Annotated in this window: 46 protein-coding genes and 1 tRNA gene (1 of these 47 only partly in view); 30 read left to right on the top strand and 17 right to left on the bottom strand. The window is 73.5% G+C overall.

Annotation, left to right across the window (positions count from 1 at the left end):
- Positions 1–2378 carry the 3' portion of an autotransporter serine protease gene (locus KB893_RS10260; protein WP_246505581.1) on the top strand. It extends 568 nt beyond the left edge of the window, so the window shows 2378 of its 2946 coding nt (coding positions 569–2946); its start codon lies beyond the left edge, outside the window; it ends in the stop codon at positions 2376–2378.
- Positions 2379–2466: 88 nt separating this feature from the next.
- Here the strand turns inward: KB893_RS10260 and KB893_RS10255 are convergent, their stop codons facing one another.
- Both KB893_RS10255 and KB893_RS10250 read right to left on the bottom strand, forming a co-directional pair.
- Positions 2467–3624, bottom strand: coding sequence for an isovaleryl-CoA dehydrogenase (locus KB893_RS10255; RefSeq protein WP_213173662.1), 1158 nt, complete (start codon positions 3622–3624; stop codon positions 2467–2469).
- Between the two features lie 123 nt (positions 3625–3747).
- On the bottom strand, positions 3748–4851 hold the full coding sequence (locus tag KB893_RS10250; RefSeq protein WP_213173661.1) for a Glu/Leu/Phe/Val dehydrogenase dimerization domain-containing protein: 1104 nt from the start codon (positions 4849–4851) through the stop codon (positions 3748–3750).
- A gap of 368 nt (positions 4852–5219) precedes the next feature.
- On the opposite strand from KB893_RS10250, the gene KB893_RS10245 reads away from it, so the two are divergent.
- Both KB893_RS10245 and KB893_RS10240 read left to right on the top strand, forming a co-directional pair.
- A complete protein-coding gene (locus KB893_RS10245; protein WP_211927714.1) occupies positions 5220–5933 on the top strand; it encodes an SIMPL domain-containing protein in 714 nt (237 codons plus the stop codon).
- A 113-nt stretch (positions 5934–6046) separates the two neighbouring features.
- Entirely contained in the window at positions 6047–7114 is a 1068-nt protein-coding gene (locus tag KB893_RS10240) for an alkene reductase (protein WP_211927715.1), read from the top strand.
- A 62-nt stretch (positions 7115–7176) separates the two neighbouring features.
- Here KB893_RS10240 and KB893_RS10235 read toward each other — a convergent pair whose 3' ends face one another.
- Positions 7177–7599, bottom strand: coding sequence for an FKBP-type peptidyl-prolyl cis-trans isomerase (locus tag KB893_RS10235; protein WP_211927716.1), 423 nt, complete (start codon positions 7597–7599; stop codon positions 7177–7179).
- Positions 7600–7772: 173 nt separating this feature from the next.
- On the bottom strand, positions 7773–8138 hold the full coding sequence (locus KB893_RS10230) for a DUF1304 domain-containing protein (RefSeq protein ID WP_211927717.1): 366 nt from the start codon (positions 8136–8138) through the stop codon (positions 7773–7775).
- A gap of 177 nt (positions 8139–8315) precedes the next feature.
- Here KB893_RS10230 and KB893_RS10225 point away from each other — a divergent pair, with 177 nt between their 5' ends.
- Positions 8316–8567: a hypothetical protein gene (locus KB893_RS10225; protein ID WP_213173660.1), complete on the top strand. Its 252-nt coding sequence runs from the start codon at positions 8316–8318 to the stop codon at positions 8565–8567.
- Positions 8568–8717: 150 nt separating this feature from the next.
- Here the strand turns inward: KB893_RS10225 and KB893_RS10220 are convergent, their stop codons facing one another.
- Positions 8718–11987, bottom strand: a complete 3270-nt coding sequence (locus KB893_RS10220; protein ID WP_213173659.1) for a S41 family peptidase — start codon at positions 11985–11987, stop codon at positions 8718–8720.
- 364 nt (positions 11988–12351) lie between these two features.
- Between KB893_RS10220 and KB893_RS10215 the strand changes: the two genes are divergently transcribed.
- Both KB893_RS10215 and KB893_RS10210 read left to right on the top strand, forming a co-directional pair.
- Positions 12352–13635 carry a carbohydrate porin gene (locus KB893_RS10215; protein WP_213173658.1) on the top strand — a complete coding sequence of 428 codons (1284 nt, stop codon included), beginning with the start codon at positions 12352–12354 and terminating at the stop codon, positions 13633–13635.
- 43 nt (positions 13636–13678) lie between these two features.
- Entirely contained in the window at positions 13679–14377 is a 699-nt protein-coding gene (locus tag KB893_RS10210) for an HAD-IA family hydrolase (protein ID WP_211928275.1), read from the top strand.
- A gap of 31 nt (positions 14378–14408) precedes the next feature.
- On the opposite strand, the gene KB893_RS10205 is transcribed toward KB893_RS10210, so the two are convergent.
- Positions 14409–14618, bottom strand: a complete 210-nt coding sequence (locus KB893_RS10205; RefSeq protein ID WP_213173657.1) for a hypothetical protein — start codon at positions 14616–14618, stop codon at positions 14409–14411.
- A 366-nt stretch (positions 14619–14984) separates the two neighbouring features.
- On the opposite strand from KB893_RS10205, the gene KB893_RS10200 reads away from it, so the two are divergent.
- Both KB893_RS10200 and KB893_RS10195 read left to right on the top strand, forming a co-directional pair.
- Positions 14985–16733 carry a phosphoenolpyruvate carboxykinase (GTP) gene (locus KB893_RS10200; RefSeq protein WP_211927287.1) on the top strand — a complete coding sequence of 583 codons (1749 nt, stop codon included), beginning with the start codon at positions 14985–14987 and terminating at the stop codon, positions 16731–16733.
- Positions 16734–16815: 82 nt separating this feature from the next.
- Positions 16816–17742: a CHAD domain-containing protein gene (locus tag KB893_RS10195; protein ID WP_213173656.1), complete on the top strand. Its 927-nt coding sequence runs from the start codon at positions 16816–16818 to the stop codon at positions 17740–17742.
- An 82-nt stretch (positions 17743–17824) separates the two neighbouring features.
- On the opposite strand, the gene KB893_RS10190 is transcribed toward KB893_RS10195, so the two are convergent.
- The 5 genes from KB893_RS10190 to KB893_RS10170 all read right to left on the bottom strand — a co-directional run bounded on the left by KB893_RS10190 (position 17825) and on the right by KB893_RS10170 (position 22712).
- Positions 17825–18214 (bottom strand): HPF/RaiA family ribosome-associated protein, encoded by a 390-nt coding sequence (locus tag KB893_RS10190; protein WP_211927285.1) that lies wholly within the window; start codon positions 18212–18214, stop codon positions 17825–17827.
- A gap of 88 nt (positions 18215–18302) precedes the next feature.
- Positions 18303–19055 (bottom strand): restriction endonuclease, encoded by a 753-nt coding sequence (locus tag KB893_RS10185; RefSeq protein WP_211927284.1) that lies wholly within the window; start codon positions 19053–19055, stop codon positions 18303–18305.
- A gap of 68 nt (positions 19056–19123) precedes the next feature.
- A complete protein-coding gene (locus KB893_RS18550) occupies positions 19124–20743 on the bottom strand; it encodes a sensor domain-containing diguanylate cyclase (RefSeq protein WP_213173655.1) in 1620 nt (539 codons plus the stop codon).
- Between the two features lie 281 nt (positions 20744–21024).
- Entirely contained in the window at positions 21025–22275 is a 1251-nt protein-coding gene (locus tag KB893_RS10175) for a TIGR03862 family flavoprotein (protein ID WP_338026926.1), read from the bottom strand.
- Entirely contained in the window at positions 22272–22712 is a 441-nt protein-coding gene (locus KB893_RS10170) for an FKBP-type peptidyl-prolyl cis-trans isomerase (protein ID WP_211927282.1), read from the bottom strand. Before KB893_RS10170 ends, KB893_RS10175 begins: the two co-directional genes overlap by 4 nt.
- Before the next feature lie 172 nt (positions 22713–22884).
- Here KB893_RS10170 and KB893_RS10165 point away from each other — a divergent pair, with 172 nt between their 5' ends.
- The 13 genes from KB893_RS10165 (at position 22885) to KB893_RS10105 (ending at position 40043) form a co-directional block, all read left to right on the top strand.
- On the top strand, positions 22885–23610 hold the full coding sequence (locus KB893_RS10165) for an alpha/beta fold hydrolase (protein ID WP_211927281.1): 726 nt from the start codon (positions 22885–22887) through the stop codon (positions 23608–23610).
- Positions 23611–23694: 84 nt separating this feature from the next.
- A complete protein-coding gene (locus KB893_RS10160; RefSeq protein ID WP_211927280.1) occupies positions 23695–23850 on the top strand; it encodes a hypothetical protein in 156 nt (51 codons plus the stop codon).
- A gap of 45 nt (positions 23851–23895) precedes the next feature.
- The gene (locus KB893_RS10155) at positions 23896–24633 is read left to right on the top strand and encodes a sulfurtransferase (protein ID WP_211927279.1); all 738 of its coding nucleotides are present in this window, start codon (positions 23896–23898) and stop codon (positions 24631–24633) included.
- Between the two features lie 128 nt (positions 24634–24761).
- The gene (locus tag KB893_RS10150) at positions 24762–26837 is read left to right on the top strand and encodes a putative bifunctional diguanylate cyclase/phosphodiesterase (protein WP_213173714.1); all 2076 of its coding nucleotides are present in this window, start codon (positions 24762–24764) and stop codon (positions 26835–26837) included.
- Between the two features lie 77 nt (positions 26838–26914).
- Positions 26915–28549: a TldD/PmbA family protein gene (locus tag KB893_RS10145; protein WP_213173654.1), complete on the top strand. Its 1635-nt coding sequence runs from the start codon at positions 26915–26917 to the stop codon at positions 28547–28549.
- Between the two features lie 396 nt (positions 28550–28945).
- Positions 28946–30580 carry a TldD/PmbA family protein gene (locus KB893_RS10140; protein ID WP_213173653.1) on the top strand — a complete coding sequence of 545 codons (1635 nt, stop codon included), beginning with the start codon at positions 28946–28948 and terminating at the stop codon, positions 30578–30580.
- 17 nt (positions 30581–30597) lie between these two features.
- Positions 30598–31932 carry a TldD/PmbA family protein gene (locus KB893_RS10135; RefSeq protein ID WP_211927461.1) on the top strand — a complete coding sequence of 445 codons (1335 nt, stop codon included), beginning with the start codon at positions 30598–30600 and terminating at the stop codon, positions 31930–31932.
- A gap of 58 nt (positions 31933–31990) precedes the next feature.
- A complete protein-coding gene (locus KB893_RS10130; RefSeq protein ID WP_211927462.1) occupies positions 31991–32713 on the top strand; it encodes a DUF4159 domain-containing protein in 723 nt (240 codons plus the stop codon).
- Between the two features lie 64 nt (positions 32714–32777).
- A complete protein-coding gene (locus KB893_RS10125) occupies positions 32778–33776 on the top strand; it encodes an AAA family ATPase (protein ID WP_211927463.1) in 999 nt (332 codons plus the stop codon).
- Between the two features lie 75 nt (positions 33777–33851).
- The gene (locus tag KB893_RS10120) at positions 33852–34739 is read left to right on the top strand and encodes a DUF58 domain-containing protein (RefSeq protein WP_213173652.1); all 888 of its coding nucleotides are present in this window, start codon (positions 33852–33854) and stop codon (positions 34737–34739) included.
- Positions 34736–35902 (top strand): BatA domain-containing protein, encoded by a 1167-nt coding sequence (locus tag KB893_RS10115; RefSeq protein WP_213173651.1) that lies wholly within the window; start codon positions 34736–34738, stop codon positions 35900–35902. The genes KB893_RS10120 and KB893_RS10115 overlap by 4 nt, the downstream gene beginning before the upstream one ends.
- Positions 35899–38274, top strand: coding sequence for a DUF4175 family protein (locus tag KB893_RS10110; RefSeq protein WP_213173650.1), 2376 nt, complete (start codon positions 35899–35901; stop codon positions 38272–38274). The genes KB893_RS10115 and KB893_RS10110 overlap by 4 nt, the downstream gene beginning before the upstream one ends.
- Positions 38271–40043, top strand: coding sequence for a carboxypeptidase regulatory-like domain-containing protein (locus KB893_RS10105; RefSeq protein WP_213173649.1), 1773 nt, complete (start codon positions 38271–38273; stop codon positions 40041–40043). The genes KB893_RS10110 and KB893_RS10105 overlap by 4 nt, the downstream gene beginning before the upstream one ends.
- An 18-nt stretch (positions 40044–40061) precedes the next feature.
- On the opposite strand, the gene KB893_RS10100 is transcribed toward KB893_RS10105, so the two are convergent.
- The 4 genes from KB893_RS10100 to KB893_RS10085 are packed head-to-tail and all read right to left on the bottom strand — an operon-like array spanning position 40062 to position 45950.
- Complete coding sequence (locus tag KB893_RS10100; protein WP_211926989.1) at positions 40062–40955, bottom strand: PhzF family phenazine biosynthesis protein; 894 nt, start codon at positions 40953–40955, stop codon at positions 40062–40064.
- Positions 40952–43636 (bottom strand): response regulator, encoded by a 2685-nt coding sequence (locus KB893_RS10095; RefSeq protein WP_211926988.1) that lies wholly within the window; start codon positions 43634–43636, stop codon positions 40952–40954. The genes KB893_RS10100 and KB893_RS10095 overlap by 4 nt, the downstream gene beginning before the upstream one ends.
- Positions 43629–44420 carry a methyltransferase domain-containing protein gene (locus tag KB893_RS10090; protein WP_213173648.1) on the bottom strand — a complete coding sequence of 264 codons (792 nt, stop codon included), beginning with the start codon at positions 44418–44420 and terminating at the stop codon, positions 43629–43631. The genes KB893_RS10095 and KB893_RS10090 overlap by 8 nt, the downstream gene beginning before the upstream one ends.
- A gap of 30 nt (positions 44421–44450) precedes the next feature.
- On the bottom strand, positions 44451–45950 hold the full coding sequence (locus KB893_RS10085; protein WP_211926986.1) for an esterase/lipase family protein: 1500 nt from the start codon (positions 45948–45950) through the stop codon (positions 44451–44453).
- A 279-nt stretch (positions 45951–46229) separates the two neighbouring features.
- On the opposite strand from KB893_RS10085, the gene KB893_RS10080 reads away from it, so the two are divergent.
- The 6 genes from KB893_RS10080 (at position 46230) to aroA (ending at position 52812) form a co-directional block, all read left to right on the top strand.
- Positions 46230–46439 carry a cold-shock protein gene (locus KB893_RS10080; RefSeq protein ID WP_211926985.1) on the top strand — a complete coding sequence of 70 codons (210 nt, stop codon included), beginning with the start codon at positions 46230–46232 and terminating at the stop codon, positions 46437–46439.
- Between the two features lie 130 nt (positions 46440–46569).
- Positions 46570–48054, top strand: coding sequence for an SEL1-like repeat protein (locus KB893_RS10075; RefSeq protein WP_211926984.1), 1485 nt, complete (start codon positions 46570–46572; stop codon positions 48052–48054).
- Between the two features lie 114 nt (positions 48055–48168).
- Positions 48169–49248, top strand: a complete 1080-nt coding sequence (gene serC, locus KB893_RS10070) for a 3-phosphoserine/phosphohydroxythreonine transaminase (protein ID WP_211926983.1) — start codon at positions 48169–48171, stop codon at positions 49246–49248.
- Positions 49248–50375, top strand: a complete 1128-nt coding sequence (gene pheA / locus KB893_RS10065; RefSeq protein ID WP_213173647.1) for a prephenate dehydratase — start codon at positions 49248–49250, stop codon at positions 50373–50375. The genes serC and pheA overlap by 1 nt, the downstream gene beginning before the upstream one ends.
- Positions 50372–51499 carry a histidinol-phosphate transaminase gene (gene hisC, locus KB893_RS10060; protein WP_211926981.1) on the top strand — a complete coding sequence of 376 codons (1128 nt, stop codon included), beginning with the start codon at positions 50372–50374 and terminating at the stop codon, positions 51497–51499. Before pheA ends, hisC begins: the two co-directional genes overlap by 4 nt.
- Positions 51496–52812: a 3-phosphoshikimate 1-carboxyvinyltransferase gene (gene aroA / locus KB893_RS10055; RefSeq protein ID WP_211926980.1), complete on the top strand. Its 1317-nt coding sequence runs from the start codon at positions 51496–51498 to the stop codon at positions 52810–52812. The genes hisC and aroA overlap by 4 nt, the downstream gene beginning before the upstream one ends.
- Positions 52813–52821: 9 nt before the next feature.
- Here the strand turns inward: aroA and KB893_RS10050 are convergent, their stop codons facing one another.
- Positions 52822–53580 carry an energy transducer TonB gene (locus KB893_RS10050; protein WP_213173646.1) on the bottom strand — a complete coding sequence of 253 codons (759 nt, stop codon included), beginning with the start codon at positions 53578–53580 and terminating at the stop codon, positions 52822–52824.
- A 130-nt stretch (positions 53581–53710) separates the two neighbouring features.
- Here KB893_RS10050 and serS point away from each other — a divergent pair, with 130 nt between their 5' ends.
- From serS to KB893_RS10035, 3 genes are all read left to right on the top strand, one after another.
- Positions 53711–54991, top strand: a complete 1281-nt coding sequence (gene serS, locus KB893_RS10045) for a serine--tRNA ligase (protein WP_213173645.1) — start codon at positions 53711–53713, stop codon at positions 54989–54991.
- A gap of 122 nt (positions 54992–55113) precedes the next feature.
- Positions 55114–56097, top strand: coding sequence for a LysR substrate-binding domain-containing protein (locus tag KB893_RS10040; RefSeq protein ID WP_211928120.1), 984 nt, complete (start codon positions 55114–55116; stop codon positions 56095–56097).
- A gap of 53 nt (positions 56098–56150) precedes the next feature.
- Positions 56151–56240: transfer RNA gene (locus KB893_RS10035), tRNA-Ser, on the top strand.
- A 208-nt stretch (positions 56241–56448) separates the two neighbouring features.
- Here KB893_RS10035 and KB893_RS10030 read toward each other — a convergent pair.
- Positions 56449–56850 (bottom strand): DoxX family protein, encoded by a 402-nt coding sequence (locus KB893_RS10030; protein ID WP_211928121.1) that lies wholly within the window; start codon positions 56848–56850, stop codon positions 56449–56451.
- Between the last annotated feature and the right edge of the window lie 321 nt (positions 56851–57171).

Below are 57171 nucleotides of genomic sequence, written 5' to 3'. Positions count from 1 at the left end.
CCGAGTTCCTGGCCCAGGTGCACGCCGACCTGATCGCCGCGGACGTGCGGGTGATGAACAATTCCTGGGGCGGCCTGTACTGGGACTCGCAGGCCACCACCGACCGCTTCGCCGCGGCCTACGAGGACTTCATCTTCGCCAACGACGGCCTGGTGGTCTTCGCGACCGGCAACTCCGGCATGGCTGACCCCAGCGATTCGGCGGCGCTGCCGAGCAAGGGCGGTGCCGCTGCGGCGGCATTGGAGCGCGGCTGGCTCACGGTCGCGGCGCTCGACAGCGTGGCCTGGGCCGCCGACGAGACCTACCAGCTCTCCGACTACTCCAATGCCTGCGGCATCGCGATGGACTACTGCCTGGTCGCGCCGGGCGAGGTGATCGTGATCGACGAGGACGAAACCGCCATCGACGGGGACACCACCTACTGGATCGTCGGCGGCACCTCGTTCGCGGCGCCGCAGGTCTCGGGTGCCGCGGCGATGGTGTGGGAGGCCTTCCCCTGGTTCGACAACGACCTGGTCCGTCAGACCCTGCTCGGCACCGCGCAGGACATCGGCGACCCGGGCGTGGACGCGACGTTCGGCCACGGCCTGCTCGACGTCGGTGCCGCGGTACTGGGACCCGCGCGCTTCGACTGGGGCGACGTGGTCGCCGACTTCGACGGCGCCGAGACGTTCGAGCCCGGCGGCATCGCCTACTGGGACAACGACATCAGCGGCGAGGGCGGCCTGGTCAAGCGCGGCGACGGCGTGCTGGTGCTGACCGGCGACAACACCTACACCGGCGCGACCACGATCGAGGAAGGCCTGCTCGCCATCGACGGCACGCTTGCCGCATCGGACGTGAGCGTCGGCGAATTCGGGGGCCTGACCGGCTTCGGCACCGTCGCCGGCGACGTGGTCAACGCCGGCGTGCTCGGCATCGGTGGCGCGGACGAGGACGCCTCCGCGGAGTCGGAGGTGTTGTTCACGATCGAGGGCGATTACCTCCACGGCGCCGACGCGCGGCTCGCGGTCGAGCTGGGCTATGTGCTCGAGGTCGGCGGCACCGCCACGATCGAGGGCGGCGAGCTTCATGTTCTCGGCGCCAAGGAGGGCTACACCCCGGCGGGGCTGGTGCCGGTGCTGACCGCGGACGGTGGCGTCGACGGGATCTTCAGCGAGCTGACCCGCGCCGACGGCATCTTCCTCAATGCCAGCATCGTCTACGACACCAATGCGGTCGGCCTGCTGGTCACCACCTTCAGCGCCACGGGGCTCGCCGCGAGCGGCCGGATCCAGCAGGCCTCGCTGCCGACCGCGCAGCGCGTCGAGAACGCCTTCCGCAGCATCGACACGATGCTCGCCGCGGAAGGGGGGCGCTCGCTGCCGGAGGGCTTCCTGGGCGCGGCGGGGGCGATCCAGGGCGCCAGCTCGGCCGCCATGGCCGAGGCCACGCTGCAGAGCCTCTCCGGACAGGTGCACGCGGCCAGTGCCGCCCTGGCGTTCGAGGGCATCGACGCCAACCAGCGTGCGCTCTCGTCGCGCTTCGACGCCCTGCTCGACGATGCGCGCCTCGCCGGCGCCTGGAGCGACCGCCTCGGGATGCACGGCGGCTGGAGCCAGGCCGGACTCGCCGGCCTGGATTTCGACCTCGACGGCTGGCTGGTCGGCAACGACGTGCGCTTCGGCCGCAACGGCGTCGCCGGGTTCAGCTTCGGACGCAGCGACGGCGATGCACGCATCGACGGCGGCTTCGACCGCAACCGCAACCGCAGCAGCACGGCGATGGCCTACCTCGGCGCGGTCGGCGATGCCTGGTACGCGCAGGGCAGCATCGGCGCGGGCCGCTTCGACCAGGACGTGCGCCGCATGCTGCAGCTGGGCGCGGACGTCGACAGCGTCTGGACCGAGTACGGCGGGCACTTCTCCAGCCTGTACGCCGAGACCGGCATGCGCACCCATCTGGGCGGCATGGCGCTGACGCCGTTCGTGGGCGCGCAGTACGCGCGGGTGGAGCGCGACGGCTTCAGCGAGGCCGACGGCAGCGGCTTCGGGCTGCGCAGCGACGCCGGCTTCGCCGATCGCTGGCAGGCCATCGCCGGCGTCCGCGGCGACCGCACCCTGCGCCTGGCCAGCGGGCGGCCGCTCACGCTCGACGTGCGTGCGCAGTGGCAGGAGACGCTGGACGCGCGCGGCGAGGTCTTCGATGCCAGCTTCACCGGCGTCGACGACTGGCAGCCGCTGACCGGCGTCGGTCTCGCCGAGTACGGCGGGCTCGTCGGCTTCGGCCTGTCGATGCCGCTGGCACGCAGCGCCTGGCTGCAGATGGACTACGACCATCGCTTCGGCCAGCGCGGCGACGCGCGCATGCTCTCGGCCTCGTTCCGCTACGGCTTCTGACGGAAGCTCGCACTGGTCTGCACCACACGACGGCGCCCGCGGGCGCCGTCGTCGTTTCCAGGGTGGCGGCGCGGGTCGGCCGGGACCCTCAGCTCTTGCCGTGGAACAGCTCGCGGCCGATCAGCATGCGCCGGATCTCGTTGGTGCCGGCGCCGATCTCGTAGAGCTTGGCGTCGCGCAGCAGGCGCCCGGTGGCGTATTCGTTGATGTAGCCGTTGCCGCCGAGCGCCTGGATCGCCTCCAGCGCCACCTGCACCGCGTTGCGCGAGGCGTTGAGCAGGCAGGCGGCCGGATCGATCCGCGACTTGATCCCGCGGTCGAACTCCTGCGCGACCATGTAGGAATAGGCGCGCGAGGACTGCAGCAGGGTGTACATGTCGGCGATCTTGGCCTGCATCATGCCGAAGGTGCCGATCGGCGCATTGAACTGCTTGCGCTCGCGCACGTAGGGCAGGGCGATGTCGATCGCGGCCTGCATCAGCCCGATCGGCCCGCCGGAGAGCACCAGGCGCTCGGTATCGAGGCCGCCCATCAGCACGCGCACGCCCTCGTTGACCTCGCCGACGCGGTTGGCGTCCGGGATCTCGCAGTCCTCGAACACCAGCTCGCAGGTGTTGGAGCCGCGCATGCCGAGCTTGTCCAGCTTCTGCGCGGTGCTGAAGCCCTTCATCCCCTTCTCGACGATGAAGGCGGTCATGCAGCGGCTGCCGGCGGGGCGGTGCGCGGTGCGCATGTAGACCAGCAGCACGTCGGCGTCGGGACCATTGGTGATCCACATCTTGCTGCCGTTGGCGACCCACACGTCGCCCTTCTGCTCGGCGCGGCAGGTCATCGAGCCGACCACGTCCGAGCCGGCGCCGGGCTCGCTCATCGCCAGCGCACCGACCCACTCGCCGCTGGCGAGCCTGGGCAGGTACTTCTCGCGCTGCGCGGGACTGCCGTTGGCATAGAGGTTCTGCACGCACAGGTTGGAGTGCGCGCCGTAGGACAGGCCGATCGAGCCGGAGGCGCGCGAGATCTCCTCCATCGCCACCAGGTGCGCGAGGAAGCCCATCTCCGAGCCGCCGTACTCGCCCGGGATGGTGATGCCGAGCAGGCCCATCTCGCCGAGCTTGCGCCAGAGGTCGTCGGGAAAGGCGTTCTCGCGGTCTATGCGGTCGGCGCGCGGCGCGATCTCGGATTCGGCGAATCGGCGCACCGCCTCGCGCAGGCTGTCGATGTCCTCGCCCAGGTGCATCGGTCGCATGTGTGCTCCTCCCATCGTCGGCGGCCGCCCTCTGCGGGGCGTGCCGCAAGTGTCGTCGGCGCCGGCGTCCGGCGCCGTGAAACGACGAACGCGGCCCTGAGAGCCGCGTTCGCAGGCCGCGCCTTACTGGCCGCGCATGCGCCCCTGGAAGCGGGGCGCGCCGTTGCCCATGTGCGGCAGGCGGATCCTGCCGATGGTCGCGATGCGCTCCTCGGCCATGCGGTCGGCGGCGCGGTAGGTCGGGATGTCGTCGCGCTGCGCGATCTCGTAGATGCGGCCGAGGTTGTAGTAGATCGTCCGCATCATGCGCATGGCGCGCTCGCGGTTGTAGCCGTCGATCTCCAGCGAGACGTTCATCAGGCCGCCGGCGTTGACCGCGTAGTCCGGCGCGTACAGCACGCCGCGGCGCTTGAGCTCGTCGCCGATCTCGTTGCTGGCGAGCTGGTTGTTGGCCGCGCCGCAGATGACCCTGGCCGAGATGCGGTCGATGGTCGCCTCGTTGAGCGTGCCGCCCAGGGCGCAGGGGGAGAACACGTCCGCGCCGGTGTCGTAGATCTCGTCCAGGCCCACGGCTTCGGCGCCGAACTCGTCGACCGCGCGCTGCACGCCGTCCTTGTTGATGTCGGTGACGAACACCTTGGCGCCGCGCTCGCGCAGCAGCTTGACGTACTCCATGCCGACGTGACCCACGCCCTGCACCGCGTAGCTGTACCTGCCGACGTCCTCGTTGCCGTGGGCGACGGCGAGGCTGGCCATCAGGCCCTGCAGCGTGCCGAACGCGGTGAACGGCGAGGGATCGCCGGAGCCGCCGTGGACCTGGTGCACCCCGGTGACGTACTCGGTCTCGCGGAACACGTATTCCATGTCGTTGACGTCGATGCCGACGTCCTCGGCGGTGATGTAGCGGCCGCCGAGCGAATCGACGAAACGGCCGAAGGCGCGGAACAGCGCCTCGGACTTGTCGGTGTTCGGGTCGCCGATGATCACCGCCTTGCCGCCGCCGAGGTTGAGGCCGGAGACCGCGGCCTTGTAGGTCATGCCGCGCGACAGGCGCAGCACGTCGTTGAGGGCTTCCTGCTCGTTGGCGTAGGACCACATGCGGGTGCCGCCGAGCGCCGGGCCCAGGTGCGTGTTGTGGATCGCGATGATGGCCTTCAGGCCGGCGTCCTTGTTGTGGCAGAACACGACCTGCTCGTGGCCGGTGGTGGCAAGCGTCTCGAAGATCATGAAGGGCTCCGTTGCGGCGGACGCTACGCGCATCTGCGCGGCGGTCCTGTGGGGATGCGTCGGCCGCAAACTGTTGAGAGAACTGGGATTCGAAGCGGTTCGGGTGGATCGGCGCCGATTTGGCGCGGCGTAGTGTACGGCAAGGAAGCGGCACCGGCAGCGCCCGGAAAGCCTTGTGCGGCGCGGGATTGCGCCCTTGCTGCGGTGCTCCGGGCGGCGACCGCCAGAGGCCGTGCGTACCGCAGCGGAAGGCAAGCTGCGCCGCATCATGCGTGGCGCCGTGCACGGGCGGCGACGTGCAGCGGCGCAATGCCGCGCCGCGCCGGCATGCGGCATGCTCGACGCATCTTCGGACCGGACGCATGGACATGACGATGGGAACGCGCATCGCGATGGTGCTCGCCGCGCTGCTGCTGGCGGTCGGACTGGCCTGGGGCGGCAGCTACGTCGGGCGCGCGGCCGAGATCTGGCGCGACGCCGGGCGCAGCGTGGCGGTGAAGGGGCTGGCCGAACGCGAGGTCGCCGCCGACCGCTCGCTGTGGCCGCTGCACTACACGGTCACCGCCGACGACCTGGTCGCGCTGCAGGCGGCGCTCGCCCGCGACGAGGCCGCGATCCGCGCGTTCCTCGAGGGCCGCGGCTTCGCCGCCGGCGACATCGCCGCCACCTCGCCGCAGGTCACCGACCGCTTCGCCAACCTCTACGGCGAGCAGCGGCCGGACGAGCGCTACGCGGCCGAGGCCACGGTGCTGGTGCGCACCGCGCGCGTCGACGCGGTGAAGCAGGCGATGCCGCACACCGGCGAGCTGGTGCGCGCCGGCGTGGTGCTGTCGACCAACTACGAGTACCGCACCGAGTTCCTGTTCACCGCGCTGGAGGCGATCAAGCCGGAGATGATCGCGGAGGCGACCGCGGACGCCCGCCGCGCGGCCGAGCAGTTCGCCGAGGATTCCGGCAGCCGCCTGGGCACGATCCGCAACGCCAGCCAGGGCTACTTCTCGATCGAGGACCTCGACAGCTACACGCCGGACCGCAAGCGCGTGCGCGTGGTGACGACCATCGACTACGCGCTCGAGGACTGAACGCCTGCGCAGCACAGCGTTCCAGCGGAGCGGGTTCCGACTCGCCGCGGCGGCCCCCACGTGTCGTGGTCTCCCGGGCGCTCCCGCCCGTCGATCGCAAGGAACCGCCACCGATGTCCGACCTGTTCGAGCCGCTGACCGTGGGCGCATGGCGCCTGCCCAACCGCGTCGTCATGGCGCCGCTGACCCGCTGCCGTGCGGTGGGCGACGGCCGGGTGCCGAACGCGCTGATGGTCGAGTACTACCGCCAGCGCGCCTCGGCCGGCCTGATCATCTCGGAGGCGACCTCGATCGTGCCGCTGGGCGTGGGCTATCCCGATACGCCCGGCATCTGGTCCGAGGAGCAGGTGGAAGGCTGGAAGGCCATCACCGACGCCGTGCACGCCGAGGGCGGGCGGATCGTGCTGCAGCTCTGGCACGTCGGCCGCATCTCCGATCCGTCCTTCCACGACGGCGAGGCGCCGGTGGCGCCGAGCGCGATCGCCGCCGAGGGCCATGTCAGCCTGCTGCGCCCGAAGCGCCCCTATCCGGTGCCGCGCGCGCTGGCGATCGAGGAGATCCCCGCGATCGTCGACGCCTACCGGCAGGCGGCTGCGAACGCGAACGAGGCCGGCTTCGACGGCGTCGAGCTGCACGCCGCCAACGGCTACCTGCTCGACCAGTTCCTGCAGACCACGAGCAACCATCGCACCGACGCCTACGGCGGCAGCATCGAGAACCGCGCGCGCCTGCTGCTGGAGGCCACCGACGCCGTCATCGGCGTATGGGGCGCCGACCGTGTCGGCGTGCACCTGGCGCCGCGCGGCGATTCGCACAGCATGGGCGACGCCGACCCGGCGGCGCTGTTCGGTCACGTCGCGCGCGAGCTGGGCCGGCGCGGCATCGCCTTCATCTGCACCCGCGAGCATCCCGGGGCGGACAGCCTGGGCCCGACCCTGAAGCAGCAGTTCGGCGGGGTGTACATCGCCAACGAAGCCTTCGACGGCCCCACCGCGCAGGCCTGGGTGGGCGAGGGCAAGGCGGACGCGGTCGCCTTCGGCGTGCCCTTCATCGCCAACCCGGACCTGCCGGCGCGCCTGCGCAAGGGCGCGGGGCTCAACCCGCCGCGCAAGGAGCTGTTCTACGCCAGCGGCGCCGAGGGCTACACCGACTACCCGACGCTCGACGAGGTGACGGCCTGAGCGTCCGGCGCGTCCTCTCCCGCGACGAGGGGACGCGCGCGGCGGCCGTGGCCGGGCCGGCCTCAGCGCTGCTCGAGGCCGTGCAGCTCGATCTCGAAGATCAGCGAAGCGTAGGGCGGGATCATCGGCGGCGCGCCCTCGGCGCCGTACGCGTCCTCCGGCGGCAGCAGCAGGGTGCGCTTGCCGCCGATGCGCATGCCCGGCAGGCCCATGTTCCAGCCGCGGATCACGCGCCGCGTGCCGATGCGGAACACGAACGGGTTGTCCGGATCCATGGACGCATCGAACTGCCGGCCCTTGTGGTCGGGCGCGTCGGCGTCGTAGACCCAGCCGGTGTAGGTCACCGCCGCATGCATGCCTTCCAGCGCGACGAAGCCGTCGCCGACGCGGTCGTCGATGATCGTGAACTGCTGCACGCGGTCCTGGGCGGACGCGGCCAGCGGGGCGAGCAGGGCGAGAAGGAGCAGCAACGAACGACGGCGCATGGGACGTGGGGCGGTGGACCTGGGGCGCGCAGGGTAGCCGATCGCCGCCGCCGCGGGTTCCCCGAGAGGACGCGGCGGGCGATCAGGTCCGGCCGGCGAAGCGCATCGGCAGCATCCGCGCGACCTCGAGGTCCCCGTTCCCCGTTCCCCGTTCCCGCTTCATCCATCCCGGTTCACAAGCGATGGGCCGCAAGCACCAGCCCCAGTGCGACCGCCCCCGGAACCGCCTGCACCCAGAGGATCCCGCGGCTGGCGGTGAACCCGCCGAAGAGGCCGGCCGCGACCACGCAGCCGAGGAAGAACACCTGCAGCTCGAAGCCCGCCGCGCCGCGCAGCAGGCCCCACAGCAGCCCGGCGGCGAGGAAACCGTTGTAGAGCCCCTGGTTCGCCGCCAGCACCCGCGTCGCCGCCGCCCGCTCCGGGCTCAGGCCGAACACGCGGCGTCCGAGCGGCCTGTCCCACAGGACCATCTCCAGCACGAGGAAGGCGGCGTGGAGCGCGGCGACGATGGCCACCGACAGGTTCGCGAGGAGGGTCATGGCGGCGGATCCTGATGGCCTGGGCCGGGAGCTTGGCACGGGTCGTGGCAACCGGCGCGTCGCGCGTGCGACACGCCCGCGTCATGTCCGTGCTTCAGCCTGAATCGCACTCACGGACGTTCACGCCGCGACCGACATCCCGCTCGTCAGTCTGCGCGCCCCCGGATGGAGTCACCCATGCAACCGCACCAGATCGACGCCGAAATCGCCCGCATCGAGTCGACGGCGCCCGCGCTGCGCCGCGAGGCCGTGGACGAGGAAGCGTTCGAGGCCGCCCTGATCGTCGCCTGCGATCCGATCTTCGCCCGTTGCGGCCGTCGCGGCCGCGCCTACGCCGCCGAGGCCATGCACGCCATGCTCGAGCGCCAGGGCCTGCGCCTGCTGCGGCGCACGCCCGTGCTGCCGCTGGCCGGCGCACTGGCGGCCTGAGGTCCGGCGGCGCTGCCGGGCGGGAGCGGAACGGGGAACAGGGAACAGGGAACAGGGAACAGGAAACGGGAAGCCGGGCGTAGGGCACGGAGCCCGGTTCCTGAGCCCGACTTCGCCCTGCGCCCCTGCCCCCAGCCCGACTCCGGCACCTCAGTCCGCGGCCGGTGGGAACACCGTCGGTGCCGGCGGCGCCACGAACGGCCGCACCGGGTTCGCCTCGAGTTCCTGCAGCAGCATCTCGACCGCCTTCTCCACGCTCGGGTCGCGTCCGGCGGCCACCAGCTCGGGCCGGTCGATCACCTCCACGTCCGGCGCCACGCCCCTGTTCTCCACGTCCCAGCGGCCTTCGGTGTTGATGAAGCTGAAGGTCGGCACCGACATCGAGCCGTTGTCGGCCAGCGAGGGATTGCCCGACAGCCCGATCAGGCCGCCCCAGGTGCGGGTGCCGATGATCGGGCCGAGGCCGAGCTTGCGGAAGTAGAAGGGCAGGGCGTCGCCGCCGGAGCTGGACAGGCCGTTGATCAGCATGGCCTTGGGCCCGCGGTGCGAGAGCAGCGGCGTGGCGTTCGGGGCGAGGCCGCGCTGCTTCCAGTAGTTGAGCGGCTCGCGCGCGAGCAGCTCGACCAGGCGGTCGGGGATGAAGCCGCCACCGTTGTAGCGGTCGTCGATGATCAGCGCGTCCTTGTCGGCGTAGGCCACCAGGCCGCGGAACAGCTCGCGGCTGCCTTCGACGGCGGTGTTGGGCACGTGGATGTAGCCGATGCGGCCGCCGGACAGGCGGTCGACCAGGGCGCGGCGGGTCTGCACCCAGTCGGTGTAGCGCAGGTCCTGCTCGGACTCGACCGTGGTCACGCGTTCGTCGTGCGCGCCCGCCTCGCCCGGGCGGTCGTTGACGCGCAGGGTGACGACGTCGCCGCCGGTGTTCTCCAGCAGCGCGTAGACGTTCTCCACGCTGCGCGCGTCGACGCCGTTCACCGCGAGGATGTAGTCGCCGTCGTCGACGTCCACGCCCGGCGCCGACAGCGGCGAGCGCGCCGAGACCTGGCCGGCATCGGCGGGGAAGATGCGCTTCACCCGGAAGTAGCCCGATGCGTCGGCGACGATCTCGGCGCCGAGCAGGCCGCCCGGCCGGCGCTCCACCTCGGGCTCGTCGCCGGACTGCACGTAGACGTGGCCGGCGTTGGTCTCGCCGGCGATCTCGCCGAGCACATAGTCGAGGTCGGCGCGGGTGTGCACGTGCGCCACCAGCGGCTCGTACCTGGCGCGCACCGCATTCCAGTCGTTGCCGTGCATGCCGGGGTCGTAGAACCAGTCGCGCAGCATGCGCCAGGCGTCGACGTACATCTGCCGCCACTCGCGCGGCGGCTCGATGCGCAGCGTCCAGCCGTCGACGGCGAGCTTGCCGTCCTCGACCCGCTTCGACAGCGCATCGGCGCCGCCGGCGGCGCTGGCGTCGAGGATGGAGAAGGCCTCGCCCTGCTGGACCAGGACCTTCTTGCCGTCGCCCGACAGCGCGTAGTCGCCGATCGCCACGGCGACGTTGCCGGCGGTCTCGCCCTCGGTGGCCAGGAACTTCAGCGTGCCCGGCCCGTCGCCGCGGCCCTCGCTCTCGATGAAGAACACGCCGTCGGCGTTGGCGTCGAGGTCGGCGTAGTTGCCGGCTTGGGCCTTGAGCGGCTGCACCCGGCCGGCGAAGCCGTCGATGTCGATGCGCACCCGCGGCGTGGCGTCCTCCTTCTTCTCCGCGTCGTCCGCCGCATCGCCGACCGCGGTCTCGTCGCTCCTGGGCACGAACAGCGCCGGCCCGTCGGCGGACAGCGCCGCGGCGTAGATGCGGGTGGCGTCGTTGTAGAGCCAGTTGAACTCGTAGCTGCTGAAGGCGAGGTTGTAGTCGCGGTCGGAGAGGAAGTAGAGCCAGCGGCCCTCCGGGTCGAACACCGGCTCGCGGTCGGCGCTGGTGCCGTCGGTCAGCGCGCTGCTGCGGCCGCTGGCGAGTTCGTGCACCCAGATCGAGGTGTTCCGGCCCGGCCCGGTCCTGGTGTAGGCCAGCCAGCGCGAGTCCGGCGACCAGGCGTACTCGGTGATGTCCTCGCGGTCGCTGCGGTCGATCTCGTCGATGCGGCCGCTGGCGATGTCGACCACGCGCAGGCGCTGCTTCTTGTCGGCGAAGGCGAGCTTCTTCGAGTCCGGCGACCACACCGGCGCGAAGCGCCAGATGTCGCCGTCGGTGGTGATCCGCCGCGGCTCGCCGCTGCCGTCCTGGGCGCGCACGTAGAGCTCGTATTCGCCACTGGCGTCGGAGAGGTAGGCGATCTGGCGCCCGTCGGGCGACCACGCCACGCTGTGCTCGCGCGCGTCGGGCGTGTGGCTGAGGTTGCGCGGGGTGCCGTGCTCGGCGGGCAGGGTGAAGACCTCGCCGCGCGCGCCGAACACCGCGCGCCTGCCGTCGGGCGCGAGGTCGAAGCTCTCCACGAACTTTCCGGCCTCGACGAAGCGGGGGAGGGTCTGCGGAAAGTCGCCGGCGACGCGGATCGGCACTTCCACCGGCTGCCCGGCGCGCGGGTCGAAGCGCCAGATCGAGCCGCCGTGCTCGAACACGATGGCGTCCGCCCCGGCGCTCGGCCACAGCACGTCGAAATCGGTGAAGGCGGTGAGCTTGCGCGCCTCGCCGCCGGTGGGCGCCACCGCGTAGAGGTTGAGCCGCGTGTCGTTGCGGTCGGAGACGAAGTACACGGTGTCGCCGACCCACATCGGCTGCTGGTCGGTGGCGCGGTCGGCGGTGAGCTGCAGCGAGGTGTCGGCGGCGAGGTCGTAGACCCATACGTCCTGGGCGCGGCCGCCCCGATACCGCTTCCAGGTGCGGAACTCGCGGTCGATCGGGGTGTAGACGAACTTCGTGCCGTCGGGCGAGAGCATGCCGCCGCCGGACTCGGGGATCGGCATCGGCGTCTCCATGCCGCCGTCGGCGGGCACCAGGTAGGGACGGCCGTCGCGGTTGCCGCTGGGGTTGCGGTTGGCGCGCACCACGACGTTGCGGCCGTCCGGGGTCCAGTCCAGCACGCGGTAGTCGGTGCCGCCGCGCGGCGGCTGCGCGCCGATGTCGTTGTACCAGGTGAGCTGGGTCGGCGCGCCGCCCGCGGCCGGCATGACGTAGACCTGGCGGGTGCCGTTGTATTCGGCGGAGAAGGCGATGCGGCTGCCGTCCGGCGAGAACTTGGGATACAGCTCGGCGCCCTCGCCCGAGGTCAGCCGCTGCGCGGTGCCGCCGGCCGCGTTCACCACGTAGATGTCGCCGGCATGCACGAAGGCGATGCGGTCGCCGTGGATGTCGGGGAAGCGCAGCAGCTTGGTCGGCGAATCGGCGAAGGCCGGCGCGGCGGCCAGCGCGAGGGCGAGGGACAGGACGGTACGACGGATCATGCGGCGGCTCGGTGGCGGGCAAGCCCGCGAGCATGGCCGCTGGGGGCAACCGCCGGGAGTGTCGTCAGTTGGGGCGGCGGTACGGGTCGTGGTGAAGCGGGAACCGGGCTCCGACCGTCATGCAGCGCCGATGGCGTGCTGTAGCAGCGGCTCCAGCCGTGACGAGGCCCATGTGGGAGGGGCTTCAGCCCCGGCATGCCTGCATGCCCCGACGAGAACGTCACGGTTCGCGCCGCCCCTACAGGAGCCGCGCGCGGCCTCGACCTGGGATTGATCGCTCGTGCGCGATGCTGCGGCGGTCCTCGCGCGGCGGGGACGGCGGGCGGGCGATCCGGCGCGTCCGGCACGGGAGCCGACGATGCGCATGTACCGATCCATCCCGCCCCGCGGCGTCCTCGCGGTGGGGCTCCTCGTCGCCTGCGCCTCGGCGCAGGCGCAGGACGAGCCGGGCCTCGCCGGCGACTGGGGCGGCCTCAAGCCGCGCCTGGCGCGGCTGGGCATCACGCCCGAGCTCGGCTACGTCGGCGAGTTCGCGCAGAACACCGCGGGCGGCGAGCGTGAGACCTCGCGCTATGCCGACCAGACCGCGCTCGGCGCGCACGTCGACCTGGAGACGCTGTTCGGCCTGCCGACCGCCGAGCTCCAGGTCACGCTGAGCTACCGCGACGGCGAAAACCTCAGCGACGAGGCGGGCCTGGGCACCCTCCAGCAGGTGCAGGAGATCCATGGCCGCGGCCAGGACTGGCGGCTGTCCGAGTTCTGGTTCCAGCAGGCCTACATGGACGGCCGCCTGAAGTGGAAGATCGGGCGGCTTGCGATCGGCGAGGACTTCGCCGCCTACGACTGCGATTTCCAGAACCTGACCTTCTGCACCGCCCAGCCCGGCAACATCGTCGGCGACTACTGGTTCAACTTCCCGGTGAGCGTGTGGGCCACGCGCGTGGAGGTCGCGCTGCGCGAGGCGTGGACGCTGGCGCTGGGTCTGTACGACTCCAATCCCGGCTATCTCGAGGCGGAGAACCGGGTGGCGCTGGGAAGCCCCGAGGGACCTGCCGGTTGGCTGATCCCGCTGGAGCTGCGCTTCAGCCCGAGCTTCGGGACGCAGGCGCTGGAAGGCACCTGGCGGATCGGCGGCTGGTACGACACCTCGCACGACGAGGACGTACTGCTCGGGCCGGATGGCGCGCCGCGGCTGGACGCGGACGGGCCCGCGCTGGAGCGCGAGGGCCGCTACGGCGTCTGGATCGGCATCGAGCAGCGCCTGCTCGCGTTCGGCGACGGGCGCGGCCTGCGCGCCTTCGTCCGCGGCGCGCGCGCGGACGACCGCACCGCGACCACCGACCGGCAGCTGTACGCCGGCGTCGTCGTCGCCGGCCCGCTCGCCTTCCGGCCGGACGACGAGATCGCGCTCGCGGTCGGGCGCACCTGGGTCAACGGGCGGGTCGCCCGGCGGCAGCGCCTGGCGCGCGCGGCGGGACGCGACGTCGAGGTCCAGGACGCGGAGACGGTCGTCGAGCTGCAGTACGGCCTGCACGTGACCGACGGCCTGACCCTGCGGCCCAATCTGCAGTGGGTGCGCGAGCCGGGCGGCGTCGAGGACGCGGCGACCGTTCGCGTGATCGGCCTCAAGACCCAGCTCGCGTTCTGAGCCTTCGCGCTGCATTGCAGCAGCGGGCGCTAGGCTGGTGCGCATGGCCGACCGTCCCGAGTTCCCCGCCCGCGCACCGCGGGCCGACGCGCCGCTGCCCGGCGGCATCCGCGCGCTGGTCTTCGACTCGGACGGCACCCTGGTCGACAGCGAGGGCCTGTCGGCAGAGATCCTGGCCGAGGTCGCGGCCGAACATGGCGTGGCGGTCGGCGCCGACGAGATGCTCGAGCGTTCGCGCGGGCTCAAGTTCGCCGAGTTCCAGGCCCGGCTGCGTGCCGACCATCCGGCGCTGGAGGGGGTCGACATCGAGGACCCGTTCCGCAAGCGCAGCCTCGACGCCTTCCGCCAGCGCCTGCGCCCGATCGCCGGCGCGGTCGAGCTGGTGCGCGCGCTGCCGGTGGACTTCTGCGTGGCCTCCAACGGCATGCGCCTGAAGATCGAGACCTGCCTGCGCGCGGTCGGCCTGCTGGAGGCCTTCGAGCGCCGCATCGTCAGCGCCTACGAGGTCGGCGCCTGGAAGCCCGACCCGCGCCTGATCGAGCACGCCGCGCACCTGATGCAGGTGCCCGTCGCGGACTGCCTGCTGGTCGAGGACAGCGTGCCCGGCGCCACCGCGGGGCTGGAGGCCGGGACCCGCGTGTTCGGGCTGGCGGGCGTCGACTACGGCGCCCTGGCGCGGCACCCGCGCTTCACCCTTGTCGCGTCGATGCGCGAGGTCGCGGAGCGGCTCGGCCTCGCCTGACGACGAAGCGGCGCCACGGCGCCGCGCGCTGTCACGCGCGCCCGGACGGCGGCGCTTCCGGCCGTGGCTCGAGATGCCCGCGTTCGAGGCTTTCGATGCCCGCCGCGCTCAGCACCAGGGTGCCGGCGTGACGCGAGACCAGCCCCAGCGCCTCGAGGCGCTCGACGCGCGTGGCCGCGGGCCACCGGCCCTGCGCCGCGGCGCGCAGGTCGTCGAGGATGGCATCGGAATCGCTGGTCATGTCGGGCTCCATCGGCGGGATGCGGGATGGTCGGGGTGGGGGTGTGAGGTCGTTGTGGGGCTGGGGGAACAGGGCGCAGGGGACGGGAATGGGGAATGGGGAGTCGGGAGTCGGGAGTCGGGAATCGGGAATCGGGAATCGGGAATCGGGAATCGGGAATGGGGAATCGGGAACGGGGAACGGGGAACGGGGAACGGGGAACGGGGAACGGGGAACGGGGAACGGGAACGGGCAGAGGGGAAAGGGCATTTAGGCCAGTCACGGAGCCCCGAAGCCGGCCCCCGCCACGACAGCCTCGCTGCTGTGCACGATGCGTCGGCGTATGCGCTTCTGCACACTCGATCCTCCCCAGTGGAGTCCGAGCCGATGCCGAGCGCACTTGCCGAGCTGAACCAGTGGGTGGACGACGTCGCCCGCCACGTGCGCTGCGACCGCGTGCACTGGTGCGACGGCAGCGAGGACGAGGCGCGCCTGCTCGAGGCGCGGATGCTGGAGAGCGGCGAGCTGCTGCGCCTCAATCCGGAATCGCACCCGGGCTGCGTGCTGCACCGCTCGGATCCGGACGACGTGGCGCGGGTCGAACACCTGACCTTCGTGTGCACGCGCGAGGAGGCCGACGCCGGCCCCAACAACCACTGGATGGATCCGGTCGCGGCGCACGCGAAGATGGACGCGCTGTTCGCCGGCGCGATGCAGGGCCGCACCCTCTACGTGGTGCCCTACTGCATGGGCCCGATCGATTCGCCGCTGGCGCGCTGCGGCGTGGAGCTCACCGACAGTCCCTACGTCGTGGCGAACATGCGGCTGATGACGCGGATGGGCAGCGCGGCGCTGGCGCGGATCGAGCGCGAGGGCCGCTTCGTGCGCGGCCTGCATTCCACCGGCGAGCTCGACCCCGAGCGCCGCTTCATCATGCATTTCCCGGAGGAGCTCACGATCAAGAGCTATGGCTCCGGCTACGGCGGCAACGCGCTGCTCGGCAAGAAGTGCCACGCGCTGCGCATCGCCAGCCATCAGGCGCGGCAGGAGGGCTGGCTGGCCGAGCACATGCTCATCGTCGGCGTCGAGAACCCGCGCGGGCAGACGCACTACATCGCCGCCGCGTTCCCCAGCGCCTGCGGCAAGACCAACCTGGCGATGCTGATCCCGCCCGACGGCTACGCGCGCGACGGCTGGAAGGTGTGGACGGTCGGCGACGACATCTGCTGGATGTCGCCGGGCGAGGACGGCCGCCTGTGGGCGATCAACCCCGAGGCCGGCTATTTCGGCGTCGCGCCCGGCACCTCCGGGCGCACCAACCCGAACGCGATGGCCATGCTCCAGCGCGATGCCATCTTCACCAACGTCGCGGTCGATGCCGACGGACGTCCGTGGTGGGAGGGCCTGGACGGCGAGCCGGCGCTTGACTGGCAGGGGCGGCCGATCGCGGAGGGGCGGCCGGCGGCGCATCCCAATGCGCGCTTCACCGTCTCCGCGCGGCAGTGCCCGACGCTGTCGCCGCAGGTCGAGGAGCCGCGCGGCGTGCCGATCTCGGCGATCGTGTTCGGCGGGCGCAGGCCGTCGCTGATGCCGCTGGTGTTCGAAGCCCGCGACTGGGCGCACGGCGTGCTGGTGGGCGCCTCGATGGGTTCGGAGACCACCGCCGCCGCCGCCGGCGACGTCGGCGTCATGCGCCGCGACCCGATGGCGATGAAGCCGTTCTGCGGCTACCACTTCGGCGACTACTGGGCGCACTGGCTGAGCTTCGACCGGCCGGGCGCGAAGCTGCCGCGGATCTTCCACGTCAACTGGTTCCGGCGCGACGCCGACGGTGATTTCCTGTGGCCCGGCTTCGGCGACAACATGCGCGTGCTGGAGTGGATCCTGCGCCGCGTGGACGGCGAGGTCGGCGTGGTCGAGACGCCGATCGGCGGGCTGCCGCGGGTCGACGACCTGGACATGCACGGCCTGGCGATGGACGCCTCGACGCTGGAGACCCTGCTCGCGGTCGACCTCGACGGCTGGCGTCGCGAGATCGACGACATCGGCGAGTACCTTGACGGCTTCGCGCCGCGCGTGCCGCCGCGGCTGGAGGCGGAACGCCGCCGCATCCGCGAGGCGCTCGACGCCGCCTGAGCGGCGCTGTCATCGCCCCGTCACCCGGCGTGACGGCGGTGCCGTCGAGACTCCGCCGGGTCTTCCCGCCACGAAAGCCCCGATGCCCTATCGCCTGCGTCTGGACGAAGCCGCCGGCCCCGGCCTGCGCCGGCTGATCCTCGAACAGCTCGACGCCGCGCTCGCCTGCTGCCGCGATCCGTCCGATCCGGACACCGCCGTGCACGAGGTGCGCAAGATCTGCAAGAAGGTGCGCGCCGCGCTGCGGCTGGCGGCGCCGGGGCTGGACAAGGCCACGCGCGCCGAGGGACGCGCGCTTCGCGACATCGGCCGGCGCATCTCGGTGTTCCGCGATGCGCAGGTGATGGCGGCGACGCTCGACGCCCTGGTCGAGCTCGATCCCGAGGCGCTGGACCGGCGCATGCTCGCGCCGGTGCGCCGGCGCCTGCTCGGCGACCGGCGTGCGGCGCAGGCCGCGTGCGGCAGCATCGAGGAGGCGCTCGCCGCCTGCGCCGCCGATCTGGTCGCGCTGCGCGCCCGCGCCGCGGCCTGGACTCTCGACGCGCTCGGCATGGACGCGCTGTTCGCCGGCATGGCCGCTTCGCACGAGGCCGGCCGTCGCGCCATGAAGCGCGCGCGCCGGCACGCCGACGGCGAACACCTGCACGCCTGGCGCAAGCGGGTGAAGGACCACGTCTACCACCTGCGCCTGCTGCGCTGCGTGTGGCCGCAGGCGATCGCGCCGCTGCGCGACGCGGCTTCCGCGCTGGCCGAACGGCTCGGCGAGGACCACGATCTGGTCGTGCTGCGCGCGTGGCTGCTGGCGAACCCCGGCCGCCTCGCCACCGCGGCCGCGCAGGCCCGGCACGGGCGTCTGCTCGAGACCATCGACCTGCGCCGGGCCTCGCTGCAGATGCAGGCCTGGCCGCTCGGCGCCCGCGTCCACGCCGACCGACCCGGGGCGCTGCGCCGCCGCATGGAGAGCTGGTGGGCGGCCGCCGAGGCCCTGCACGCCGACACCGGGGACTGAATGCCCGCGGACGGTCCGGCCCGGATGCGGCGACGCCCGGCATGCGGGCCGGGCGTCGAAGGTGCTGCAGGCGAAACGCGGGTCAGCGGGGAGCGTCGATCCCCACGTCCTCGTCGCCGACGTCGGCGACCGGGTCCGAGGGGGCGGGTGGCCCGCGGTGGTGGTTGCTCTGCTTGCCGAGGCTGTGCTCGAGGGCGCTGACGAGCTTGGCCGCGGCGCCCTTGATCGCATCGCGCAGGTTGCCGGCGGTGGCGCTGACCACGGTCGGCGCGGCGCCGGCGGGACGCACTTCCATGACCGCCTTCTTGTCGTCGTCGCCACCCTTGCCGGCGTTGACGTCGCTCAGGTGCACCTCGACCCGGGTGATGCGGTCGCGGAATCGCGCCAGCGTGCTTTCGAGCACCTGCTCGACGTGCTCCGCGATGCTCTCGCGGCCCTGGATGTTGCTGTCGGTATTGGTCTGGACTTGCATGCCGGCTCCTCTGGTTCGGGCACGTCCACGACGCTAGCCCGTCCGGGATCTCGTCCGCGTGGAGGCCGCGGACCGCGGAGGCGGGCGTTCAGGCGGGACGGGCGCCGAGGCAGGCCGGGTGGTCGAGGCAGCCGAGCTGCGGGGTGCCGTCGGCGCCGGAACGCGGCACCATCGGCCCGTTGCAGCGTGGGCAGGCCGGCGCGCCGGCGTGTGCGGCCTCCGTGGGCCCGGTCGCCGCGGCGTCGGCGGCCTGTGCGTCATCGAGCAGTTCGGCCAGCTCGCTGCCGGCGACGAGCTCGAGCGGCTTGCCCGCAGCGAAGGCGACCGCCTCCGCGCTGAAGCCCTGCACACACAGCACCCGCGCCGCATGCGCACGGTGCTCCTGCACGCGTGCCCACAGCGCCCGCAGCGTGCGCAGTTCGGTGCGGCCGCTGCCGCCGTGGCGGCAGGCCACCAGTTCGACCCGGCGGTCGTGGCGCAGCACCAGGTCGAAGCCGATCCCGGCCAGGCCGCGCCCCCCGTGCTGCACGTAGTGGCCCCGCTGCCGGTAGGCCGCGGCGATCCGTCGTGCGAACGCCGCGCGGTCGAGGCCGGCGATCGCGTCGAGCCCCGCGGCGCGCAGTGCCGCGCGGGCACGCCGCCGGTGCAGGAGGACGACGGCGAGGGTCGCCACCCACACCGCGACGCACGCCGCGGCGGCGAGCGCGATGCGCGCCGGCGTGGCCATCGAAGCCGGAACAAGGAGATGGCCCGCCGCGCCCGCCGACAGGCCGAGCAGCAGGCCGAGCGGCCAGAGGAAGGCGGCGGGGGCGGTGGGAGCGCCCTGCCCGAGACGTGCCATGGAACGGTGGTCCTGCGGACTGCGAGGAGAGGCGCGCGGCGCCGGTCGGGCCGCGCGGGGCGCGCATGTTAGCCGCTCGCCGCGCGCCCGGTGTCGAGGCCGGGGCCGGACACGCCGGCGGTGCGCATCGGCTGCACCCGGTTGCGGCCGCCGGCCTTGGCCGCGTACATCGCGCTGTCGGCACGGGCCAGCAGCGCCTCGGCGCCTTCGCCGGGCGCCGCGAGCCCCACGCCGATGCTCACGGTGAGGTGCATCGCCGCGTTCGGCGCCGGCAGCACCAGGGCCTCGACCCGCGCCCGGATGCGCTCGGCCACGGCCTCGGCGCCCGGGGCGTCGGTCGCGGCGATGCAGGCGACCAGCTCCTCGCCGCCGTAGCGCCCGGCCAGGTCGGCGGCACGCAGCGAGGCGCGGAGGACGTCCGCGACCCGGCGCAGCGCAAGGTCGCCGGCGGCGTGGCCGAAGCGGTCGTTGATCCGCTTGAAGTCGTCGAGGTCCACGAACAGCACGGCGACTCCGGGCGCCGGCGCGGCCGCGAGCAGCGCCTCCAGGCGTTCCAGCAGCGCACGCCGCGACAGCAGCCCGGTGAGGCCGTCGGTATCGGCCAGGCGCCGCGCCAGGTCGCGCTGCCGGCGCATGGCGCCGGCATGCACCGCGAGGCCGGCGGAGAACACCAGCGCCTCGAAGGCGGCCAGGCCCAGCACCGCGTCGCCGAGGCGCGCCTGGGCCGCGCCGCCGGCGAACGCCTGCGCGCTGTCGAGCGCGGTGGCCACCAGCAGCGGCGTCCAGCCGAGCGCGAAGATCGCGCCGGTGGCCGCGCCGCGGCGCCAGGCGCGGACGGCGGCGGCGAGCAGCAACGGGCCACCGGCCACCAGCAGCAGGTTGACGACCAGGCCGAGCTGGCGCACGACCGTCTCGAACGGCAGCAGCGCCGCCGCACCGAACGCGGCCACGGCCAGCATGTAGGCCTGCAGGGCGCGGCGCATGCCCGGGGCGCGCTCGCGCAGGTCGGCGAAGCGGATCAGGAAGGCGGTCGCGGCGACCAGCGACAGCAGCGTCGCCGGCCGCCCCCAGGCGAACGGCGCCTCGGCCAGCAGCCGCCAGTGCAGCGGATGCGCGGCATAGCCGGTCTCCAGCAGCTGGATCACCAGGTAGCCGCCGAGGTAGAGCGCGTACCAGAGGAAGGTGGCGTCGCGCAGCAGCACGGCGAACACCAGCGCCATCACCAGCATCGCCAGCATCACCCCGAAGCAGGCGCTGGCCCAGGCGAGCCAGGCTGCATCGCGCGCGGCGAAGGCGTCGGCGGCGACGAGGGCAAAGGCGGGCGCAGGCGGCAGCGAGCGCAGCGGTGCCAGGGTCAGTTCGAGCGGCGCATGCGCATCGACGCGCTCCAGCGGCAGGCCGAGCCGGCCGTGACCGCGCCAGGCCCGCGCGTCCACGTCCAGCGGGTGCAGGCGGAGGTCGCTGCCGTCGGGGCGGTGCAGGGCCAGCGTGCCGAAGCCGAGCCCGCGCACTTCCAGCACGTGGCCCGGCGGCCAGCCCGTGCGCGGCGGCTCCAGCACGATGGCGATCCCGGTCGCGCTGCGCGGCAGCCGCGCGCCGGACTCCGGATCGAAGCGCGTCCACGCCCCGTCGCCACCGACCGGGCGCCAACGCCCGCCGAACTCCGCGGCGCAGGCGGTGGAGGCCACGAATGCGAGCACCGCCAGCAACAGCGCCGCAGCGCGGCGGATGAACCCGTGGCGGCGAAGCGGGAAAGCCCGCGGCAAAGCGGCGGCGGCGACGCGACACCGCCGCCCTCCCACCGCAGGAGCGGCTTCAGCCGCGCCCGGACGGGGCGCAGGCCCGCCGTGGGGCCGCGGCTCGTCCGGCAGGATTCCACCGCGGCCGAGACCGCTCCCGCGCGGGCGCGCCCACGCACCGCACCGCGAACAGGTCCCGATTCGCGATTCCCGCTGCATCCCGCCCGCCTCTAGGCGGCCGCCCCGGCCCGCAGCCACTCCACCGCGGCCAGGCCGGCCCGGCGTCCGCTGGCGAAGCAGGCGGTGAGCAGGTAGCCGCCGGTCGGCGCCTCCCAGTCCAGCATTTCGCCGGCGCAGAACAGGCCGGGTGCGGTTTGCGCCATCAGGCCGGCGTCGAACGCTTCCAGGCGCACGCCGCCGGCGCTGCTGATGGTCTCGGCGAGGGGGCGCGGCCGCAGCAGGCGCAGCGGCAGGCGCTTGAGCGTGCGCGCAAGCAGCGCCGCATCGCCGCGCACCGCGGCCGGCAGCACCTCGTGCAGCAGGGCCGCCTTGGCGCCCCCGATGCCGGCCTGGCGGCGCAGGTGTTCGCTCAGCGAGCGGCCGCTGCGGGGCCGGTCGAGGTCACGCTGCAGGCGCGCGAGGTCGCGGCCCGGCACCAGGTCCAGGTCCAGTCGCGCCGCGCCCTCGCGGGCGATCGCCTCGCGCAGGTCGGCGGCGATGGCGTAGATCAGGCTGCCCTCGATGCCGGTCGCGGTCAGCACGCATTCGCCCTGCAGGGCGTGCGCGACGCCGGCGCCGTCGCGCCAGTGCGCGACCACCGGCTTGAGCGGTGCGCCGGCGTGGCGGCCGGCGAGGTGTTCGCTCCAGCCGATGTCGAAGCCGCAGTTGGCCGGCGCCAGCGGGCGCACGTCGACGCCGCGCGCGGCGAGCCACGGCTGCCACGCGCCGTCGGAGCCGAGCTGCGGCCAGCTCCCGCCGCCGAGCGCGAGCACCGTCGCCGGTGCCTGCACCCGCAGCGCGCCGGCGGGCGTGTCGAAGCGCAGTGCGCCGGCGTCGTCCCAGCCGGTCCAGCGGTGGTGCACGTGCATGCGCACGCCGGCGTCCTTGAGCCGGCGCACCCAGCCGCGCAGCAGCGGCGCGGCCTTGCGGTCGAGCGGGAACACGCGGCCGGAGCTGCCGACGTAGGTGTCGATGCCGAGCCCGCGCGCCCAGGCGCGCAGCGCGTCGGCGTCGAAGTCCCGCAGCCAGGCGCCGACCGCGTCGGCGCGCTCGCGGTAGCGCGCGACGAAGGCGTCGAACGGGTCCGAATGGGTGAGGTTGAGCCCGCCCTTGCCGGCGATCAGGAACTTGCGGCCCACCGAGCCCTTGGCCTCGTACAGGTCGACCGGCAGGCCGGCCGCGCGGGCGACCTCGGCCGCCATCAGCCCGGCGGGCCCGCCGCCGACGACGACCACGCCCGCGGCGCGCTCGGCCGCGCTCACGGTGCCGCGGGCGCGGCGACGTCGAGCAGTTCGACGTCGAACACCAGCGACGCGTTCGGCGGGATGACGCCGCCCGCGCCGGCGCGCCCGTAGGCGTCGACCGCGGGCACCAGCAGGGTGCGCCTGCCGCCGACGCGCATGCCGGCCACGCCCTCGTCCCAGCCGCGGATCACGCGCCCGGCGCCGAGCAGGAAGGTGAGGGGCTCGCCGCGCTCGCGCGAGCTGTCGAAGCGGGCGCCGTGACGGTCGGGCGCGGCCTCGTCGTAGAGCCAGCCGGTGTAGTGCACGGTGACCTCGTCGCCGGCGCGGGCGGGCGCGCCGGCGCCCACGACCGCGTCGATCCGGGCGAGCTCGGCGACGCTGCCGCCCGGCGGCGGACCCGGATCGGTGCAGGCGGCGAGGGCGAGGCACAGCAACAGCGGGAACGGACGGCGCATCGGGCGGGCCTTCGACGAAGGGCGGGGAGGGTAGCGCAGGGCACGGTGCGGTGCAGGCGGCGCCTGCGACCTTCGTACAGGAGCCGGCACGACCCGGACGCGCTAGGTTCGGGCCGCCGTCGCCACTCCACGACGGGCCATCCAGGCCCGCACGACGGCGGGAGGAGGAGACATGACAGGTACGACCAAGAGGAGCCGCGGCCACGTCCTGCGCATCTGCGTGCTGCTGCTGTCGACGCTCGGCTTCGCCGCGGGCGCGCACGCGGCCTGCCGCGACGCGGTGGTGCTGGTCCACGGCAACGCCGGCTCGCCGTCCGACTACGCCAATACCTGGTCGGAGCTGCGCGCGCGCGGCTACGCGGCGGACGAGATCTTCCGGCCGAGCTGGGGCAGCAAGACCTGCGCGGCCTGCAACGACCACAGCGGCAGCGAGACCGGGCCGGTCGACGCGGCGCTTATCGATGCCGCCGCACGCTCGTGCACCGGCCGGATCGACGTGATCGGCCACTCCATGGGCGCCACGCTCGCGGCGAAGCGGATCCAGGTCCTGGGCATGCGCAGCTACGTCGACGCCTTCGTCGGCATCGCCGGCGCCTTCCGCGGGCTGTGGTCCTGCGGCACCTATCCCTTCAACGTCACGACCACCACCTGCGGTGCGCAGGGCCTGTCGGTGTCCAGCCCGCTGGTGGAGTCGCTGGCGGGCCGCCGCTTCGGCGACTACATGGTCTCGATCAAGTCCTACAACGATCAGATCGTCTGCTTCGGCGGCGTGTGCACCGTCGGCGGCCGGCATTCGTCGAGCATGGATGCCGAGGACCGCACGGTCACGCTCGCCGGCTACGGCCACTTCGGCCTGCTGACGCTGACCGCCGGGCTGCAGGCCGACCTGATCGAGTGACTCCGCGAGCCGGGCGCGACGGAGGATGGCGGGGGCAGCGGCGCCGGAGTAGGGTGCGCCGCTGTCCCTCGTCATGTGGCGGCCATGGATTTCCTCGTCCTCATCGTGCTCATCGTCTGCGCGATCCTCGCGTTCAAGGTCGCCGGCGTGCTGCTGAAGATCGCGCTGTGGGTGGTGATCGCGCTCGCGCTGTACTGGCTGGTGGCGCCCTTCCTCGGGCTGCCGTGGCCGCCGTTCTGAAGGCGCAGCGACGGTGATCGCGCCGCGCGCCGCTAGACTGGCGCGATGGTCCTCAACATCGCCGCCTATCTCTTCGTCGCCATCGACGATCCCGACGCCGTCGCCGCACGGTTGCAGGCCGCCGCCGCGGACGCGGGCCTGCTCGGCTCCGTCCTGGTCGCGCCCGAGGGGCTGAACCTGTTCCTGGCGGGGCCGGCGCATGCGGTCGACCGGGTGCTCGACGGCCTGCGCGCCGATCCACGCTTCGCCGCGCTGCGCGAGAAGCGCAGCAGCAGCGCCACGCAGCCGTTCGCGCGGCTGAAGGTCAAGGTCAAGCCGGAGATCATCGCCTTCCGCCGCGACCAGGCCGCGCCGCTGGCCGGACGCGCGCCGGCGGTCGCGCCGGAGGCGCTGGCGCGCTGGATCGGGCAGGGCCACGACGATGCGGGGCGGCGCCTGGTGCTGCTCGACACCCGCAACCGCGAGGAGGTCGCGCACGGCACCTTCGCCGGCGCGCTGACCCTGCCGATCGACAACTTCACCGACCTGCCGGAGGCGGTGGCCGCGCGCCGCGAGGCGCTGGCCGACGCCACCGTGGTCAGCTTCTGCACCGGCGGCATCCGCTGCGAGAAGGCCGCGCTGTGGATGCGCGCGCAGGGCATGGACAACGTGCTGCAGCTCGACGGCGGGATCCTCGGCTACTTCGAGCGCGTCGGCGGGCTCGGCTACGAGGGCGCCTGCTTCGTGTTCGACGAACGCGTGGCGCTGACGTCGGCGCTGGCGCCGACCGCCGAGGGCGCCTGAACCGCCGCGGCCGCGCACGAAGCTGCTTCAGATCCGCGCGGGGCGGCCGATAACGGTCGGATGACCCCGTGCGCCGGGCGCGCGGGGAGCGTCCCCGCGACGCCCTCCGCACCCGCCCCCGACCGATGCTGACGTCCACCTACCAGACCCCGCTCGTGCTCGTGTCCATCGCGATCGCGGTGCTGGCCTCCTACACCGCGCTGGACATGGCCTCCCGCGTCGCCGCCTCGCGCGGGCGCGTGCGGCTGGCGTGGCTGGCCGGCGGCGGCTTCGCGATGGGCGTGGGCGTGTGGTCGATGCACTTCGTCGGCATGCTCGCGTTCCGCCTGCCGATCGAGGTCGGCTACGACCCGGCGATCACGGCGCTGTCGTTCCTGCTCGCCGTCGCCGCCTCCACCTACGCGCTGCACCTGGTCTCGGCCGAACGGCTGGCGCGCCGGCGCCTGGCCGTCGGCATGCTGGTGATGGGCGCGGGCATCGCCGGGATGCACTACGGCGGCATGGCGGCGATGCGCATGCTGCCGGGCATCGTCTACGACCCGCTGCTGTTCGTCCTCTCGGTCGCGATCGCGGTCGGTGCCTCGGGCGCGGCGCTGTGGATCGCCTTCCGGCTGCGCACCGCGGTGCACCGCGCGCGCCTGCTGCGCGGCGGCGCCGCCGTCCTGATGGGCGCGGCGATCGCCGGCATGCACTACACCGGCATGGCCGCGGCCGGCTTTCCCGCCGGCAGCGTCTGCGGCGCCGCCACGGTCGGGATCGACGCCGGCTGGCTGGCGGCGGTCGTGGTGGCGATGACGCTGGCGGTGATCGCGGTCGCGCTGTCGAGTTCGAGCATCGACGCGCGCATCGCACGCCGCACCGACCAGCTCTCGCGCTCGCTGGCCGAGGTCAACGCCGAACTCGTGCATCGGGCCCTGCACGACCCGCTGACCCGGCTGCCGAACCGGGTGCTGCTGGAGGACCGGATCGGGCAGGCGGTCTGCAAGGCAGCGCGGGGGAACGGCCGCTTCGCGGTGCTGTTCGTGGATCTCGACGGGTTCAAGGCGGTCAACGACGCCTGGGGCCACCAGTTCGGCGACGGCCTGCTGGTCGAGGTCGCCGCGCGGCTGCGCGCCGCGCGCCGCTCCACCGATACGCTGGCGCGCCTGGGCGGCGACGAGTTCGTGCTGCTCATCGACATCGCGGAGCCGGCGGATGCGGCCACCGTCGCCGAGGACGTGCTGCGCGCGCTGGCGGCGCAGTTCGAGGTCGCGGGCCACCCGCTGCGCATCGGCGCGAGCATCGGCATCGCGATCTATCCGGAGGACGGCGCCGGGGCGCAGGCGCTGATGGCCAATGCCGACGCGGCGATGTACCACGCCAAGGACGCCGGCCGCGGCGCCTTCCGCTTCTTCGAGCCGCGCATGAACGCCAATGCGCGGCGCCAGCTGCAACTGGTGCAGGACCTGCGCGCGGCGCTGGAGAAGGGGCAGTTCGTGCTGCACTACCAGCCCAGGTTCGCCAGCGTCGGCGGCGCGCTGCTGGGCGCGGAGGCGCTGATCCGCTGGCGGCATCCCGAGCGCGGACTGCTCGCGCCGGCCGAGTTCATCCCCGCGGCCGAGCGCACCGGCCTGATCGTGCCGATCGGCGAATGGGTGCTGGAGGAGGCCTGCCGGCAGATCACCGCCTGGAGCGGCGCCGGCCAGGAGGCATGGGTGGTGTCGGTGAACCTGTCGGCCCTGCAGTTCGCGCACGCCCGCCTGGTGGAGACGGTGCGCGGCGCGCTCGCGCGCCACGAGGTGCCCGCGCACCGGCTGATGCTGGAGATCACCGAGACCACCGCGATGCACGACATCGAGGCCAGCTGCGAGGTTCTCGCCGCGCTGACCGGGCTGGGCGTCGGCATCTCGATCGACGACTTCGGCACCGGCTATTCCAGCCTCCTGCACCTCAAGCGCCTGCCGGCCAACGAGCTCAAGATCGATCGCGGCTTCGTCGGCGACCTCGCCCGCGACTCCGACGATGCCGCCATCGTCTCCGCCATCGTCGCGCTCGGTCGCACGCTGGGCCTGCGCATCGTCGCCGAGGGCGTGGAGACGGACGCGCAGCGCAGCTTCCTCACCGAGGTGGGCTGCGATTCGCTGCAGGGCTTCTTCCTCGGCCGCCCGGTGCCGGCGGAGCGGTTCGCGGAGACGGTCGCGACGCAAGTGCCGATCGACGGTTGACGCTGGTTGCGGGCTGCGGACAGCATCGGACGGGATCGACGCCCGCACCCGCCGGGCCCGCCGCTGGAGAATCCCGAGTGCACAGACGCGACTTCCTCACCCTGGCCGGCCTCGGCGCGGGGAGCCTGGTCCTGCCTTCCCTGTTCGGTCGCGCCATCGCCGCCGAGGCGCTGCAGTCGACGCTGGACGTCGCGTTCAAGAAGCGCCTGGCGGATGCCGCGCTCGGCGCGGCGCGCGCCGCCGGCGCCGGCTACTGCGACGTGCGCATCGGCCGCTACCTGCGCCAGTTCGTGATCACCCGCGAGGCCAACGTCGAGAACGTGGTGAACCTGGAGTCCACCGGCACCGGCGTGCGCGTGCTGGTCGATGGCACCTGGGGCTTCGCCGCGACCAGCGAACTCGGCGAGGACGCGGTCGCCGCGGCGGCGCGGCAGGCGGTCGCGATCGCCCGCGCCAACGCGAAGGCGCAGGCCGCGCGCGTCGAGCTCGCGCCGGCGCCGGCGCTGGGCGAGGTCGCCTGGACGACGCCGATCCGCACCAACGCGATGGCGGTGCCGCTGAAGGAGAAGGTCGACCTGCTGCTCGGCGTCAACGCCGACGCGATGGCCGCGGGCGCGGACTTCTTCGCCTCGCGCCTGTTCCTGGTCAACGAGCAGAAGTACTTCGCCTCGAGCGAGGGGTCCTACATCGACCAGGACGTGCACCGGATCTGGGCGCCGTTCACCGCCACCGCCATCGACAAGGCCAGCGGCAGGTTCCGCACCCGCGACGGGCTCGGCGCGCCGGTGGGCATGGGCTACGAATACCTGGACGGCGCCGAGAGCGGCAGGTTCCGCCTGCCCGGCGACGTGGTGCAGTACTTCGGCTCCTACGACCTGCGCGCCGACGCGGTCGCCGCCGCCAGGCAGGCGCGCGAGAAGCTCACCGCGCCCTCGGTCAAGCCGGGCAAGTACGACCTCGTGCTCGACCCCTCGCACCTGTTCCTGACCATCCACGAATCGGTCGGCCACGCGCTGGAGCTCGACCGCGTGCTCGGCTACGAGGCCAACTACGCCGGCACCAGCTTCGCCACGCTCGACAAGCGCGAGGAGGGCTTCCGCTACGGCAGCGACATCGTCACCTTCTTCGCCGACAAGACCCAGCCGGGCAGTCTCGGCGCGGTCGGCTACGACGACGAGGGCATCCCGACCAAGCGCTGGGACGTGATCCGCGACGGCGTGCTGGTCGACTACCAGGCCACGCGCGACCAGGCGCATATCCTCGGCAAGGACGCCTCCGACGGCTGCAGCTATGCCGATTCGTGGTCGAGCGTGCAGTTCCAGCGCATGGCCAACGTCTCGCTGGCGCCGGGCAAGGCCCCGCTGTCGGTGGCCGACATGATCAAGGACGTCGAGAAGGGCATCTACATCCACGGCCGCGGCTCCTACTCGATCGACCAGCAGCGCTACAACGCGCAGTTCGGCGGGCAGCTGTTCTACGCGATCGAGGACGGCGAGATCACCGGCATGGTCGAGGACGTGGCCTACCAGATGCGCACGCCGGAATTCTGGAACGCCTGCTCGGCGATCTGCGACGAGCGCGACTTCCGCCTCGGCGGCTCGTTCTTCGACGGCAAGGGCCAGCCGAGCCAGGTCTCCGCGGTGTCGCACGGCTCGGCGACGACGCGCTTCGACGGCATCAACGTGATCAACACCGCGCGCAGCCTGGGGTGAGGCGTGGTGGAGCAGGGACTGGGGAATCGGGAAGCGGGACCTGGGGCCCGTCCCCGTCCCCGTAGGAGCGGCTTCGGCCGCGACCGCGTTGCCGCCATGTCGAACTGCCGTCGGGGCTGAAGCCCCTCCCACAGGTCGCGGCTGAAGCCGCTCCTACAGGCTCCGGATTCGGGGCCGCGTCGCGCTCCAGGTCCCGATTCCCCATTCCCGCTCCACCACCGCCGCTTCATCCCCCATGACCAAAGTCATTTGACGCTGCGGTGACACGCCCAGCACGATCGGGTGTCGCAGCCGCATCGCATCGCGATGCCGCTCACGCGTTCCGGCGCCGGAGGGAGACGCCGCCGGATCCGACCCTGTCCACCCACAGCGAGTTCGCGCTCGCGGAGATCCGACGTGCATAGACGTGACTTCCTGACCCTGACCGGCCTGGGCCTCGGCAGCCTGGCGCTGCCGGCGACCTTCGGCCGCGCCATCGCCGCCGAGGAGCTGCAGTCGACGCTCGACGTCGCCTTCAAGAAGCGCCTGGCCGACTCGGCCCTCGCCGCGGCGCGCGCCGCCGGCGCCGGCTACTGCGACGTACGCATCGGCCGCTACCTGCGCCAGTTCGTGATCACCCGCGAGGACAAGGTCCAGAACGTGGTGAACACCGAATCCACCGGCGCCGGCATCCGCGTGCTGGTCGACGGCACCTGGGGCTTCGCCGCCACCAGCGAGCTCGACGAGGCCGGCATCGTCGCCGCCGCGCGCCAGGCCGCCGCCGTGGCCCGCGCCAATTCCGTCTCGCAGACCGCGCCGGTGGAGCTGGCGCCGGTGCGGGGCGTGGGCGAGGTGAGCTGGAAGACGCCGATCCGCAAGAATGCGATGACGGTGCCGATCAGCGAGAAGGTCGACCTGCTGCTCGGCGTCAACGCCGACGCGATGGCCGCGGGCGCCGACTTCGTCAACACGATGATGTTCCTGGTCAACGAGCAGAAGTATTTCGCCTCGACCGACGGCTCCTACATCGACCAGGACGTGCACCGCATCTGGGTGCCGATGACCGCCACCGCCATCGACAAGGCCAGCGGCAAGTTCCGCACCCGCGACGGCCTGTCCGCGCCGATGGGCATGGGCTACGAGTACCTGGACGGCGCGGCCAGCGGCAAGGTCGCGCTGCCGGGCGGCGCGGTCGCCTACGGCATGTCCTACGACCTGCGCGCCGACGCCGTGGCCGCGGCGAAGCAGGCGCGCGAGAAGCTCAAGGCGCCGTCGGTCAAGCCGGGCAAGTACGACCTCGTGCTCGATCCCTCGCACCTGTGGCTGACGATCCACGAGTCGGTCGGCCACCCGCTGGAACTCGACCGCGTGCTCGGCTACGAGGCCAACTACGCCGGCACCAGCTTCGCCACGCTCGACAAGCGCGAGGACGGGTTCCGGTACGGCAGCGATCAGGTCACGATCTTCGCCGACAAGACCCAGCCGGGCAGCCTCGGCGCGGTCGCCTACGACGACGAGGGCGTCAAGACCAAGCGCTGGGACCTGATCAAGGACGGCACCCTGGTCGACTACCAGGCCATCCGCGACCAGGCCCACATCCTCGGCAAGGACGAGTCCGACGGCTGCTGCTACGCCGATTCGTGGTCGAGCGTGCAGTTCCAGCGCATGGCCAACGTCTCGCTGGCGCCGGGCAAGACGCCGCTGTCGGTGGCCGACATGGTCAAGGACGTCGAGAACGGCATCTACATCATCGGCGACGGGTCGTTCTCGATCGACCAGCAGCGCTACAACGCGCAGTTCGGCGGCCAGCTGTTCTACGAGATCAAGAACGGCGAGATCACCGGCATGATCGAGGACGTCGCCTACCAGATCCGCACGCCGGAGTTTTGGGGCGCCTGCGCCGCGGTCTGCGACGAGAGCGACTACCGCCTCAGCGGGTCCTTCTTCGACGGCAAGGGCCAGCCGAGCCAGGTCTCGGCGGTCTCCCACGGTTCGAGCACGGCGCGCTTCAACGGCGTCAACGTCATCAATACCGCCCGTAGTCTGGGCTGAGCGCGCAGGAGCGATCCATGACCATCTACACCGAACAGCAGGCGCGCGAGATCCTCGAGAAGGTGATCGCCCTGTCCACCGCCGACGAGACCAGCGCCACCCTCGGCGGCTCGATCGACGGCAACATCCGCTTCGCGCTCAACAACGTCTCCACCAGCGGCGTGGTCAGCGACGCCTCGCTGGCCGTGCAGGCCTCCTTCGGCAAGCGCACCGGCACCGCGTCGATCAACCAGTTCGACGACGCCTCGCTGGAGCGCGTGGTGCGCCGCGCCGAGGAGCTCGCGCGGCTTGCCCCGGAGAACCCGGAATACATGCCGGCGCTCCCGAAGCAGAGCTATGCGAAGACGCCGGCCTTCGACGAGAGCATCGCCGCGATCACTCCCGAGTACCGGGCCCAGGTCGCCGCGGCCTCGATCGAGGCCTGCCGCAAGGAGAACCTGATCGCCGCCGGCTTCCTGCAGGACGGCCAGAACTTCCTCGCCATCGCCAACAGCAAGGGCAACTTCGCCTACCAGCGCGGCTCGAACTTCGACTACACCTGCACGGTGCGCACCGAGGACGGGACCGGTTCGGGCTGGGTCGGCAGCAACGTCGGCAAGGTCCCGGACTTCGACACCGCACGCACCATCCGCACCGGCATCGCCAAGGCCAAGGGCTCGGCCGGTGCCAGGGCGCTGGAGCCGGGCAAGTACACGGTGATCCTCGAGCCGGCCGCGGCCGCGGGCCTGGTGTCGTTCATGATGTACGGCTTCGACGCGCGCCAGGCCGACGAGGGCCGCAGCTTCCTGGCCAAGAAGGGCGGCGGCAACAAGCTCGGCACCCTGGCCTTCGACCCGCGCGTCAGCATCCACGCCGATCCCGCGCACCCCGAGGCGGCGGTCGTGGCCTTCGACGAGGAGGGCCTGCCGCGCAAGCGCGTGGCCTACATCGACCAGGGCAAGGTCGGCGCGCTGCAGTACTCGCGCTACTGGGCGCAGAAGAACGGCGCCGAGCCCACGGCCGAGCCGGGCAACCTGATCATGGCCGGCGGCACCAAGTCGACGGCGGAGCTGGTCGCCTCGACCGAGCGCGGGGTGCTGGTCAGCCGCACCTGGTACATCCGCATGGTCGACCCGCAGACGGTGCTGCTCACCGGCCTGACCCGCGACGGCACGTTCTACATCGAGGACGGCGAGATCAAGTACCCGATCAAGAACTTCCGCTTCAACGAATCGCCGGTGATCATGCTCAACAACGTCGAGGAGCTGGGCAGGCCGATCCGCGTCAGCGGCGACGAGTCCAGCTACGTGATGATGATCCCGCCGATGAAGCTGCGGGACTTCACCTTCACCTCGCTGTCGGACGCGGTCTGAGGCCGGGCCGGGCGCGCGCCGGTCCGCCGGCGCCGCCTGGACGCGCACCGATCACGCCATGGGCCTGAGCCGTCGCCGCCTGCTGTCGCTGCTTCCCGGCGGTCTCGCCGGGCTCGCGCTCGCGCCCTCGCTGGCGCGGGCGGCGCAGCCCGCGGTGACCGACGGCGCCTGGGACTTCTGGTTCACCCGGCTGATGTACGACTCCGGCGACTGGGACGTCGACCAGCGCATGCCCTCGAACCTGATCACCGCGCTGATCGACTACACCACGCTGCGGGTGGACCCGAAGGAGCACGTGCTGGCGCTCGCCGACCCGGCGATGCTGGCCGCGCCGTTCTGCTACCTCGCCGGGCACAAGCTGGTCGAGTTCAACCCGGACGAGCGCCGCAACTTCGAGCGCTACGTCCGCAACGGCGGCTTCGTCCTGGTCGACGACTGCAATCACGACATCGACGGCCTGTTCGCGAAGTCCTTCGAGGCGGAGATGGCCACGATCTTCGGCGACGACGCGCTGCGGAAGCTTCCCGACGACCATGCGCTGTACTCGAGCTTCTTCGAGTTCGACGGCCCGCCGGCGACCTCGTTCGAGCTCAACGGCTGGGGCGACGACCTCGTCCACGACTACGTCAAGGGCATCGAGACCGACGGCCGGCTGGGACTGCTCTACAGCAACAAGGACTACGGCTGCGAGTGGGACTACGACTGGCGCAACAAGCGCTGGCTGGCCGAGGACAACACCAAGTTCGCCGTCAACATCGCGGTCTACGCGCTGACGGCCTGACCCGGGCGCGCGCCGCGCCCCACCGCCGCGGCCTGCGCCGCATCCATCGCATTCCGGGACCACGATGACCGACACCGCCCTCACCGAAGCCGACGTCCAGGCGCGTCTCGCGCCGCTCGCCGACCTGCGCGCCGCGATCGCGCGCGCGGTGGTCGGCCAGGACGAGGTCGTCGAGCAGCTGCTGACCGGCCTGCTCGCGGGCGGGCACTGCCTGCTCGAGGGCGCGCCGGGCCTGGGCAAGACGCTCCTGGTGCGTTCGCTCGGGCAGGCGCTGGAGCTCGACTTCCACCGCGTGCAGTTCACCCCCGACCTGATGCCGTCGGACATCGTCGGCACCGAGATCCTCGAGGAGGACCACGGCACCGGCCGGCGCGTGTTCAAGTTCCAGCGCGGGCCGGTGTTCACCAACCTGCTGCTCGCCGACGAGCTCAACCGCACGCCGCCCAAGACCCAGGCCGCGCTGCTGGAGGCGATGCAGGAGAAGACCGTCAGCTACGCCGGCGTCACCCATCCGCTGCCGGCGCCGTTCTTCGTGCTGGCCACGCAGAACCCGATCGAACAGGCCGGCACCTATCCGCTGCCCGAGGCGCAGCTCGACCGCTTCCTGCTGCACATCCGCGTCGGCTATCCGAGCGAGGCGGAGGAGCGCGCGATCCTGGTGCAGACCACCGGCAGCGCCATGGCCGAGGTGCCGCGGGTGATGCGCGGCGAGGACGTGCTCGCGCTGCAGCGCCTGGTCCGCCAGGTGCACGTCGGCGACGAGCTGCTGGCCTGGATCACGCGCCTGGTGCGTGCGACGCGGCCCGGCGACGACGCCCCCGAGGCGGTGCGCAGCTGGGTGAAGTGGGGCGCCGGCCCGCGTGCGGGGCAGGCGCTGATGCTGGCCTCGCGCGCCCGCGCGCTGCTGCACGGGCGCTTCGCCGCGACCCGCGAGGACGTGCAGGCGCTGGCCGCGCCGGTGCTGCGCCACCGCTTGCTGCTGGGCTTCGCCGCCGAGGCCGAACAGGTCTCGGCCGACGACGTGGTGGCCAGGCTCCTGGCCGCCGTGCCGTACCCGGCCTGAGCGTGCGCGGCATGATCGCTTCCGGCTTCGCGGGCCGCGCGGCGACCGCCGCGGGCGCGGCCTGAGCCGCGGGCGATGGTCGACCTGGTCCCGCCCGACCTGCGTGCCGCGCTCGGCAGCCTGCGGCTGTCGACGCGCAGGCCCGTGCCCGCGCCGGGCATCGGCCACCACCACAGCCGCAGCCGCGGCGAGGGCCTGGAGTTCGCCCAGTATCGCGGCTACGAACCCGGCGACGACCTGCGCCGGATCGACTGGAAGCTCTACGGCCGCTCCGACCGCTACTTCGTGCGCGAGGCCGAGCGCGAGAGCCCGCTGACGCTGTGGCTGCTGGTGGACGCCTCGGCGTCGATGGGGCAGGCCGATGCCGCGCGGCCGCAGCGCAGCCGGCTGGCCGCTGCCGTGGAGTTCGCCGCGGCGCTGGTCGAGGTGGCGCTGCGCCAGGCCGACCGCTTCGGCCTGCTGATCGTCGCCGGCGGCGCGCTGGATGTGGTGCCTGCCGGTGCCGGCCTGCGCCAGCGCGACCGCTGCCTGCTCGCCCTGCGCGGCGTGACCGCCGCCGGCAGCTGGCCCGACGAGGCCGCGCTGCGGCCGGCGTGGGAACGGGTCGCCGCGGGCGACCTGCTGGTCAGCCTCGGCGACCACTTCGACGAGGCCGGCGTGCGCCTGCTCGAGCGGCTCGCCGCCGCGCGGCGCGAGGTCGCTTCCATCCAGATCCTGACCGCGGAGGAGCGCGACTTCCCGTTCCGTGGCGGCCATCGCTTCCGCGACCCGGAGACCGGCGTCGAGCTGGTGACCGAGGCCGCGGCCTCGCGCCGCGCATTCCTCGACGCCTTCGCCGCGGCGCGGCGCACGCTCGCCGCGCGGCTGGCCGCCGCCGGCGTGCGTCACGTCGAGTACGTGCTCGACGCGCCGCCGGCCGGGCCGCTGCAGCGCCTGTTCGGACGCGCGGGGCGCGGCGGATGATGCCGGCCCTGCTCCTGCCGGCCGCGCTCGCCGGGCTCGCCGCACTGGCGATCCCGGTGCTGCTGCACCTGCTTCGGCGCACCCGCGAGACGCGCGTGGACTTCGCCGCGCTGCGCTGGCTCGGCGCCAGGCAGCGACCGCGCCGGCGCGTGGTCCTGCGCGAGCGCGCGCTGCTCGCCGCGCGCCTGCTGCTGGTCGCGCTGGTGGTGCTGTTCCTCGCCCGGCCGGCGCTGGTCGAGCCGCCGGCCGCCGGCGCGTGGGTGGCGGTGGCGCCGGGCGTCGATCCCGCCGCCGCCCGCGACGCGGTCGGCGCCGCCGGCAGCGACGCCGAATGGCACTGGCTGGCGCCGGGCTTCCCGCCCCTGGCGGAGGGTGCGCCCGCGGCCGGCCCGACCGCGAGCCTGCTGCGCGAGCTCGACGCACGGCTGGCGGCCGACGCGGCGCTGGCGGTCGTGGTGCCGGAGGTCGTGGACGGTGCTGACGGCGCGCGTCCGGCGCTGCGCCGGGTGGTGGACTGGCACGTGCTGCCCGGCGCGTCCGGGGTCGAGCGCACGGAGGTCGCGCCGCCGCGGCTGGTGGCCCGGGTCGAGGATCCGGCGGATCCGCGCCTGCGGGTGCTCGGCGCCGTGGCTACGGCCTGGGACGCGGACGCCGACGCCCCCGAGGCCGCGGCCACCACGGAGCCGCCCGCGGACGACGACGCGGTCCTGGTCTGGCTGCGCGGGGACGCGCCGGGCGCGGACATCGCGGCGTGGGTGGAGCGGGGCGGGACCCTGCTGCAGGTGTCGGCCGGCGACGACGAGGCCGGCGCCGACGCCGCGGTCGCATGGCGCGACGCCGAGGGTGCGGCCCTCGCCGAGATCGGGAGCCGCGGACGCGGCCGGGTCGTCCGCATCCTGCATCCGATCGAGCCCGCGGCGCTGCCGGCGCTGCTCGAACCCGACTTTCCCGAGCGCCTGCGCGATCTCCTGCAGCCGCCGGCCGCGCCGCGCCTGGCAGGCGCCGCCGGGCTCGCGCCGGTGCATGCCCCCGACGCCGGCCTCGCCTCGCTGCGCGCCGACGCGCCGCATTCCCTGCAGCCGTGGCTGGCGCTTCTGGTCGGCCTCGTGCTGGTGCTCGAACGACTGCTGGCGAGCGCGGCGCGGCGCTGGAGGCCGGCATGACGCACGGCCAGCTCGAGCGCCTGCGCGACGGCGTGCGCCGCCGCGAGACGGCGGTCCTCGTCCTCGTCGCGCTGCCGCTGGTGGCGGGGCTCACCGCACTGGCGCTGCGCGGCGGTGCCTGGGGCTGGGCCGTCGCCGGCGCCGGCCTGGTCGTGCTGGCGCTGGGCATCGTGCGCGCGCGGCGGCGGCTCGACCTGGCGCGGACCGCGCGCCTGCTCGATGCCGCCGATCCCGGCTTCGACGACAGCGCCGGGCTCCTCTGTACCGATCCCGCGAGCCTCAATCCGCTGCAGCGCCTGCAGCGCGAACGCCTGCAGGCCCGGCTCGCCGCCCGCGCCGACGCGCTCGACCTGCGGCCGGCCTGGCCGTGGCGCTGGATCGGCGCGGCGTGGCTGGCCGGCGGCCTGCTGCTCGCGGCGGGGCTGTGGCCGGGCGCGCTGTCGGAGGCGCTGCCGCTGCGGCGCGACGACGCGGCCGCGCCGGTCGCGGGCGACGCGCGCACGCGCCTGGTCGCCGCCACCATCGCGGTGCGGCCGCCGGAGTACACCGGGCTGCCGCCGCGCGAGGACGCCGGCCTCGACAGCACCGGGCCGGCCGGCACCCGTTTCGCCTGGACGCTGACGCTCGCGCCGCGACCCGCGCGCGCAACGCTCGTCTTCATCGACGGCGAGCGCCTGCCGCTCGAACGCGACGGCGAGGTCTGGCGGGCCGAGCTCGCGCCGGCCGCGTCCACGCTGTACCGCCTCGAGGTCGAGGGCGCGCCGCCGGACGACGCGCGCCTGCACCGGATCGACATCGTCGACGACCGCCCGCCGGAGATCCGCCTGCGCGTGCCCGACCGCAACCTGGTGCTGGCCGAACCCGACCAGCAGCGCTGGGCGCTGGAGTTCGAGGCCAGCGACGACTACGGCATCGGCGCGGCGCGACTGCGGCTGACCCGGGCGCAGGGCACCGGCGAGGTCATCGAGGTCAGCGAGACCGTCGTCGAGCTCGAGGGCGAGGGCGACGCACGCCAGCGCCGCTACGCGCACGAGATCGATCTCGACGCGCTCGGCGTCGGCCCCGGCACCGACCTGGTGGCGCGCCTGGAGGTCGCCGACAACCGCGTGCCGGGGCCGCAGACCGCGCGCAGCGCGGCGGTGATCCTGCGCTGGCCGCCGCCGACCGCCGGCGAGACCGGCGCGATGGAGGGCCTGGTGCAGCGCACGCTGCCGGCGTACTTCCGCAGCCAGCGGCAGATCATCATCGATGCCGAGGCGCTCATCGCCGAACGCGCGGCGCTGGCGGCGGAGACCTTCGTCACCCGTTCCGATGCGATCGGCGTCGACCAGCGCCTGCTGCGCCTGCGCTACGGCCAGTTCCTCGGCGAGGAGGCCGAGGGCGGGGCGGGCGGGCACGGGCACGGCGCGGGCCGGGCCCGGCCCGCGGCGGCACCCGAGCCCGAACCCGAACCCGCCGCGCGGCCGGCCGCCAACATGGCGCTGTTCGCCGACAGCGACGCGCACCTGGACGACGCCGCGCCCGCGGTGGCGGCGGATTCCACCGAAGGCGCGGAGGACGGGCAGGAGCGCGCCGGGACGTTCGGATACGGCGACAGCCATCCCTACGCGCACGCCCACGATCACGACCACGACCACGACGGAACCCAGACGGACACGAACGAGGACGCTGCGGCGCACGACCACGCCGGGCACGGCGTGCAGGCCGCCGACGACGCCCTGTTCGGCGACGGCTCGGCGGTGGTGGCCGAGTTCGGCCACACCCACGACCATGCCGAGGCCGCGACCTTGCTCGATCCCGAGACCAAGGAGATCCTGCGCGCCGCGCTGCGCGAGATGTGGCAGTCCGAGCTGCACCTGCGCCAGGGCGAACCGGACGCGGCGTTGCCGTTCGCGCACCGCGCGCTCGAACTGGTCAAGAAGGTGCAGCAGGCCGACCGCATCTACCTGGCGCGGGTGGGCCTGGAACTGCCGCCGATCGATCCGGAGCGGCGGCTGACCGGCGAGGTCGAGCCGCGCCCGGCGCGCACCGATACGCTGGCCCCTGCGGTGACTGGCCAGGAGGCGCTGCTGGCGCTGTGGCGCGCGCTCGATGCGGGCGCGGGGGCGCCGCCGCCGGCGGCGCTGGAGGCCGCACAGGCGTGGACCATGGCCCATCGCGACGAGCTGTCGGACCCGCTCGGCCTGCTCGCGGCCATCGACACCGTGCGCGCCGAAGCCGACTGCGAGGACTGCCGCGCGCGCCTGCAGGCCGCGCTGTGGCGCGAGCTGCCCGAAGCCGTGCCCGCGCCGCCGGCCAGGCCCGTGGTCGACGCCGCGGGAGGTCGATACCTGCAGGCGCTGCAGGCGCCAGCGACGGAGGATGCGCCGTGAGCGGATCGCTGCTGGCCCCGACCACCGTCGCCGTCCTGCTCGCCGTTGCCGTGCTCGCGGCGACGCTGCGCCTGCTGCGGCGCGCGCGCGACGCGGCGACGCCGGACGCGCCGCGCGGTGCGCGGCTGGTCGCGCTGCTGGCCCTGCAGGCGACGGCCGCGGCGCTGCTGTGGCTGGTGCTGTTCCCGCCGCCCGGCAGCCGCGTCGCCGGCCGGCTCACCGTGCTGACCGCGCGCGCGGATGCGGCCGGCGTGGAGGCGGCCGACCGCGTCGTCGCGCTGCCCGAGGCGGGGCCCGACGCCGCGGGCGAGCGCGTGCCCGATCTCGCCACCGCCCTGCGTCGGCATCCCGGTACCACCTCGCTGCGCGTGGTCGGGCAGGGCCTGGCCGCGCGCGATCGCGACGCCGCACGCGGCCTGGCGCTCGAGTTCGAGCCCGCGCCGCTGCCGCGCGGCCTGGTGGCGCTGGCGACGCCGGATGCGGTGCTGGCCGGCGCGCGCTGGACCCTGCGCGGCCGGGTCGAGGGTGTCGCGGACGCGCACCTGGAGCTGCGCGATCCGGCCGGTGCCGTGGTCGCGCGCGCGACCGCCGGCGCGGACGGAGGCTTCGCACTCGATGCCATCGCGCGGCAGCCGGGACGCCTGTCGTTCGCGCTGCGCGTGCTCGATGCCGACGGCGCGGCGGTCGAGGACGTGGCGGTGCCGGTGGCGGCGCGCGCCGGCGCCGCGCCGCGTCTCCTGCTGCTGGCCGGCGCACCGGGTGCGGAGCTCAAGTACCTGCGGCGCTGGGCGGCCGACGCCGGCCTGCGCGTGCAGAACCGGATGCGCCTCGGGCGCATCCTGGCGATGGGCACGGGCTCCGGCGGGCTCGACCCGGAGGCGCTGGCGGCGCTCGATCTGCTGGTCCTCGACGAACGCGCCTGGCGCGGCCTCGACGCGAACGAGCGCCGGGCGCTGGCCGACGCGCTGGAGCAGGGGCTCGGCGTGCTGCTGCGGATCACCGGCGCGCTCGACGCCGCCGACCGCGCGGCGCTGGCGGAGCTCGGCTTCGAGGTGCGGGAGGATCCGGCGGCCGACGCTGGCGTGCGCCTGCCCGGCGCCAGCGAGACCGCCGAGGCGGGCGCGGCGGCGTCTGCGCCGCTGTTCTCGCGCCGGCCGCTGGCCGTGACCGCCGCGGATGCGGTGCCGCTGCTGCGCGACGACGCCGGCCGGCCGCTGGCGCTGTGGCGCGCGCGCGGCCGCGGCCGCCTCGCGCTGTGGTGGCTGGACGACAGCTACCGCATGGCGCTGGGCGGCGATGCCGCCGGCTTCGGCAGCCTGTGGAGCCGGGTCGTGGGCACGCTGGCGCGCGGCGGCGAGATCCAGCCGCCGGTGCTCCGCGACGGCGGCCGGGTCGGCGAGCGCACGACGCTGTGCGGCGTCGCGGCCGATGCATCGGTGCGCGCCCCGGGCGCGGAGCCGCAGCCGCTGGTCGTCGACCCGCGCGCCGGACGCGGTTGCGCGGCGGTCTGGCCGCGCAGCGCCGGCTGGCACGAGGCACGCAGCGCGGACGCGGCGCTCGCCTTCCACGTGCGCCCGGCGGACGAGGCGCCGGGGCTCGCGGCGGCGCAGGACGGCGAGGCGACGCGGCGGCTGGCGGCCGCGGCGGTGGGCACGGACGGCGCACGCGTGGCCGCGCCCGGCTCGCCGTGGCCGTTCTTCATCGGCTGGCTGGTGGCGTCCGCGCTGGCATGGTGGCTGGAACGCCGGCGCCGCCCGGCGCGCGGCTGAGCAGCGCGGCTGCCCGCCTCAGGCCCGCGCGGCGGCCCAGTGCAGCCGTGCGTCGAGCACGGTCTGCACGGCGCCGCCGACGCGCACCACGCCGGCATCCATCCGCAGTTCCATGCGCGCGTCGCGGCCGATCTCGCGCCCCTGGCTGACCCGATAGCCGCGGGCCAGCGGGCCGTCGGGCTCGGCGCCGGCGATGTAGGCGGCGATCAGGCCGTTGGCGGCGCCCGAGGCGGGATCCTCGACGATGCCCGCGCCGGCGGGGAAGGCGCGCACGGCGAGGTCGTAGTCGCTCTCGGCCGCGCGTGCGAACACGCACACGCCGAGGGTGTCGGTCGCCTGCGCGAGCGCGGCGATGGCGGCGTGGTCCGGGCGCCAGGCGCGCAGCGCGGCCTCCTCGGCGAGCTCCACCACCCACCAGCGGCGTCCACCGGCCACCAGCGCCGGCGGCAGCGCGCCCGGCGCCAGCCCGTCCAGCAGCGGGGCCAGGCGCGCGCGCGCGGCCGGGTCGTCCGGCTCCACGCGCGCCGGCGGCGCCTGCACGGACAGGCGGCGCTGCCGCGCGCCGGGCTCCACGTCCACCGGAAGCAGGCCCGCGGCGCACTCCTGGACCAGGCGGCCGTCGCGCGGCTGCGCCAGGCCGCACTCGAGCACCGCATGCGCGGTGCCGACGCTGGGATGGCCGGCGAAGGGAATCTCCTTCGACGGCGTGAAGATGCGGACCCGGTAGCTGGCTTCCGCCGCCGTCGGCGCGAGCACGAAGGTGGTCTCGACCAGGTCCGTCCACGCCGCGAAGCGCTGCATCTCGGCCGCGTCCCAGGCATCGGCGCCGACCACCACGCCGAGCGGATTGCCGCCGCCGGCGCGCTCGGTGAAGACGTCGAGCTGGAGGAAGCGCAGCGCCGCGTCGGTCACGAGGCGACGCTTCCGAACAGGCGCTCGATGTCGTCGATGCCGTAGGGCTTGGGCAGGTGGCGCACGTTGCCGGGCGGAAGCTCGCCGCTGGATTCGCCGTAGCCGGAGGCGAGGATCACCGCCAGCCCGGGATGCTCGGCGAGCGCGCGGCGGGCGAGCTCGACGCCGTTCATGCCGGGCAGCTCGATGTCGGTGAACAGCACGTCGAAGCTGTCCGCGGCCATGGCCTGCAGCGCGCTCTCGGCGTCGCCGTGGGCGCTGACGTGGTGGCCCATCGCCTCGAGCATCTCCGCCGTGGTCATCTGGATCATGGCGTTGTCCTCGACGAAGAGGATGCGCGCGGGCGCTGCGTCGGGATCTGCGGACTGGGTCGGGTCGGTCATGGCGCTGCCGGTCTCTGCGGTCACGGAATCGAAGGATTGGGGCGTGCGCGGCGCCGCCGGCGACTGCGGCGGGGCGGGCGGCGCGTCGGCACCCGAACGCTGGCGCAGCACCCGGCGCACGCGTCGGGCGAGGTCCTCGCGCCGGTAGGGCTTGCTCAGCAGCTGCACGCCCGGATCGAGGCGGCCGCCGTGGACGATGGCGTTCTCGGTATAGCCCGAGGTGAACAGGACCGCCGCCTCGGGCAGCAGCTCGCGCACGCGCCGCGCGAGTTCGGGCGAACGGATCGGGCCGGGCATGACCACGTCGGTGAACAGCAGGTCGATCGGCACGCCGCTCTCGGCGATCGCCAGCGCGCTCTGCGCATCCGAGGCGCGCAGCACGCGGTAGCCCAGGCCCTTGAGCATGTCGACCACGGTCGCCTGGACCTGCGGATCGTCCTCCACCACCAGGACCGTCTCGGTGCCGCCCTCGACCGGGCCGGTGTCGACCGTCGGGCGCACCTCCTCGGCCAGCAGCGAGCGCGGCAGGTAGATCTTGACCGTGGTGCCGTGGCCGCGCTCGCTGTAGATCTTGATGTGCCCGCCGCTCTGCTTGACGAAGCCGTAGACCATCGAGAGCCCGGGGCCGGTGCCGCGGCCCTCGGGCTTGGTCGAGAAGAAGGGCTCGAACACGCGCTCGAGGGTGGCCTCGTCCATGCCGGTGCCGGTGTCGGACACCGCGAGCATCACGTACTGGCCGGGCTCGAGGTCGCCGTGCTCGAGCGAATAGGTCGCGTCGAGCATCGCGTTGCCGGCCTCGATCGTGAGCCGGCCGCTGCCGTTCATCGCGTCGCGGGCGTTGACCGCCAGGTTGAGGATGGCGTTCTCGACCTGGTCCGGATCGGCCAGCGTGGTCCACAGGCCGCCGCCGATCACCGTCTCCAGCTCGACCGCCTCGCCCAGCGCGCGCCGCAGGAGGTCGTCCATGCCGCGGACCAGGCGCCCGAGGTTCACCGCGCGCGGCTCCAGCGGCTGGCGGCGGGCGAAGGCCAGCAGCTGCGCGGCGACCTTGGCGCCGCGCTCGACCGCGTCGATCGCGGTGCGCAGGCGCCGGGTGTCCTGGTCCCCGTGCACGTTGCGCTGGAGCAGCTGTAGGTTGCCGCCGATCACCTGCAGCAGGTTGTTGAAGTCGTGGGCGACGCCGCCGGTGAGCTGGCCGATCGCCTCCATCTTCTGCGCGTGGCGCAGCGCGGCCTCGGCCTGGCGGCGTTCGGCCTCGCTCTCCTCGAGCGCGCGGGTGCGGGCCAGCACCAGGTCCTCGAGCCGGTCGCGATGGTGCTGGAGTTCCTGCTGCGCGCGGGTGTGGCCGGTGATGTCGTTACCGACCACGAACACGCCGGTGGTGCGCCCGCCGGCGTCGACCATCGGGTGGTAGATGAAGTCGATGATGACGACGTGCGGTTCCTGCCCCGCCGCCTGCAGCACCAGCTCCGCACCCTTGGCGGCGTAGGCCTCGCCGGTGGCGTAGACGCGGTCGAGGATGCCGACGAAGCCCTGCTCGAGCGCCTCCGGCAGCGCGTCGCGCACGCGGTGGCCGAGCAGGTCGCGGTCGCCGATCAGCTCGCGGTAGGCACGGTTGGCGAGATCGAAGACGTGTTCGGGGCCCGACAGGATGGCGACGAAGGCGGGCGCCTGCTCGAACAGCTGCCGCAGCTTCTCGCCCTCCGAGCGCAGCAGCCGGGCATGCGCCTGCACCTGCTCGGCGCGGCGGAACATCGCATCGCCGCGCCGGCGCTGGTGGGCGTCCGCCTGCTGCGCGTCGAGCTGCTGCAGGTCGGTCACGTCCTCGGTGACCTGGAGGATGTAGGCCAGCCGGCCGAGCCGGTCGTGGATGGGGGTGTGCGTCGCGCTCCAGTAGCGGTCGACGAAGTCGCCGGCATCGGCGTCGCGGGCGATGCGATAGTGGATCAGCGCCAGCGCGTCGCTCTCGCCGCTGGCCAGCACCCGCGACAGCGAGGCGCGCAGTTCGTCCTCGCTGCGGCGGCCGATCTCGTCTGGCGTGCCCGGGAAGGCCTCGAACATGGAGCGGCCGGCGATCGCCTCGAGGCGCCTGCCGGTGGCCGCGAGGTAGGCGTGGTTCGCCCACACGATCCGGAAGGCCGGGTCCGCCGACAGCACCACGTAGGGCGCCGGCGCGGCATCCAGGAACAGGCGGAAATCCAGCGCGGGCGCGTCCGTCGGGAGCGGCGGCGCGTCGCCGTGCCCGTCCCGGGAGCGCGCCTGCGCCATGACATCGTCGGAAGCGGGAAGGTCAGCCATGGCCGTTGCGAGGTGAGGGAATGGCGGCGTCCGGGTCCGGCGCGGTGCGGCGGCAGACCAGCAGGACGGTGTCCACGCCCGCGGTGGCGATCATCCCGTCCTGCACCGCCAGCGGCGCCTGGAAGCGGACCGACAGCGGCATGCCCACGCGGTTGTACCACCACATGGCGCGCCGGCGCTGGTGGGTGAGGAACCACATGCCGAGGTCGAGCAGGCGCGAGGAGGCCGGCTGCATGCCGTGCACCGCGCTGCGCTCGACCGCGAAGCCGTGGGCGGCGAGCAGGGCCAGCAGCCGCTCCGGCTCGTAGCGGCGGCGGTGACCGACGAACTCGTCGAACGGCGTCCACGCCTGCGGATGCAGCGGCACCGACAGCAGGAACAGCCCTCCGGGCGCGGTGACCCGCGCGAGCTCGGCGAAGGCGGGCAGGTCGTCGTCGACGTGCTCGACGATGTCCATGGCGGCGACCAGGTCGAAGGCGGCGTCCGCATACGGCAGCCGCGACACCAGCGCGCAGGCCGCCCGGCCGCCTGCGGCCGCCAGCGCCGCCAGCGCGGGCGGGCTGATGTCGGCGAAGTGGGTGTCGGCGACCGGCAGGCGCGGGCGCAGTCCCGGCGCCACCTCGAGCCGGCGCGGGCGCTCGGGCAGCAGGCTTTCCACCAGCGGCCAGGTGTTGAAGCGCTCCGGCATCACCAGGCGCGCGTCGCGCCACAGGGCGTCGTAGAAACGCCGGTTGCGTTCGCGGAGCTCGCGTTCGGCGTCGGGACTGGCGGTAGGCGGGGACATGCGACCGCGAAGAGTAGCAGCGAACCCCGCTCAGTCGATCGCCTCGCCCGGCGCCACCCTCCGGAAATCGGCCGGCGCGGCGCCGGGGCGCGCCAGGCGGAACACGCCGCGCCGCACGACCCGGTGCAGCACGATGTCGATCCAGGTGGTCTGGTTCGGCGCGAGCGCGTCGAGCAGGTCGAAACTTGCCGCCGTGGACGCCGCGCGGTACTCGACGAAGCGGCCGCCGGCGCGCGGCCGCACCAGCAGGCCGTAGGGACGCCGCGCGGCCGCGGCCGCGCGCGCCAGGCTGCCGTCGGGGCGGGGCACCGGCGGCGCGCCGCCGAGCACGGCGTGGTTGAGGTAGAAGGTGACCACGTTCGGCGCCAGGCGGTTGCCCTGGCGATCGGTCATGAAGCCGCGCGGCAGGCGGTCGGGGCTGCCGGCGCCGGTCAGCAGCACGTCCACGTCCTCGACAGGGAGCCCGGTGTCGTCGAACAGGCGCAGCACCAGCATGCTGTGCGGGTCGTGGATGAACTCGCGGTCGCGCAGGACCGGCACGCGCTGGATCTCCAGCCGCAGTTCCGGCGCCTGGTGCACCGCGTTCTCCGCGGCGAAGGCCCGCGCGAGCTCGGCGTAGGCGACGGTGTCGCGCACCGCCAGGCAGCGCAGGAGCGCGGCGACCGTGGGGTGGTCGTCCCCGGGCGGAACGACGCTCGCCATGATGCCCATCGCGCTCCCGGAGTGCGCGACGCGCGGCAGGATGCGGAAGGCGGCGCCCTGACTGCGATGGCGCGCCTGCTCCTGCAGCGCGACTGCGCGCTGCGTACGGGCGGAGGCGGCGTCCGCCGCCGGCGGCTGGCGCAGCTGCAGGTAGTGCGCGTCCAGGTGGGCCGCGGCCAGCCTGACCACGCCGTCGCTGCCGATCTCCCCGGTGTAGGCGTTGACGTGGTCGTAGAGGCGGCGGTCGATGGCATCGCCGCACAGCACGAACTGGAACGGCGGACCATCGCCCGCCGCGTGCGGTCCGGTGATCCACCCGTGGGCGAGCCGGTAGCTGGCGTCGCTGCCGAGCTCGAGCCAGTCCAGCAGGCAGCGTCCCGGCTCCACGCCCCCGAACCAGGCGCGCAGTCCGGCCAGCCGCGACTGCCCCAGCTGGGCCAGCGCCGAGCCGGCGTTGGGCGGAGCGAGCATCACCAGGTGACCCAGGGCGCAGCGTGCACGGTCCGCCGGCGTGGGGTAGTAGCGGGCGAGCCATTCGCGCACGACCACGCCGCCGGTGGAGTGGGCGATGCAGGCCACCCGACGCCCGGGGCCGGCCTCCGCCAGCAGTTCCGCCAGGGCCGCGTCGAAGCCGCGAGCGAGGTCGTCCATGCGCACCTCGTCGCGGAAGCTCACGTAGCGGCCGAGCCAGAGGTGGGCGATGTCGGCGTCGATGCGCCCGGCCCGGATCTGGGCGAGGACGGCGTCCGGCAGGCCGCCGTAGCTGCGCGTGCTGGTCGCGCCCCAGCCGTGGACGAAGACGATCAGCGGGCGCTCGGGTGGGGGCATCGGGTGCTCCGAAGGGCGGCGGAGGGCGCCGTGGCGGCGCCCGGCGGCCTGTCTGGCCGCTCCGGGAACGGAGCGTCGGCGGCGGGCTCGTTTTCCTCGGGAATTGTGCGTATCGTATGCCGCACTGCGTTTGCATGGGTCACGATGAACTGTGGCCTGGCTGGTCGATCAGCGATCCGCTTCATTTACCGCCTCGTTTACTCCCTGCAATCTCAGTCCCGGTCCGGAAGTGGCTTTCGTTCCGTGGATTTCTTTCAATCGCACTATCTGGAGTAAGTCATGTCGGATCGTCAGGTCGGCACCGTCAAGTGGTTCAACGACGCCAAGGGTTTCGGTTTCATCAGCCGCGAGGGCGGCGAGGACGTGTTCGTCCACTTCCGCGCCATCCAGGGCACCGGCTTCAAGTCGCTGCAGGAAGGCCAGAAGGTCAGCTTCATCGTCACCCAGGGCCAGAAGGGCCTGCAGGCTGACCAGGTCCAGCCGCTCTAAGCGTCGCTGACATCCTGATCGAGAACGCCGGGCGGCTTCCGCCCGGCGTTTTCGTTTCTGCAGTTCCGTTCTCTGTTGCCGCGCGCGGCAGCGGGGATGATGGCCGCCGTCTCACGATCGGGGGGATCGGATGGCGAACGCGGACGTCGCCGGCGCGGCCGGCCGCGCACGGGTGGTCACCGCGGGCGGGGCGGAGGCTCCGCTGGCGCTGGCCGAACGCCTGCTCGCGCGTCACCACCAGGGTACGGTCGAGCACGAACGCGGCCTGGCCTTGCTGCGCGCGATCGCCGGGGAGGAGCACGCCGGCGAGGCGCAGTGGATGCTCGGCGCCTACCATCTGCAGGCCGCGGTGCGGACAGGCGCATATGCGCATGCCGCACATTGGCTGGAGCGGGCCGCGGGCGCCGGAGTGCCCGCGGCGATCGACCGGCTCGCCGACCTCGCCCTGGCCGGCCTCGGCGTGCCCCGCTCGCCGCGCCGCGCGCTGGAACTCCGGCAGCGGCTGGCGGATGCAGGGTTTCCGCAGGCGGCCTGGGATGTCGGCTACCTGTCGGCACAACCCGAAGCGGCGAGCCCGCAGCATTCAGCGGCCACGGCCTTCGCCCGTGCCTGCGCCCTCGGCTATCCCCCGGCCTACTACTCCCTCGGCCTGCGCTTCGTCGCCGGGCTGGGCGTCGAACGCGACCTCGTCTTCGGCTGCGCGCTGCTGCGGCGCGCTGCGGACGCGGGGGTGCCCGACGCCCGGGAAGCGGCCGCGGCGCTCGCTCCGGCCGACGCCCGCGCCGATGGCGTCGAGCGCTGGTACCTCGCCCTGAAGGCGAACCTGACCGCGGTGTTTCCGCTGCTCGACAGGCTGCACCAGCACGCCTTGCCCGCCACCGGGCGGGTCCATCCGCAGGTGCCACGGCTCGAGGCGCATCTGGCGTCGATCGGTCACCCGTCGCTGCGCATCAACGGCGCGGGGCGGCTCGGCCTGATGCCGTCGTGCACGCCGGTCCCGGATCCGCCCGCCCCGCGGCTGCGCTGGCTGGCGCAGGCGCCGCGGGTCGCGGTGATCGACGACTTCGCCACCCGCGAGGAATGCAGCTACCTGATGTTCAAGTGGGGTGCGGCAATGGACGAACGTCGCGCCGCGATGCGGGCCGACGGCACGCGCGCCTGGTCCAGCGGCAGCGAGTTCGCGGTGGAGCCGATGCAGTCCGACGTCGTCATGCGCGTCCTCGAAGGGCGGCTGGCGGCGGTGACCGGGGCAGGGGCACCGGGCCACGTGCCCGATGCGTGGTCGGTGCTGCGTTTCGAGCCGGGAGAACAGTATCGGCCGCTTGCGGAGGTTCCCGCGGATCAGCAGCTCGCGCAGAGCCGGGCGCCGCGCTCCGGACCGGGCGGACGGCGGGTCGCGACCTTCCTGCTGTACCTGCGGCCGCCGGCGACCGGCGGCGAGATCGTCTACCCCCACGCCGGCATCCGGCTGCGCGGCGAGCGCGGCATGGGCGTCCTGCACTACGACATGACGCCGGACGGGCGTCAGGATCCGGCGTCGGTGCACGGCGGCCTGCCGGTGGCGCGCGGCGAGAAGTGGCTGTGGCGTTCGATCCTGCGCGGGCACCCGCCGTAGGGCCGGCGTCGTGTCCGCGCTGGACGGTCCGCGTCGGCAGCGTTCCGTCTGCACGCTCCCCGCCGTCGGGAGCCGATGCTAGCCTTGCCGGCTCGATCTCAGCGGATCTGCGCGATGACGCGTGCCTACAACTTCAGCGCCGGCCCCGCCGCTCTTCCCGAGGCGGTGTTGCGCCAGGCCCAGGCCGAGCTGCTGGAGTGGAACGGGGTGCGCGCCTCGGTGATGGAGGTGAGCCACCGCGGGGCCGCGTTCGAGGCGCTGGCCGCCGAGGCCGAGCGCGACCTGCGCAAGCTGCTCGCGGTGTCCGACGACTACGCGGTGCTGTTCCTGCAGGGCGGCGCGACGCAGCAGTTCGCGCTGCTCCCGATGAACCTCGCCGCGCCGGGCCAGGCCGCCGACCACGTGGTGACCGGGCACTGGAGCGCCAAGGCCGTGGCCGAGGCCGGCAGCTACGTCGACGCCCGCGTCGCCGCCGACGCCGGCATCTACACCCGCATCCCCGACCGTCCGCAGTGGCGTCTGTCCGCGGACGCGGCCTACGTCCACATCTGCCAGAACGAGACCATCCACGGCGTCGAGTTCCAGGACGCGCCGCGGGACCTGCCGGCGCCGCTGGTATCGGACTTCTCCTCGACCCTGCTGTCGCGACCGATCGACGTGTCGCGCTACGGCCTGATCTACGCCGGCGCGCAGAAGAACATCGGTCCGGCCGGCCTGGTGGTGATGATCGTGCGCCGCGACCTGCTCGAGCGCGCGGGCCAGCCGCGCGCCAACATCCTGAGCTATGCGCAGCAGGCCGCGCAGCACTCGATGCTCAACACGCCGGCGACGTTCTCGATCTATCTCGCGCGGCTGGTGTTCGCGTGGCTGCTCGAGCAGGGCGGGCTGGCTGCGATCGGCGAGCGCAATGCGCGCAAGGCCGGCGCGCTCTACGCCGCGATCGACGGCAGCGGCGGCTTCTACCGCAATCCGGTGGACCCGGCGGTGCGCTCGTGGATGAACGTGCCGTTCGTGATCCACGACGACGCCCTGCATGCGCGCTTCCTCGCCGAAGCCGACGCAGCCGGACTGATGGCGCTCAAGGGACACAAGGCGGTGGGCGGACTGCGTGCGTCGATCTACAACGCGATGCCGGAGGCCGGGGTCGAGGCGCTCATCGGATTCATGCGCGATTTCCAGGCGAGGAACGGTTGATGGCGGGAGCGAAGAAGGCCGGCGGCAAGCCGCCGGAGAAGGCGGGCAAGCCGGACCTGGGCGAGGTGCGTGCGCGCATCGATGCCATCGATCGGCAGATCCAGGCGCTGATCGCCGAGCGCGCGGGCTTCGCGCTGCAGGTCGGCAAGGCCAAGGGCAAGCTGGCCGCCGCGATCGACTATTACCGGCCCGAGCGCGAGGCGCAGGTGCTGCGCATGGTGGTCGACCGCAACGAGGGCCCGCTCTCGGACGAGGTGCTGGTGCACGTCTTCCGCGAGATCATGTCGGCCTGCCTCGCCCAGCAGGAGCCGCTCAAGATCGGCTACCTCGGTCCCGAGGGTACGTTCAGCCAGCAGGCGGTGCTCAGGCACTTCGGCCGTTCGGCGCACGGGCTGCCGATGGCGAGCATCGAGGAGGTATTCCAGGAGGTCGAGGCCGGCAATGCCGACTTCGGCGTGGTGCCGGTCGAGAACTCGGGGCAGGGCACCATCCAGGTCACCCTCGACATGTTCCTGACCTCCAGCCTCAAGATCTGCGGCGAGGTCGAACTGCGGGTGCACCAGTACCTGCTCTCGCGCTCCGGCCGCATCGAGGACATCGAGCGCATCTACGCGCATCCGCAGTCCTTCGCGCAGACCGCGGGCTGGCTGCGCGCCAACCTGGCCGGGGTCGAGAAGGTGCCGGTGTCGAGCAATGCCGAGGGTGCGCGCCGCGCCCGCAACGCCGACGACGCCGCGGCGATCGGCGGCGAGAGCGCCGGCCACGTCTACGGACTCAAGAAGGTCACCACCCGCTCGATCGAGGACGACGCCGACAACACCACGCGCTTCCTGGTGATCGGCCGCCGCATCTTTCCGACCTCCGGGCACGACCGCACCTCGGTGCTGGTGTTCATCCGCGACAAGCCGGGCGCGCTGTTCGACGTGCTCAGCCCGTTCGCGCGGCACGGCATCAGCATGAACCGCATCGAGTCGCGTCCCTCGCACCAGGCGAAGTGGGAGTACGGCTTCTTCATCGACCTCGCCGGCCACGTCGAGGACGCCGCGATGAAGGCGGCGCTGGCCGAGCTCGAGGCGCACGCGGCGCAGATCAAGGTGCTGGGCTCGTATCCGGTCGCGGTGCCGTGAGCGATCCACAGGGGCTGTTCGAGCGGCTGGCGACGCCGGCCGTGCGCGCGCTGCGCGCCTACGATCCGGGCCACGACCTGGTGGCGCTGCGCGCGCGCTTCGCGGCGACCGAACTGGTCGAACTCGGCGCCAACGAGAACGCCTACGGGCCCTCGCCGGCGGCGCGGCGGGCCGTGCTCGACGTGCTCAACACGCTGCACCGCTACCCGGACCCCACCGGCGCCGCGCTCAAGGACGCGCTGGCCGCGCACCACGGCGTGGAGCGCGCGGCGATCGTGCTCGGCAACGGTTCGCACGAGCTGCTGATGCTGCTGGCGCAGGCCTTCGCCGCGCCCGGCCTGGAGGTGGTGGCCTCGCGCTACGGCTTTGCCGTCTACGCGCTTGCCGCGCAGGCGGCCGGCGCCACGCTCCGCCTGGCCGAGGCGCTGCCGGCCGGCCACGCGATGCCGCGCGGTCACGACCTCGACGCCATCGCGGCCGCGCTGACGCCGGCCACCCGCATCGTCTACCTTGCCAATCCCAACAATCCGACCGGCACCTGGTTTCCGCTCGACGCCCTGCGCGCGCTGCTGCGGCGGGTCGCGGACGACGTCCTGGTGGTGGTCGACGAGGCGTACGCGGAATTCGTCACCGCGGCGGAGGCGGGCAGCGCGCTGACGCTGCTGGCGGACCACGCGAACCTGGTGGTGACGCGCACCTTCTCCAAGGCCTACGCGCTCGCCGGCCTGCGCGTCGGCTACGCGCTCGCGCATCCGCAGCTGGCGGCGGTGCTCGACCGCCTGCGCGAGAGCTTCAACGTCAACACGCCGGCGCTCGCCGCGGCCGCCGCCGCGCTGGGCGATGCCGAGCACCTGGCCTGGGTCCGGGAACGCAATGCCGAGCAGCGCGAGGCGCTGGCGGGCGCCCTGGCCGCGCGCGGGCTGCGGGTCGCGCCGTCGCAGACCAACTTCCTGCTGGTCGACTTCGGCCGCGACGCGGCGGACCTCGAGGCGCGCCTGGTCGCGCGCGGGGTGGTGGTGCGTCCGGTCGGGGGCTACGGTCTGCCGACCTGCCTGCGCATCAGCATCGGCACGCGCGACGAGAACCGGCGCCTTCTGACCATCCTGGACGAGGTGCTGCAGTGAGCGGCGAGGCGAGACTGGACTGGACCGCGGGCGCCGCAGGTCCGCTGACGGGGCGGCTGGCGGTGCCGGGCGACAAGTCGGTGTCGCACCGCGCGGTGATGCTCGGCGCGATCGCCGAGGGGACGACCCATGTCCGCGGCTTCCTGGAAGGCGAGGACACGCGCGCGACGGCGCGGATCATGGCCCGGCTCGGCGTGCGCATCGAGACGCCGCGCGAGGGCGAGCGCCTGATCCACGGCGTCGGCCTGCACGGACTGCGTGCCGCGGCGGAGCCGCTGGATTGCGGCAACGCCGGCACCGCCATGCGCCTGCTGACCGGGCTGTTCGCCGGCCACGGCCTCGACTGCACGCTCGTCGGCGACGCCTCGCTCAGCCGCCGTCCGATGCGCCGGGTGATCGAGCCGCTGCAGGCGATGGGCGCGCGCATCGACGCCAGTGCCGACGGCACGCCGCCGCTGCGCCTGCATGGCGGCGCCACGCTCACGGGCATCCGCTACATGCCGCCGGTGGCGAGCGCCCAGATCAAGTCGGCGGTGCTGCTGGCGGGGCTGTACGCCGACGGCACCACCGAGGTGACTGAGCCGGTGCCGACCCGCGACTACACCGAGCGCATGCTGCAGGCCTTCGGCTGGCCGATCGAGTTCGCGCCCGGCCATGCGCGCGTGGCGGGCGGCCAGCGCCTGCGGGGCATCGAGGTCGAGGTGCCTGCGGATTTCTCCTCCGCCGCGTTCTTCCTGGTCGCCGCGAGCATCGTGCCCGGCTCGGACCTGACCCTGCAGGCGGTCGGCATGAATCCGCGCCGCACCGGCCTGCTCGCGGCGCTGCGCGCGATGGGCGCCGACATCGTCGAAGCCAACGCCCGCGCGTCCGGCGGCGAGCCGGTCGCCGACCTGCGCGTGCGCCATGCGCCGCTGCACGGCATCGAGGTGCCGGAGGCGCTGGTGCCGGACATGATCGACGAGTTCCCGGCGCTGTTCGTCGCCGCCGCGGCGGCGCGCGGACGCACCGTGGTGCGCGGCGCCGAGGAGCTGCGGGTCAAGGAATCCGACCGTCTCGGCGGCATGGCGCGTGCGCTGCGCGCCCTCGGCGCGGCGGTCGAGGAGACGCCGGACGGCGCGCGCATCGACGGCGGACCGCTGCACGGCGGCGAGGTCGACAGCCTCGGCGACCACCGCCTGGCGATGAGCCTGGCGGTGGCGGGGCAGGTCGCCTCGGGGCCGGTGGCGATCCGCGACTGCGCGAATGTCGCCACCTCGTTCCCGGGATTCGAGGCGCTGGCGCGCTCGGCCGGGATGGCGCTCGCCGCCGGCTGAGCGCCCGCTCTATTCGAGCGAGAACGACAGCGGCACCTGCAGGCGGCTCGCCACCGGGCGTCCCTGGTAGCGCGCCGGCTCGAAGCGCCAGCCACGCACCGCCTCCAGCGCGGCCTGGTCGAGGTCGCGCGAGCCGCTGCTGCGCGCGACGCTGACCCCGCTCGGATAGCCGCGTGCATCGACGTCCACCGCGAGCAGGACCTCGCCCTGCTCGCGGCGGCGCACCGCGCGCGCCGGGTAGCGCGGCGCCGCCGAGGCCTCGGCGAGCGGGCGTGCCGGCTGGTCGATGCCGGGCGTCGCGGCCGCGCCCGGCTCGGGCGCAGGCGGGCCGCCGGGCGTGGGTGCCGTGGGCTGCGGCGCCGGGGAGACGCGCTGCCATTCGCCGGGGTCGAAGCCGTCGTCGCGCACGGGCTCGCGGGGCGGCGGCGGAGCAGGGGCCGGCTGCGAAGCCTGTCGGCGCGGCTCGGGCGCCGGCGCCGGGTCCGCCGCGGGCGCCGGCAAGGGCTCGCTGTCCGCGGCCGACACCGGCGCGGTCTCCAGCCCGTCCGGGGCCTCGGCGACCGGCGCCACCGTCTCCACGTCCGGCAGCGTCGCGACCCAGGCCGCCGCAAGGACGAGACCGAGGACGAAGGCCAGCGCGAACACGACCGCGGCGCGACCCGGCCGGTCCAGGCCGAGCCGCGTGGCCAGGCCGGGACGGGCATCGGACCTGGTGCTGCGGCGGCCATCGGACGGAGTGCGCGAGGTGCGCGTGCGGGTGCGTGGCATGGCGGGCTCCTGCGGGGGCGACGACGGTACGTGCGTGCGCGTGCCGGGGCAATCGCCGCGGCAGGCGCGTTTGCCGGCGCCGGGCGGGCGCCGCGATAATCGCGGGCTTCGCCATCGCCGGACCCCTCCCATGCTCGATCCCGCCCTGTTGCGCGCCGACCTCGCCGCGACCGCCGAGCGTCTGCGCTCCCGGCGCGGCTACGCGCTCGACGTCGAGGCCCTCGGCGCGCTCGACGCCGAGCGCAAGCGCCTGCAGACGCGCACCCAGGAGCTGCAGAACCTGCGCAACACGCGCTCCAAGGCGATCGGCCAGGCCAAGGCGCGCGGCGAGGACGCGGCGCCTCTGCTGGCCGAGGTCGCCGGGATCGGCGACGAGCTGAAGCAGTCCGAGGCGCGCCTGGACGCGCTGCGCGGGGAGCTCGAGGCGCTGATGCTCGGCATCCCCAACCTGCCGCAGGACGACGTGCCGCAGGGGCGGGACGAGAACGACAACGTCGAGCAGCATCGCTGGGGCACGCCGCGCAGCTTCGACTTCGCGCCGAAGGACCACGTCGAGCTCGGCCAGCGCGACGGCTGGCTCGACGCCGAGGCCGGCGCCAAGCTGTCTGGTGCGCGCTTCACCGTGCTGCGCGGTGCGCTGGCGCGCCTGCACCGCGCGCTGGCGCAGTTCATGATCGACCTGCACACCGGCGAGCACGGCTACGACGAGTGCAGCGTGCCGCTGATCGTCAACGCCGAATCGATGCAGGGCACCGGGCAGCTGCCCAAGTTCGAGGACGACCTGTTCGCCACCCAGGTCGGCGACAGCCGCCGCTACCTGATTCCGACCGCCGAGGTCGCGCTCACCAATCTGGTGCGTGGCGACATCGTCGAGGACGCGGCGCTGCCGATGCTCCTGACCGCGCACTCGATGTGCTTCCGCGCCGAGGCCGGCAGCTACGGGCGCGACGTGCGCGGCATGATCCGCCAGCACCAGTTCGAGAAGGTGGAGCTGGTCGCGGTCGCGCGGCCGGCCGAGTCGGGCGACGTCCACGAGCGCATGACGCGGCACGCCGAGATCGTGCTGGAACGGCTGGAGCTGCCGTACCGCCGCATGCTGCTGTGCAGTGGCGACATGGGCTTCTCGGCCTCGCGCACCTACGATCTCGAGGTCTGGCTGCCGGGGCAGAACGCCTACCGCGAGATCTCCTCGATCTCCAACTGCGATGCCTTCCAGGCACGGCGCATGCAGGCGCGCTGGCGCAATCCCGCCACCGGCAAGCCCGAGCCGCTGCACACGCTCAACGGCTCCGGCGTAGCGGTGGGCCGGGCCCTGGTGGCGGTGATGGAGAACCACCAGCAGGCCGATGGTTCGATCGCGATCCCCGCGGCGCTGCGGCCCTACCTGGGCGGCGCCGACCGGATCGGCTGAGGCGCCCGGCCGGGACGTTCGTGCGCATCGCGCGGCGGATCCCGCTTCGGGACCTGCGTCACATGCACGAAGCGCGCTAGCATGCGGCATCGCCCTCGAGGGGTGGGCCGCCCGGAAGGACCATGCAGGATCTCAACGACCTCTATTACTTCGCGATGGTGGTGGAGCACAACGGCTTCGCCGCCGCCGAGCGAGCGCTGGGCATTCCGAAGTCGCGGCTGTCGCGGCGCATCGCGCAGCTCGAGAGCGGCCTCGGCGTGCGCCTGCTGCAGCGCTCGACCCGGCGCTTCGCGGTCACCGACGTCGGCCAGAGCGTCTACCGGCACGCGCAGGCGATGCTCGCCGAGGCGCAGTCGGCGCGCGAGGTGGTCGACCGCCTGAGCGCGGAGCCGCGCGGCCTGGTCAAGGTCAGCGCGCCGGTGGGCCTGGCGCAGACGCAGATGGCCAGGCTGGTACCGGACTTCCTCACCATGCATCCGCAGGTGCGCCTGCAGATGGTGGTGAGCAACCGCCGCGTCGACGTGATCAACGAGGGCTTCGACGTCGCCCTGCGCGTGCGCAGCCACCTCAACGACGACGGCAGCCTGGTGATGCGCAGCTTCGGCCACATCCAGGAGCTCTTGGTCGCCAGCCCCGCCTACCTCGACCGCGCCGGCCGCCCGGCCGCGCCCGGCGATCTCGCCCAGCACGTGACGCTCAGCATGAGCGAGGAGGAGAGTCGCCAGCGCTGGGACCTGCACGGGCCGGACGGCAGCGTGACCCGCGTCGACCTGCAGCCGCGCCTCATGGGCTCGGACTTCCCGCTGCTGCGCGAGGCCGCGATCCAGGGCCTGGGCATCACCCTGCTGCCCGAGACCATGTGCGCCGACGACGTGCGCAACGGCACGCTCGAGGTGGTGCTGCCGCAGTGGAACCTGCCGCAGGGCATCTGCCACGCGGTGTTCCCGTCGCGCCGCGGCCTGCTGCCGGCGGTGCGGCTGTTCATCGATTTCCTGGCCGAACGCCTGCCGCCCCTGATCGAGGCCTCGCGCCTGGACTGCTCGCGGCACCGCGCCGGGCAGATGCCGGCCGGCAACGGCAGCGTCGGCGCGATCGCTCGCGGCTGACGACGCACGCCGCGGCAGCGGATGGCGGTGGCGCGTGCGACAATCCAGGTCCCGGAGAGGTGGCCGAGCGGTTTAAGGCAGCAGTCTTGAAAACTGCCGTGGGTTCACGCCCACCGTGGGTTCGAATCCCACCCTCTCCGCCAGACACCGCCGATCGCTGCACTTCGCGTATCCATTACCTGCGGCATCGGTCGGATGACCGGCAATTGCTCCGCGATCGGCCCGTGACATGAGTTCCCGCACGCCCAGCCCAGCGTGAGGCCCGCTTTTGGGGCGAGGTCGCACGGACCGTTCGCCAGCCGGGCGTTCAGGCATGCAGCCGTGCTTCGACAACGCCGCCGGCGGTGCGGCCTAGCCTGGACGCGCCTGGCGACGCGGAGGTCGCGGCCCGCCGCGCAGGGAATGGGCGACCAGGAGCACGGCCAGGGTCACGATCGCCGGCGCCGCTTTGGCGGCTGGATCGCCGATGAGGAGATGCGTCGCCGCGGCACCTACGAGCGTGGCCGCCATGGCGCCGAACGCCCAGTCCTGCAGGAAGACGAAGCGTGTCTGGTAAAGGCAGATCACTCCGGTGATGAACGCGACGCCGATGATGGTCGCGAAATGGCCGGGATAGCCGAGCCGCATCAGCTGCTCGGTCATGATCCCCATCAGGTTCAGGATCCCTGCGGCAAGGAAGACGAGGGCGACGAGGCCCTGCAGGATCGACTGGACCAGTCGGATCGTCGGACTCGGGCATGTACTGGTTGCCACGCTTGCTTCCTCCGTGGGTGCCGGGCACGTCGGCGTGCTGAAGACGAACTGCTCGTATCGAGGAGTTCGCTGCCCGGCCTGCGGAAGTTACGGGCAGTGGCTGATACGACGGCTGCAGGAGAAGCCGGGGGCCGCGCAGCGCGTGGGGATGCTCGCTCTCGCTGTCGCGACGAGCCAGGAGCGATGAGCCATGATGAAGCGTCCTCGTTCTTTCGAGTCAGCCAGAACTAGAGGCAGTGGGTGAGTGTGCCATCGCGAAGCGAACCGGCGGAAGGCCGCCGAGGGCGCGATGCGGGCGGGTGTGGTTGTAGCGGTGCCGCC

It is taken from the genome of Coralloluteibacterium stylophorae, from assembly GCF_018122625.2.
In the GTDB taxonomy this organism is placed as follows: Bacteria; Pseudomonadota; Gammaproteobacteria; order Xanthomonadales; family Xanthomonadaceae; genus Coralloluteibacterium; species Coralloluteibacterium stylophorae.
The sequence above is the reverse complement of the archived record's forward strand: the minus strand, read 5'-3'. Positions and strand labels throughout refer to the sequence as shown.

What these genes read in the sequence shown, in the direction of transcription:
- KB893_RS10255 (WP_213173662.1), bottom strand. Translation starts at nt 3,624, where the DNA reads ATGCGACCGATGCACCTGGGCGAGGACATCGACAGCCTGCGCGAGGCG.
- KB893_RS10250 (WP_213173661.1), bottom strand. Translation starts at nt 4,851, where the DNA reads ATGATCTTCGAGACGCTTGCCACCACCGGCCACGAGCAGGTCGTGTTC.
- KB893_RS10245 (WP_211927714.1), top strand. Translation starts at nt 5,220, where the DNA reads ATGACGATGGGAACGCGCATCGCGATGGTGCTCGCCGCGCTGCTGCTG.
- KB893_RS10240 (WP_211927715.1), top strand. Translation starts at nt 6,047, where the DNA reads ATGTCCGACCTGTTCGAGCCGCTGACCGTGGGCGCATGGCGCCTGCCC.
- KB893_RS10235 (WP_211927716.1), bottom strand. Translation starts at nt 7,599, where the DNA reads ATGCGCCGTCGTTCGTTGCTGCTCCTTCTCGCCCTGCTCGCCCCGCTG.
- KB893_RS10230 (WP_211927717.1), bottom strand. Translation starts at nt 8,138, where the DNA reads ATGACCCTCCTCGCGAACCTGTCGGTGGCCATCGTCGCCGCGCTCCAC.
- KB893_RS10225 (WP_213173660.1), top strand. Translation starts at nt 8,316, where the DNA reads ATGCAACCGCACCAGATCGACGCCGAAATCGCCCGCATCGAGTCGACG.
- KB893_RS10220 (WP_213173659.1), bottom strand. Translation starts at nt 11,987, where the DNA reads ATGATCCGTCGTACCGTCCTGTCCCTCGCCCTCGCGCTGGCCGCCGCG.
- KB893_RS10215 (WP_213173658.1), top strand. Translation starts at nt 12,352, where the DNA reads ATGTACCGATCCATCCCGCCCCGCGGCGTCCTCGCGGTGGGGCTCCTC.
- KB893_RS10210 (WP_211928275.1), top strand. Translation starts at nt 13,679, where the DNA reads ATGGCCGACCGTCCCGAGTTCCCCGCCCGCGCACCGCGGGCCGACGCG.
- KB893_RS10205 (WP_213173657.1), bottom strand. Translation starts at nt 14,618, where the DNA reads ATGACCAGCGATTCCGATGCCATCCTCGACGACCTGCGCGCCGCGGCG.
- KB893_RS10200 (WP_211927287.1), top strand. Translation starts at nt 14,985, where the DNA reads ATGCCGAGCGCACTTGCCGAGCTGAACCAGTGGGTGGACGACGTCGCC.
- KB893_RS10195 (WP_213173656.1), top strand. Translation starts at nt 16,816, where the DNA reads ATGCCCTATCGCCTGCGTCTGGACGAAGCCGCCGGCCCCGGCCTGCGC.
- KB893_RS10190 (WP_211927285.1), bottom strand. Translation starts at nt 18,214, where the DNA reads ATGCAAGTCCAGACCAATACCGACAGCAACATCCAGGGCCGCGAGAGC.
- KB893_RS10185 (WP_211927284.1), bottom strand. Translation starts at nt 19,055, where the DNA reads ATGGCACGTCTCGGGCAGGGCGCTCCCACCGCCCCCGCCGCCTTCCTC.
- KB893_RS10170 (WP_211927282.1), bottom strand. Translation starts at nt 22,712, where the DNA reads ATGCGCCGTCCGTTCCCGCTGTTGCTGTGCCTCGCCCTCGCCGCCTGC.
- KB893_RS10165 (WP_211927281.1), top strand. Translation starts at nt 22,885, where the DNA reads ATGACAGGTACGACCAAGAGGAGCCGCGGCCACGTCCTGCGCATCTGC.
- KB893_RS10160 (WP_211927280.1), top strand. Translation starts at nt 23,695, where the DNA reads ATGGATTTCCTCGTCCTCATCGTGCTCATCGTCTGCGCGATCCTCGCG.
- KB893_RS10155 (WP_211927279.1), top strand. Translation starts at nt 23,896, where the DNA reads ATGGTCCTCAACATCGCCGCCTATCTCTTCGTCGCCATCGACGATCCC.
- KB893_RS10135 (WP_211927461.1), top strand. Translation starts at nt 30,598, where the DNA reads ATGACCATCTACACCGAACAGCAGGCGCGCGAGATCCTCGAGAAGGTG.
- KB893_RS10130 (WP_211927462.1), top strand. Translation starts at nt 31,991, where the DNA reads ATGGGCCTGAGCCGTCGCCGCCTGCTGTCGCTGCTTCCCGGCGGTCTC.
- KB893_RS10125 (WP_211927463.1), top strand. Translation starts at nt 32,778, where the DNA reads ATGACCGACACCGCCCTCACCGAAGCCGACGTCCAGGCGCGTCTCGCG.
- KB893_RS10120 (WP_213173652.1), top strand. Translation starts at nt 33,852, where the DNA reads ATGGTCGACCTGGTCCCGCCCGACCTGCGTGCCGCGCTCGGCAGCCTG.
- KB893_RS10115 (WP_213173651.1), top strand. Translation starts at nt 34,736, where the DNA reads ATGATGCCGGCCCTGCTCCTGCCGGCCGCGCTCGCCGGGCTCGCCGCA.
- KB893_RS10110 (WP_213173650.1), top strand. Translation starts at nt 35,899, where the DNA reads ATGACGCACGGCCAGCTCGAGCGCCTGCGCGACGGCGTGCGCCGCCGC.
- KB893_RS10095 (WP_211926988.1), bottom strand. Translation starts at nt 43,636, where the DNA reads ATGGCTGACCTTCCCGCTTCCGACGATGTCATGGCGCAGGCGCGCTCC.
- KB893_RS10090 (WP_213173648.1), bottom strand. Translation starts at nt 44,420, where the DNA reads ATGTCCCCGCCTACCGCCAGTCCCGACGCCGAACGCGAGCTCCGCGAA.
- KB893_RS10085 (WP_211926986.1), bottom strand. Translation starts at nt 45,950, where the DNA reads ATGCCCCCACCCGAGCGCCCGCTGATCGTCTTCGTCCACGGCTGGGGC.
- KB893_RS10080 (WP_211926985.1), top strand. Translation starts at nt 46,230, where the DNA reads ATGTCGGATCGTCAGGTCGGCACCGTCAAGTGGTTCAACGACGCCAAG.
- KB893_RS10075 (WP_211926984.1), top strand. Translation starts at nt 46,570, where the DNA reads ATGGCGAACGCGGACGTCGCCGGCGCGGCCGGCCGCGCACGGGTGGTC.
- serC (WP_211926983.1), top strand. Translation starts at nt 48,169, where the DNA reads ATGACGCGTGCCTACAACTTCAGCGCCGGCCCCGCCGCTCTTCCCGAG.
- pheA (WP_213173647.1), top strand. Translation starts at nt 49,248, where the DNA reads ATGGCGGGAGCGAAGAAGGCCGGCGGCAAGCCGCCGGAGAAGGCGGGC.
- KB893_RS10050 (WP_213173646.1), bottom strand. Translation starts at nt 53,580, where the DNA reads ATGCCACGCACCCGCACGCGCACCTCGCGCACTCCGTCCGATGGCCGC.
- serS (WP_213173645.1), top strand. Translation starts at nt 53,711, where the DNA reads ATGCTCGATCCCGCCCTGTTGCGCGCCGACCTCGCCGCGACCGCCGAG.
- KB893_RS10040 (WP_211928120.1), top strand. Translation starts at nt 55,114, where the DNA reads ATGCAGGATCTCAACGACCTCTATTACTTCGCGATGGTGGTGGAGCAC.